52 protein-coding genes, 1 tRNA gene and 1 pseudogene (1 of these 54 only partly in view) are annotated in these 56,430 nt (G+C 63.7%); 28 read left to right on the forward strand and 26 right to left on the reverse strand.

The window, feature by feature from the left end; genetic code table 11:
* Window positions 1-216 precede the first annotated feature (216 nt).
* A complete protein-coding gene (locus C0Z19_RS16775) occupies window positions 217-1,128 on the reverse strand; it encodes an ornithine cyclodeaminase family protein (RefSeq protein WP_102610976.1) in 912 nt (303 codons plus the stop codon).
* A 442-nt stretch (window positions 1,129-1,570) separates the two neighbouring features.
* Here C0Z19_RS16775 and C0Z19_RS16785 point away from each other — a divergent pair, with 442 nt between their 5' ends.
* The 4 genes from C0Z19_RS16785 to C0Z19_RS16800 all read left to right on the forward strand — a co-directional run bounded on the left by C0Z19_RS16785 (window position 1,571) and on the right by C0Z19_RS16800 (window position 7,068).
* Window positions 1,571-2,413, forward strand: coding sequence for a hypothetical protein (locus C0Z19_RS16785; RefSeq protein WP_146012083.1), 843 nt, complete (start codon window positions 1,571-1,573; stop codon window positions 2,411-2,413).
* A 147-nt stretch (window positions 2,414-2,560) separates the two neighbouring features.
* Window positions 2,561-3,307 carry a hypothetical protein gene (locus tag C0Z19_RS16790; RefSeq protein WP_102610979.1) on the forward strand — a complete coding sequence of 249 codons (747 nt, stop codon included), beginning with the start codon at window positions 2,561-2,563 and terminating at the stop codon, window positions 3,305-3,307.
* A gap of 390 nt (window positions 3,308-3,697) precedes the next feature.
* A complete protein-coding gene (ychF, locus tag C0Z19_RS16795) occupies window positions 3,698-4,792 on the forward strand; it encodes a redox-regulated ATPase YchF (RefSeq protein ID WP_102610980.1) in 1,095 nt (364 codons plus the stop codon).
* Window positions 4,793-5,061: 269 nt separating this feature from the next.
* On the forward strand, window positions 5,062-7,068 hold the full coding sequence (locus C0Z19_RS16800) for a hypothetical protein (protein ID WP_146012084.1): 2,007 nt from the start codon (window positions 5,062-5,064) through the stop codon (window positions 7,066-7,068).
* Window positions 7,069-7,226: 158 nt separating this feature from the next.
* Here C0Z19_RS16800 and C0Z19_RS16805 read toward each other — a convergent pair whose 3' ends face one another.
* Together C0Z19_RS16805 and C0Z19_RS16810 are read right to left on the reverse strand one after the other, a co-directional pair.
* Window positions 7,227-7,631, reverse strand: coding sequence for a lysozyme inhibitor LprI family protein (locus C0Z19_RS16805; protein ID WP_102611114.1), 405 nt, complete (start codon window positions 7,629-7,631; stop codon window positions 7,227-7,229).
* A gap of 119 nt (window positions 7,632-7,750) precedes the next feature.
* On the reverse strand, window positions 7,751-9,088 hold the full coding sequence (locus C0Z19_RS16810) for a glycosyltransferase (protein ID WP_102610982.1): 1,338 nt from the start codon (window positions 9,086-9,088) through the stop codon (window positions 7,751-7,753).
* A 100-nt stretch (window positions 9,089-9,188) separates the two neighbouring features.
* On the opposite strand from C0Z19_RS16810, the gene C0Z19_RS16815 reads away from it, so the two are divergent.
* Entirely contained in the window at window positions 9,189-9,869 is a 681-nt protein-coding gene (locus C0Z19_RS16815) for a TetR/AcrR family transcriptional regulator (protein ID WP_102610983.1), read from the forward strand.
* A gap of 207 nt (window positions 9,870-10,076) precedes the next feature.
* Window positions 10,077-11,744 (forward strand): energy-dependent translational throttle protein EttA, encoded by a 1,668-nt coding sequence (gene ettA, locus C0Z19_RS16820; RefSeq protein ID WP_102610984.1) that lies wholly within the window; start codon window positions 10,077-10,079, stop codon window positions 11,742-11,744.
* Between the two features lie 87 nt (window positions 11,745-11,831).
* Here the strand turns inward: ettA and C0Z19_RS16825 are convergent, their stop codons facing one another.
* Genes C0Z19_RS16825 through C0Z19_RS16835 form a run of 3 tightly spaced genes read right to left on the reverse strand, consistent with a single transcriptional unit; the run spans window position 11,832 to window position 14,583 of the window.
* Window positions 11,832-12,461: an HAD family hydrolase gene (locus C0Z19_RS16825; RefSeq protein ID WP_102610985.1), complete on the reverse strand. Its 630-nt coding sequence runs from the start codon at window positions 12,459-12,461 to the stop codon at window positions 11,832-11,834.
* A 17-nt stretch (window positions 12,462-12,478) separates the two neighbouring features.
* Complete coding sequence (locus C0Z19_RS16830) at window positions 12,479-14,314, reverse strand: aminopeptidase P family protein (protein WP_102610986.1); 1,836 nt, start codon at window positions 14,312-14,314, stop codon at window positions 12,479-12,481.
* A 14-nt stretch (window positions 14,315-14,328) separates the two neighbouring features.
* Window positions 14,329-14,583 carry a hypothetical protein gene (locus C0Z19_RS16835; RefSeq protein ID WP_102610987.1) on the reverse strand — a complete coding sequence of 85 codons (255 nt, stop codon included), beginning with the start codon at window positions 14,581-14,583 and terminating at the stop codon, window positions 14,329-14,331.
* Between the two features lie 235 nt (window positions 14,584-14,818).
* Between C0Z19_RS16835 and hemA the strand changes: the two genes are divergently transcribed.
* The 7 genes from hemA to C0Z19_RS16870 all read left to right on the forward strand — a co-directional run bounded on the left by hemA (window position 14,819) and on the right by C0Z19_RS16870 (window position 22,410).
* On the forward strand, window positions 14,819-16,123 hold the full coding sequence (gene hemA / locus C0Z19_RS16840; RefSeq protein WP_102610988.1) for a glutamyl-tRNA reductase: 1,305 nt from the start codon (window positions 14,819-14,821) through the stop codon (window positions 16,121-16,123).
* Between the two features lie 84 nt (window positions 16,124-16,207).
* Window positions 16,208-17,290, forward strand: a complete 1,083-nt coding sequence (prfA, locus tag C0Z19_RS16845) for a peptide chain release factor 1 (protein ID WP_102610989.1) — start codon at window positions 16,208-16,210, stop codon at window positions 17,288-17,290.
* 24 nt (window positions 17,291-17,314) lie between these two features.
* Entirely contained in the window at window positions 17,315-18,178 is an 864-nt protein-coding gene (gene prmC / locus C0Z19_RS16850; RefSeq protein WP_102610990.1) for a peptide chain release factor N(5)-glutamine methyltransferase, read from the forward strand.
* Between the two features lie 57 nt (window positions 18,179-18,235).
* Complete coding sequence (locus C0Z19_RS16855; RefSeq protein WP_102610991.1) at window positions 18,236-20,413, forward strand: hybrid sensor histidine kinase/response regulator; 2,178 nt, start codon at window positions 18,236-18,238, stop codon at window positions 20,411-20,413.
* Between the two features lie 88 nt (window positions 20,414-20,501).
* On the forward strand, window positions 20,502-20,813 hold the full coding sequence (gene grxD / locus C0Z19_RS16860; protein WP_102610992.1) for a Grx4 family monothiol glutaredoxin: 312 nt from the start codon (window positions 20,502-20,504) through the stop codon (window positions 20,811-20,813).
* A gap of 70 nt (window positions 20,814-20,883) precedes the next feature.
* Window positions 20,884-21,480, forward strand: a complete 597-nt coding sequence (locus C0Z19_RS16865) for a UbiX family flavin prenyltransferase (protein WP_102610993.1) — start codon at window positions 20,884-20,886, stop codon at window positions 21,478-21,480.
* A 147-nt stretch (window positions 21,481-21,627) separates the two neighbouring features.
* Window positions 21,628-22,410, forward strand: coding sequence for a DODA-type extradiol aromatic ring-opening family dioxygenase (locus C0Z19_RS16870; RefSeq protein WP_102611115.1), 783 nt, complete (start codon window positions 21,628-21,630; stop codon window positions 22,408-22,410).
* A 199-nt stretch (window positions 22,411-22,609) separates the two neighbouring features.
* Here the strand turns inward: C0Z19_RS16870 and C0Z19_RS16875 are convergent, their stop codons facing one another.
* The gene (locus C0Z19_RS16875) at window positions 22,610-24,202 is read right to left on the reverse strand and encodes an APC family permease (protein WP_102610994.1); all 1,593 of its coding nucleotides are present in this window, start codon (window positions 24,200-24,202) and stop codon (window positions 22,610-22,612) included.
* A 443-nt stretch (window positions 24,203-24,645) separates the two neighbouring features.
* On the opposite strand from C0Z19_RS16875, the gene C0Z19_RS16880 reads away from it, so the two are divergent.
* Complete coding sequence (locus C0Z19_RS16880; RefSeq protein WP_102610995.1) at window positions 24,646-24,849, forward strand: cold-shock protein; 204 nt, start codon at window positions 24,646-24,648, stop codon at window positions 24,847-24,849.
* 136 nt (window positions 24,850-24,985) lie between these two features.
* On the opposite strand, the gene C0Z19_RS16885 is transcribed toward C0Z19_RS16880, so the two are convergent.
* Window positions 24,986-26,245 carry an Hsp70 family protein gene (locus tag C0Z19_RS16885; RefSeq protein ID WP_102610996.1) on the reverse strand — a complete coding sequence of 420 codons (1,260 nt, stop codon included), beginning with the start codon at window positions 26,243-26,245 and terminating at the stop codon, window positions 24,986-24,988.
* A gap of 206 nt (window positions 26,246-26,451) precedes the next feature.
* On the opposite strand from C0Z19_RS16885, the gene C0Z19_RS16890 reads away from it, so the two are divergent.
* Window positions 26,452-28,005 (forward strand): MFS transporter, encoded by a 1,554-nt coding sequence (locus C0Z19_RS16890; protein WP_102610997.1) that lies wholly within the window; start codon window positions 26,452-26,454, stop codon window positions 28,003-28,005.
* A 126-nt stretch (window positions 28,006-28,131) separates the two neighbouring features.
* Here C0Z19_RS16890 and C0Z19_RS16895 read toward each other — a convergent pair whose 3' ends face one another.
* Window positions 28,132-29,421, reverse strand: coding sequence for an MFS transporter (locus C0Z19_RS16895; RefSeq protein ID WP_102610998.1), 1,290 nt, complete (start codon window positions 29,419-29,421; stop codon window positions 28,132-28,134).
* A gap of 253 nt (window positions 29,422-29,674) precedes the next feature.
* On the opposite strand from C0Z19_RS16895, the gene C0Z19_RS16900 reads away from it, so the two are divergent.
* Together C0Z19_RS16900 and C0Z19_RS16905 are read left to right on the forward strand one after the other, a co-directional pair.
* Window positions 29,675-30,337 carry a TetR/AcrR family transcriptional regulator gene (locus C0Z19_RS16900; protein WP_102610999.1) on the forward strand — a complete coding sequence of 221 codons (663 nt, stop codon included), beginning with the start codon at window positions 29,675-29,677 and terminating at the stop codon, window positions 30,335-30,337.
* 54 nt (window positions 30,338-30,391) lie between these two features.
* Window positions 30,392-30,973 carry a DUF1415 domain-containing protein gene (locus tag C0Z19_RS16905; RefSeq protein WP_233196177.1) on the forward strand — a complete coding sequence of 194 codons (582 nt, stop codon included), beginning with the start codon at window positions 30,392-30,394 and terminating at the stop codon, window positions 30,971-30,973.
* Between the two features lie 119 nt (window positions 30,974-31,092).
* On the opposite strand, the gene C0Z19_RS16910 is transcribed toward C0Z19_RS16905, so the two are convergent.
* Window positions 31,093-31,929, reverse strand: a complete 837-nt coding sequence (locus tag C0Z19_RS16910) for a class I SAM-dependent methyltransferase (protein WP_102611000.1) — start codon at window positions 31,927-31,929, stop codon at window positions 31,093-31,095.
* 322 nt (window positions 31,930-32,251) lie between these two features.
* Between C0Z19_RS16910 and C0Z19_RS16915 the strand changes: the two genes are divergently transcribed.
* Window positions 32,252-32,575, forward strand: coding sequence for a DNA-binding protein (locus tag C0Z19_RS16915; protein ID WP_102611117.1), 324 nt, complete (start codon window positions 32,252-32,254; stop codon window positions 32,573-32,575).
* Between the two features lie 104 nt (window positions 32,576-32,679).
* Here C0Z19_RS16915 and C0Z19_RS16920 read toward each other — a convergent pair whose 3' ends face one another.
* Both C0Z19_RS16920 and C0Z19_RS16925 read right to left on the reverse strand, forming a co-directional pair.
* Window positions 32,680-33,828, reverse strand: a complete 1,149-nt coding sequence (locus tag C0Z19_RS16920) for a N5-glutamine methyltransferase family protein (RefSeq protein WP_102611001.1) — start codon at window positions 33,826-33,828, stop codon at window positions 32,680-32,682.
* 106 nt (window positions 33,829-33,934) lie between these two features.
* On the reverse strand, window positions 33,935-35,833 hold the full coding sequence (locus C0Z19_RS16925) for a putative bifunctional diguanylate cyclase/phosphodiesterase (RefSeq protein ID WP_158243001.1): 1,899 nt from the start codon (window positions 35,831-35,833) through the stop codon (window positions 33,935-33,937).
* Window positions 35,834-36,132: 299 nt separating this feature from the next.
* On the opposite strand from C0Z19_RS16925, the gene C0Z19_RS16930 reads away from it, so the two are divergent.
* Window positions 36,133-36,708: an Lcl C-terminal domain-containing protein gene (locus C0Z19_RS16930; RefSeq protein ID WP_146012086.1), complete on the forward strand. Its 576-nt coding sequence runs from the start codon at window positions 36,133-36,135 to the stop codon at window positions 36,706-36,708.
* Window positions 36,709-36,717: 9 nt separating this feature from the next.
* Here the strand turns inward: C0Z19_RS16930 and C0Z19_RS16935 are convergent, their stop codons facing one another.
* The 4 genes from C0Z19_RS16935 to C0Z19_RS16950 all read right to left on the reverse strand — a co-directional run bounded on the left by C0Z19_RS16935 (window position 36,718) and on the right by C0Z19_RS16950 (window position 42,263).
* Complete coding sequence (locus tag C0Z19_RS16935) at window positions 36,718-38,373, reverse strand: L-lactate permease (RefSeq protein ID WP_102611004.1); 1,656 nt, start codon at window positions 38,371-38,373, stop codon at window positions 36,718-36,720.
* 150 nt (window positions 38,374-38,523) lie between these two features.
* The gene (locus tag C0Z19_RS16940) at window positions 38,524-40,698 is read right to left on the reverse strand and encodes a malate synthase G (RefSeq protein ID WP_102611118.1); all 2,175 of its coding nucleotides are present in this window, start codon (window positions 40,696-40,698) and stop codon (window positions 38,524-38,526) included.
* Between the two features lie 43 nt (window positions 40,699-40,741).
* Entirely contained in the window at window positions 40,742-41,146 is a 405-nt protein-coding gene (locus C0Z19_RS16945; RefSeq protein WP_102611005.1) for a heme-binding protein, read from the reverse strand.
* Window positions 41,147-41,294: 148 nt separating this feature from the next.
* Window positions 41,295-42,263: a phosphoribosyltransferase gene (locus C0Z19_RS16950; protein WP_102611119.1), complete on the reverse strand. Its 969-nt coding sequence runs from the start codon at window positions 42,261-42,263 to the stop codon at window positions 41,295-41,297.
* A gap of 335 nt (window positions 42,264-42,598) precedes the next feature.
* On the opposite strand from C0Z19_RS16950, the gene flhD reads away from it, so the two are divergent.
* Window positions 42,599-42,946 carry a flagellar transcriptional regulator FlhD gene (flhD, locus tag C0Z19_RS16955; protein ID WP_438947152.1) on the forward strand — a complete coding sequence of 116 codons (348 nt, stop codon included), beginning with the start codon at window positions 42,599-42,601 and terminating at the stop codon, window positions 42,944-42,946.
* Window positions 42,947-42,958: 12 nt separating this feature from the next.
* Window positions 42,959-43,498 (forward strand): flagellar transcriptional regulator FlhC, encoded by a 540-nt coding sequence (gene flhC, locus C0Z19_RS16960; RefSeq protein ID WP_102611006.1) that lies wholly within the window; start codon window positions 42,959-42,961, stop codon window positions 43,496-43,498.
* Between the two features lie 34 nt (window positions 43,499-43,532).
* Here the strand turns inward: flhC and C0Z19_RS16965 are convergent, their stop codons facing one another.
* Entirely contained in the window at window positions 43,533-43,757 is a 225-nt protein-coding gene (locus C0Z19_RS16965) for a hypothetical protein (RefSeq protein ID WP_146012087.1), read from the reverse strand.
* A gap of 167 nt (window positions 43,758-43,924) precedes the next feature.
* On the opposite strand from C0Z19_RS16965, the gene C0Z19_RS16970 reads away from it, so the two are divergent.
* Both C0Z19_RS16970 and C0Z19_RS16975 read left to right on the forward strand, forming a co-directional pair.
* A complete protein-coding gene (locus C0Z19_RS16970; protein ID WP_102611008.1) occupies window positions 43,925-44,734 on the forward strand; it encodes an alpha/beta fold hydrolase in 810 nt (269 codons plus the stop codon).
* Entirely contained in the window at window positions 44,735-45,115 is a 381-nt protein-coding gene (locus tag C0Z19_RS16975) for a LysR substrate-binding domain-containing protein (RefSeq protein ID WP_102611009.1), read from the forward strand.
* Here the strand turns inward: C0Z19_RS16975 and C0Z19_RS16980 are convergent.
* Window positions 45,112-46,002 (reverse strand): LysR family transcriptional regulator, encoded by an 891-nt coding sequence (locus tag C0Z19_RS16980; protein WP_102611010.1) that lies wholly within the window; start codon window positions 46,000-46,002, stop codon window positions 45,112-45,114. The two genes, C0Z19_RS16975 and C0Z19_RS16980, sit on opposite strands and share 4 nt — an antisense overlap.
* A gap of 101 nt (window positions 46,003-46,103) precedes the next feature.
* Here C0Z19_RS16980 and C0Z19_RS16985 point away from each other — a divergent pair, with 101 nt between their 5' ends.
* Window positions 46,104-47,084 carry an NAD-dependent epimerase/dehydratase family protein gene (locus C0Z19_RS16985; RefSeq protein WP_102611011.1) on the forward strand — a complete coding sequence of 327 codons (981 nt, stop codon included), beginning with the start codon at window positions 46,104-46,106 and terminating at the stop codon, window positions 47,082-47,084.
* A gap of 289 nt (window positions 47,085-47,373) precedes the next feature.
* Window positions 47,374-49,728 carry a two-partner secretion domain-containing protein gene (locus C0Z19_RS16990; RefSeq protein ID WP_102611012.1) on the forward strand — a complete coding sequence of 785 codons (2,355 nt, stop codon included), beginning with the start codon at window positions 47,374-47,376 and terminating at the stop codon, window positions 49,726-49,728.
* Window positions 49,729-49,878: 150 nt separating this feature from the next.
* On the opposite strand, the gene C0Z19_RS16995 is transcribed toward C0Z19_RS16990, so the two are convergent.
* Entirely contained in the window at window positions 49,879-50,370 is a 492-nt protein-coding gene (locus tag C0Z19_RS16995; protein WP_102611121.1) for a DUF1579 domain-containing protein, read from the reverse strand.
* A gap of 84 nt (window positions 50,371-50,454) precedes the next feature.
* On the opposite strand from C0Z19_RS16995, the gene C0Z19_RS17000 reads away from it, so the two are divergent.
* On the forward strand, window positions 50,455-51,429 hold the full coding sequence (locus tag C0Z19_RS17000; protein WP_102611013.1) for a helix-turn-helix transcriptional regulator: 975 nt from the start codon (window positions 50,455-50,457) through the stop codon (window positions 51,427-51,429).
* On the opposite strand, the gene C0Z19_RS28015 is transcribed toward C0Z19_RS17000, so the two are convergent.
* Window positions 51,419-51,637 carry an SLAC1 family transporter gene (locus C0Z19_RS28015; RefSeq protein ID WP_233196178.1) on the reverse strand — a complete coding sequence of 73 codons (219 nt, stop codon included), beginning with the start codon at window positions 51,635-51,637 and terminating at the stop codon, window positions 51,419-51,421. The two genes, C0Z19_RS17000 and C0Z19_RS28015, sit on opposite strands and share 11 nt — an antisense overlap.
* Here C0Z19_RS28015 and C0Z19_RS29080 point away from each other — a divergent pair.
* A pseudogene (locus C0Z19_RS29080) lies at window positions 51,612-51,815 on the forward strand (STM2901 family protein); the annotation flags it as partial. The gene C0Z19_RS28015 and the pseudogene C0Z19_RS29080 overlap by 26 nt on opposite strands.
* The gene (locus tag C0Z19_RS17015; RefSeq protein WP_102611015.1) at window positions 51,812-52,183 is read left to right on the forward strand and encodes a DUF1493 family protein; all 372 of its coding nucleotides are present in this window, start codon (window positions 51,812-51,814) and stop codon (window positions 52,181-52,183) included. The pseudogene C0Z19_RS29080 and the gene C0Z19_RS17015, both read left to right, overlap by 4 nt.
* 76 nt (window positions 52,184-52,259) lie before the next feature.
* On the opposite strand, the gene C0Z19_RS17020 is transcribed toward C0Z19_RS17015, so the two are convergent.
* The 6 genes from C0Z19_RS17020 to petA form a co-directional block, all read right to left on the reverse strand.
* Window positions 52,260-52,335 (reverse strand) — tRNA-Thr (locus C0Z19_RS17020).
* A 19-nt stretch (window positions 52,336-52,354) separates the two neighbouring features.
* Entirely contained in the window at window positions 52,355-52,909 is a 555-nt protein-coding gene (locus C0Z19_RS17025) for a ClpXP protease specificity-enhancing factor (RefSeq protein ID WP_102611016.1), read from the reverse strand.
* Window positions 52,910-52,981: 72 nt separating this feature from the next.
* On the reverse strand, window positions 52,982-53,593 hold the full coding sequence (locus C0Z19_RS17030) for a glutathione S-transferase N-terminal domain-containing protein (protein ID WP_006052302.1): 612 nt from the start codon (window positions 53,591-53,593) through the stop codon (window positions 52,982-52,984).
* Between the two features lie 95 nt (window positions 53,594-53,688).
* Complete coding sequence (locus tag C0Z19_RS17035) at window positions 53,689-54,453, reverse strand: cytochrome c1 (protein WP_102611017.1); 765 nt, start codon at window positions 54,451-54,453, stop codon at window positions 53,689-53,691.
* A gap of 22 nt (window positions 54,454-54,475) precedes the next feature.
* Complete coding sequence (locus C0Z19_RS17040) at window positions 54,476-55,858, reverse strand: cytochrome b (RefSeq protein WP_102611018.1); 1,383 nt, start codon at window positions 55,856-55,858, stop codon at window positions 54,476-54,478.
* Window positions 55,859-56,430, reverse strand: the 3' portion of a protein-coding gene (gene petA / locus C0Z19_RS17045; RefSeq protein WP_102611122.1) for a ubiquinol-cytochrome c reductase iron-sulfur subunit. 52 nt of this gene lie beyond the right edge of the window; 572 of the gene's 624 nt are visible here — the last part of the coding sequence; its start codon lies off the right edge, out of view; it ends in the stop codon at window positions 55,859-55,861.

A 56,430-nucleotide genomic window follows, 5' to 3' on the forward strand; every position in this document is an offset into this window, starting at 1 on the left:
GTGCCCTGCCCCGCCAGGTCCTTTGCTATGAAACCGTCCATTTCATTGACCAAGGAACTCACGGGCCACAACGCTGGCGTTCGAGTCAGGTTCGAGTCGCAGCCGGGATAAATGGAAACAGACCGAAGTCTACCCCGCGGCCGCGCCGCCGCTGCCCCGACGACATTTCATCGATACGCTCATCGGCGGCGCCACGCCTGCGAGCGCATCTGCGTCTTACATGGCCAGCTTGCGATAGACCAGCGCCGAAAGCGCCACGTCCACGAGGCCGACGCCGACCGATTTATAGACCGTGATGCCTTTGGCGAGCCCGGCCGGTGCGTTCGCAGCCAACACCGGGCCGAGTTCCTGCACGCGGCTCCAATCGACGATGCCCTCTTTGGCCATCAGCAAGTCGCCGGCTTCCTTCCGGGCTTGCTCTACATCTTCCACGATGATGCGTTCCGCCCGTTCGAGCGTGACGTCGTCGAGTTCGCGTGTTTGCGGCTTGCTCGAACCGATAGCGGCCACGAACACATCGGGTTTGAGCAGCGCGCCGTCGAACAGCGCGTTGGCACTGCGCGTACAAGTGACCAGCACGTCCGCCTGCGCAACAGCGGCAGCGACATCGTCGGTCAGGAACTCCACCTCCGGGTGGCTGGTTCGCAACGTCGTGGCCAGTTGCTGCGCATCGCCTTTGCTGTTGATGAAGACGCGTTTAAAGACACCGAGTTCCAGCAGCGCGGCGATGTGCGCCTTGGCCTGCACGCCGGCGCCAAAGACCGTCAGCGTGGTCGCATTCTGCGGAAGATGCGTCTCGACGGCCACGCGCGTGGTTGCCGCGGTGCGAAATTCCGTCAGCGCGTTGCCTTGAATGCTGGCGAGGTAGCGGCCGTCCTTCGTATCGAACAGCACGACCACGAAATCGAATTTCCCGGCCAGCGTCGAGTAGACCTTGGCGCCGCATACCTGGGCGTCCTCGATCACCCCGCCCATGACGCTCAACGTAATGTCGTTCAATTGCTTTCGTGTCCGCTGCAGCGAGGCCGCGCGGCCTCGCGCATCGGCAATGAATGCATCGCGCACGACTGCGCTGCTTTCGCTCAATGTCAGGACACTACGGACTTGCTCGTCAGAAATCAGTCTCATGGGGCGCTACCTTGCCGGGGCCGCACGGCTGCCGGCTTCCGCGTAAGTTATATGGGCTTCGATTGTTGCGTGTCGGATCCATCGCGTCCAATGCAATTCGTTTGCCCGGGATAACCGCTGGTTATAGCGGGGCGCACAAGGGGCGCCAGTTGCCTGGCTCGCGTTGAACGAGCGTATTTCCTTCCCTCGTACTTCCCTCATCAGGAACATCATCATGTCTCTTGCATCCGTAGGCGCCGGCGGATACGGGCCTCCAAGCGCGGCTTCGCCACCTGCTGAATTTTCGGATTTCCGGTTACCGTAAATCCGGTGTTTCGCGGAAAATTCTTTAACGATTACTACGAAAATCCCGATTAGCACCGGCATCATCACCACATAGAATACGCCCATATCGGCACTGTTTTTCGATCGATTTCCATCCCTCCCCTCCGAGCACCGCCATATGTCCATCGCCCCAATTAACGACTACGCGCCCTCACCTTATGAGCCAGGCAGTTCGGATTTTATCCAAGCGCAAGCCGATATGGAAAAACTAAGCCAGCTAAAGGTAACGAAAAGCGATTATAAAGATGCCGATGCAACGCACGGATGGTTTGGCATATTCGACACGCTGTCGAATAAATCTGACAAGCAGCATCTGATCGGTCAGCAGACCCAATTGGAAGACAACATTTCGAAACATTTGCACAACATCGCCGCGGCGAGCGAATACGGACAAGTCTCTCCTGCCCTGCTGGCGCAAGCGCAAGCGATCGGACGCCAGTTGGATAGCCGCCTTTGGCAGGACGAGAACAACGCCTTCGGCGGTGCCGCCATTGGCAGTTCGTTGAGCAGCGCTGCTTATGATCGTGCGAGCGATGCCTACCACCTTCAGGACGCCCTGGCGTTTGCAAACACGCCCGACGTCATCGCTTTGTCGAACACGTCAACGATCATCGGTCAGGTCAATGCGCTCGATAGCAAGATCAGGAGCGACGTCGATGCGTACCACTTCGGCATGACCCAGGACGCGTGCGACGCCGCCAAAGCGCAACTGGTAGGGCCGGACTATACGCAGGTGCTTGATCTCTACAGCAAGATCAATCAGCAAATCGGCTTCGGGTCGCTCAAGGGCGGCATCAGCGGTCCGAAGATCGACGCACTACCGGATGGCGATGCGCAGAAGACCGCGTACCTCAAGCAGCACGATGACCTGGCTGCACTGCTGGGTCGCAACGGCACGTTGACCAACGACAACGAACTGCTTGGCGGTGTGTTGGGTAGTGAGTGGCAAGGGGATTGGTAGCAGCGACGCTGCGGCGGGCACGAACGCCGTCGCCGCTTCATCTCTCTTGTAAGGAACATCATCATGCCTCTTGTCTCAGTCGACGGTGGATATTCACCCTCCCCTTATGAACCAGGCGGTGCGGATTTCACGCAGGCGCAATCGGATATGGACAAGCTGAACCAGCTAACGGTGACGCAAAACGACTATAAAGATGCCAATGCAACGCACGGATGGTTTGGCATGTTCGACATGTTTTCGAATAAGTCCGACAAGCAGGCGCTGATCAAGCAGCAGACTCGCCTGGAAGACGATATAACGAAACATTTGTTCGACATCGCCGCCGCGAACGAACGCGGACAAGTCTCCCCCACTCTGCTGGCACAAGCGCAAAGCGTGGGAAGGCAATTGAATGGCCGCCTCTGGCAGGATCAGGCCGGCGCACTCGACGGCGCGGGCTCTGGCAGTTCGTTGACCCAGGCGGCTTTTGCCCGCGCGATAGACGACACCCATCTTCAGCGCGCCCTCGCGCAGGGAAACACGCCCGACGTCATCCCTTTGTCGGACACGTCATCGTTCATGGATCAGGTCCGGGCACTCGATAGCAAGATCGAGAGCGATTCCAAAACGAGCCAGAGCGGCCCAACCCAGGCCGACAAGGATGCGGCCAAGGCCGAATTGGCCGGACCGGACCGCGCACAGGTGTCGGCGCTTTACATCGAAATCGATCGGCAGATCGGTATTCGAACGCCGACGGGTGGCATCAGCAGCCCGAAGATCGACGCGCTCCCAGACGGCGATGCGCAGAAAGCTGCCTACCTCAAACAGTCCGGAGATTTGGCCAGCCTCGTCCGCCCCGGCGGCACTTTGTTCCACGCCGCCGGTTTGATCGACCCCTTCATGTTTGAAGAATAAGGAAGCCTGTCGGCGCGCAATACCCGCCCCCGTACGGAAGCACGCCCGACCCCATCCCCCTGGCCGGATACGGCATCGCTCGTCGAGCCGGTCACGGCGCTCGACGGCGAGGCCAAGGGCCGCTCGTAGACCTGCAAATCGGGGCGGACCCAAGCCGACCGCGACGCCGCGAAGGCGCTCCTCCCTGGGTCGGACCATGAAAAGACTTTCGACGGGTTACAATTGCCTTTTTCGCGCACAACACCGGTACGAACTCGCGTTGAGCCAACGCCCCGAATCGTACTGTTTTGGCGCTCCCGGAGTTCACCTTGCGGCTACAGTCGTCCTGCCTGCGGGCAGACGTCGCCCTGAGCCAATCGGCCGCAAAAGCTTGAGAAAGAAAGGTTTCCCATGAGCCTCAAATGCGGCATCGTCGGCTTGCCCAACGTCGGCAAGTCCACCCTGTTCAACGCGCTGACGAAGGCGGGCATCGCCGCCGAGAATTATCCGTTCTGCACGATCGAGCCGAACGTCGGCGTGGTCGAAGTGCCTGATGCGCGGTTGAACGCGCTGGCCGCGATCGTCAAACCCGAGCGCATCGTCCCGGCCGTCGTCGAGTTCGTCGATATCGCCGGTCTCGTCGCGGGCGCGAGTAAGGGTGAGGGGCTCGGCAATCAGTTCCTCGCGAACATCCGCGAGACGGATGCGATCACGCATGTGGTCCGTTGCTTCGAAGATGAAAACGTGATCCACGTGGCCGGCAAGGTCGATCCGCTCTCGGACATCGAAGTCATCAACACCGAACTCGCGCTGGCCGATTTGGCGACTGTCGAGAAGTCGCTGACGCGCTACGCGAAGGCCGCGAAATCGGGGAACGACAAGGAAGCCGTCAAGCTCGCGGCCGTGCTCGAAAAAGCGCGCGTGCAGCTCGACGCCGCCAAGCCGATTCGCGCGCTCGACCTCAGCGACGAAGAAGCGGCGCTGCTCAAGCCGTTCTGCCTCATCACGGCGAAGCCGACGATGTACGTGGCCAACGTCAAGGACGACGGCTTCGAAAACAATCCTCACCTCGACGCCGTGCGCAAATACGCCGAAGCCGAGAAGTCGCCGGTCGTGGCTGTCTGTGCTGCGATCGAAGCCGAGATCGCCGATCTGGCCGACGAGGACAAGGAAGTATTCCTGGCCGACATGGGCATGGACGAGCCCGGTTTGAACCGCGTGATCCGCGCAGGGTTCAAGCTGCTCGGGCTGCAGACCTACTTCACGGCGGGCGTGAAGGAAGTGCGCGCCTGGACGATCCATATCGGCGACACGGCGCCGCAGGCAGCTGGCGTCATCCATACCGATTTCGAACGCGGCTTCATTCGTGCGCAGACGATCGCGTTCGACGATTTCATCGCGTACAAGGGAGAGCAAGGTGCGAAGGAAGCGGGCAAGATGCGCGCCGAAGGGAAGGAATATGTCGTCCACGACGGCGATGTGATGAACTTCTTGTTCAACGTCTAAGCCGAACCGACCAGAAGCCCGGCCGCGCAGCCAGCCGGGTTGTCGATAAGCCCGCTTATGCACCCACATGAGCGGGCTTTTTCATGCGCGCTCGCAAGGCGCTGATCGGCACTGAGACTGCGGCGAAACGCCACCACTCCCCATTCGTCACAACGAGGAAGTTTCTCATGCGTGCGGCCAAAAGCGCCAATTAGCATGGGATTCAGGTTGCCGTTCCCATCACGGGATAAGAACCTGAATTCAGAGAACACTTTGTAGGAATGACGAATATGAGCAAAGCACCACATATCCAGTTCTCATGGCCTCTGCAATCCCTATCTGCGATGTTGCAGACAATCGGAATCAGCGGGCTGGGTCCGCTCGATGCAGAAAAGCCGGTTCTCTCTCATTGGCCGCAACGCGAGCACTGGGCTGATTACATAGCGCGTCTCGCGGCCGCTAATCATCACCTTCTCACCGCGCAGGAACAGGAAGAGATCGACACGGTGCTCACTCGGGCAGAAGGCCAATTCAACCAGTTGCTCACGTCGCTATCGGTCTCGGATTCAGGCAGCGCAGCAGCAGCCGGCCGCGTACTGCACGAATTGCTCGACAATGCACAGGAACAGATCTGCCGACATCGCACGCACGCTCACGCAATCTACCCGTTCTTCGCACGTTGGATAACGTTGCACCTTGCCGCATTCGCGTTTCATCAGGGCGACGACGAACACACCGCGCATTTGCAAGGCATCGGCGTTTGGAAGGCCGGCCGCGAATTTCTCGAGCGCGCCTGCCAATCGGCGTGCGGCGAACGCATGAGCCAGATCGGCATCGCGATCACGGGTGCGGATGATGACAAGGTTTACGTGCGAGACAACCGGCTTGGCATGGCGCTGACCTCTGAAGTTTCCGCGCATGGTGAAGAGCAAAGCCATCTGCATCAGGTGATGGCGGCGCTCCGTTACGAGGCGGCGAATCGGTACATTCGCGAGCTCTCGCTCGAGGACGGCATTGTGATTCTCGAGCATGCGCATGACGGGGTGACCGTGTCGGCCGATTCGCCGATCAAGCAGGATCAGCTGATGGCGCCGCGCGAATCTTGGCAAACGGCGCAGGCCGCACTTCGCGCCGATATCGACGAGGCGCTTACCGGATGCGGCGAATGGTACGAGCGGCTCGTCACCGAGCACGCCCGCTCGCTGGGCCGCGAGAATTCGCCCCGTGTCCGATCGCGAACGAAACGGCGCGCAGTCGAGGGATACGACGTTTTTTCGGCGATGACCACCGGCCTCGTCGGCATGGTGCCCGTTGTCGGGAGCGTGCTCAAACCGGCTACCGGACTTTTGCTGCGCTGGCTCGACGGCCGTCCGGACCCGTGGGTCGAATTCGAAGAAAAGATGAAAGGATTGATCAAAGCGAATCTCGATGCGGAGAATGCGCGCTATATCCGAAATTCATTGAACGGGTTCGATTACGAGCTGGACTTGCTGCTCAAAGAACACGACGCGAGCTTCCAGGCAGGAAGGCTGCAAAGCGAAGCGACGGATTTCGGCCGTCGAATCGGCGCCATGTCGGAGCGGCTGTCCGTGTTCACGCCGCATATTCTCAACCCGCGGAATTTTCATGCCACCGTCCCGTACTTCGAGCACTTCTTTCTTCTCAGCGTCGCAATCAACCTGACCGGGGAAAAGATCAACGTCAGCTCATACGATTTTCCCGCGCGACGGAACAAGCTTTACGAAATGACCGAGCGTTACGTCGAATACGCAATGCTGTCGGCGGCCGACGAGCGCCGCAGCGATATCGGATTCAAGAATTTCGACAAGGGTTGCAACTACCGCGTTGGCGATTCGGTGTATGACTACCGGCGTGAGAACGCACTGTCCGACACGGTGCAGGGCTTGCCGACCAACGTCAAAAACAACGTTCGAACGGCCGCCCAATCTGCCGCCGGGGTCGTCGGCGCCGCCCAGTTGTTGCGAATGCCGACGATGAACGCCATCCTGATCGTCGAGAACGACGCGACAGCGGGCTTCGATGTCGAGCGGCTGAAAGACGTCTATCTAAGGACGATGCGCAAGTTGCATCGTCAAATGAAAGACGACTGGGGAAAGCTTCAGGACGCGCAATACTACAACCACAAACGCTACCTGCATACGGACGTCCATGTGGTCACGGAAGGTCACGTTGCGACCTACGACGATTACACGGTCGTTCCGTCGGCCAATATCCTGCGCCTGCCCAGTGCACGGCCCGAGGAAGGCACGAAGTTCCATAACAGGTACGACGCCTGAGCTGTCGTGGGTGAGTGGGTGAGTGGGTGAGTGGGTGAGTGGGTGAGTGGGTGAGTGGGCGCGTAAGCCCGGTCGACGTTCCGCTGACCCACGTTGCAACATATCAAGGAAGCCCGGGTTGGGGCGGGGCTTCCCTGATTCGAGCCGATGTGTATGCGTCAGGGCGACTTACGAGCGGCAGCCGCCATCAGGTTTCTTGTCATTTCCTTTGTGGCAGCGGTGACACAGATCGCCTGTGCTGCGGGTTTCATGGAGCCGCCGTCCCACTCGTCGCGCGCCGCCTTCTCGCACGAAACGTCGCGCGCCTTCTTCCATTTGGCGATACGCGCGTCCAGTGCTTTTTTTCGCTCCGGGTGCTCGTGTTCCTGCCGCTCCACTTGCTGTCGCAACTCGCGCTCGGCGACGAGTTGGTCGCGCCACGCACAGAAGTTCATGCTGGTTTGGTCCGAGTCGCATTGGGCAAGTAACGCATTGACCTCGCTCGCCGGCAATCCGCTGCGAGCCGCGATCTCGTCGGCTGGCGTTTGCTCGGCCAATGCATAGCCCGACGCCACCAGCAGCACGAGAGAAACAAACGCATAGGCGCTCAGGCGATGTCTCCAGGCAAGGGCGCGGAGATCGCTTTGGATGCCGCCCTTCGGCTCGGCGGTCGATGACAAATCCCATTCAGTCGCAAACTGCACTATGCCCCCGCGTTGACCGGACAGATCCCCACGCCTCGGAGCTCGCGCCCCTCTTCCGTCCAACGTTCTATCGCCGCAACGGCCTCGCGCAATCCCTCCTCTTCCTGCATCGCCGCGCCGAGTTCCGCAGCGCGCGCTCGTGTCGCCGGCCGCAACGCGAAGTCGATTGCGCGCGCGAGAGCCTTCGCATCGACACTCTTTCCATCCACGGGCGCTGCCGCTGCGCCAAGCCGATAAAGTCGCTGCGCCCAAAAGAACTGATCTCCAGCAAACGGCACGACGACCGAAGGGACGCGCGCCCGCGTAGCCGAATGCGTCGTCCCCGCGCCACCGTGATGGATTGCAACCGCGACGCGCGGAAACAGCCATGCATGCGGCGTATCGCCGATTACGCAGAAGTTCGACGGTAACGCAGAAGCCTCAACGCCGCTCCAGCCCGGATAAAACAGCGCCCGACGTCCGCCGACCGCTTCGACCAATGCACGCACCATCGGCTCGCGATCGAAGCCGGCCATGCTGCCGAAGCCGACGTAGATCGGCGGCTCGCCCGCATCGAGAAACGCCGCCAACGACTCCGGCGGCGTCCAGTCTGCACCGGAACCCGCGCCCGCGCCCGCACCCGAGCCGAAACCCGAAAGCCGCCCCGCGGAAGCCGGCATCGTCCACTGACCGCACACCCGCGCGTACTCCGACCAATCGGCGGGCCGCGGCAACAACGCGCGCGAAACACCGTACAGAATGGGATGGTCGGTCCAATTCCTCTTGCGCGGTGCGAGGCCGCAAACCTCGACGCGCGCGGCGTTCGTCGCCTGACGAAACGCGCGCCAGATCATGTCGTTGACGAACCGGTGACTCGCTCGATTGAGGAACCCGGGCACAAGCCCCGGCGGCAGAAATGGCGTGGCAAACTCGCGCGTTGGCGTGATCGGAATCATCGATGCACCGATCGCCGGGATCCGCAGGTGCTCAGCCACCGACAACCCAACGAACGACGCCAACGCCGAAACGATGAGCGCGTCGCTATCCTCGGCCGCGGCTTTGATTTGAACCATCCAGTCATGCGTATGGGCGTTCGCGATGGCCGCAAGCGCCTTCGCCGTCGCTTGCGCGCCGCTGCGTTTCCCGACGATTGCACCCAGCGCTTCGCCCGGATCGAGCGCCCGCTTGATGTCGCCCGCAAGCGGCGCGCACGGCACGCCCAGCGCCGCGGCCGCGTGCAGCGTCGAACGATCGGCCAGCAACTGCGCCTCATGGCCTGCGTCGATCAGCGCGCGGCAAAGCGCTGCCAACGGACGCGTATCACCTTCTGTCCCGTACGTGGCTACGGTAAATTTCATGGTTCGGCATCGGCGCTGCTCATCGCGGGCCGCTCCTGTCACATTAAACAATACGACGTATATTAATGCACATCGTGCATTTTTTCAGAGAACATCACGGATGACAACTGTCGAGGATCCGGGCCGCCGCGAGCGCAAGCGTTTACAGATGGTCGCCCATCTGGTCGGCGTCGCCGGACGCCTGTTCGAGACGCAGCCCTATGAAAGCGTGACGATGGAGCAGATCGCCCTCGAGGCCGATGTCGCGAAGCGCACGCTCTACAACCATTTCCCGACGAAGGAAGCGCTGCTCGCGCATTGGCTCGAAGTCGAGCTCAAGCACGATCTCGAACGGCTGCTGCCCGAACTCAACAGCCGGCGCGGCTTCGCGCAGCGCGTGTCGGTCGAGCTCGACGCATCGGCCGACTGGTGTCAAAGGCACCCTGCGCATCTGGCCGCTTATCTGCGTCACCGATTTCTCGCGATGGGCGACGCGCCGCCGAAACCGCAAGCGCCTTCGTCCAACCGCGGCGACATCGCGCACCTTTGGCACGCGCTGATCGTCGACGCTCAGGCAGCCGGGGAAATCACCGACCGCTTTTCGCCGATGCAACTGACCACGTGGTTTCACCACCTCTATCTCGGTACGTTGATGCGCTGGTTGATCGAGCCGACGCTCGCGTTGCGCGAGGAATTCGGGCAGATGGTGACGCTCTTCATGGAGGGCGCGGGGAAGCCCGCCGGGAAGCAAGCCGAGAAGCACGCCGTGCATGCCAAGCGCGCGAGCGCCGGCACGCACTGATCGCAACCAACCCAAGCCAAGCTGGGACGAGGCGGGCCGCGTTGCGCGTTTTCCGCGATGCATGCGCGTGCCGGCACGCACGCAGGTGGCGCGGTTGCTAAAATGACGCCCAGCAGGCGATCGATCTCGCTTCCTCCGTTTCACCTTCATTCACCGGCATGCCGCCTCGCCAGCTACGGCGGCGCCCACGTTCGCTCCTTTCCGCACATGGCCCAATACGTCTTCACCATGAACCGGGTCGGCAAAATAGTGCCGCCCAAGCGTCAAATCCTGAAGGACATCTCGTTGTCCTTCTTCCCCGGTGCGAAGATCGGCGTGCTCGGCCTGAACGGCTCGGGCAAGTCGACGCTCATTCGCATCATGGCCGGCGTCGATCGCGACATCGAAGGCGAAGCCACGCCGATGCCTAATCTGAACATCGGCTATCTGCCGCAAGAGCCGCAACTCGATCCCGAGAAGACCGTGCGCGAAGCGGTCGAGGATGGACTCGGCGACGTCTTCCAGGCGCAGAAGAAGCTCGACGAGATCTACGCGGCCTACGCCGAGCCCGACGCCGATTTCGACGCGCTCGCTGCCGAACAGGCGAAGTACGAGGCGATTCTCGCGGCCAGCGACGGCGGCAGCCCCGAGCAGCAGCTCGAAGTGGCCGCCGATGCACTGCGCCTGCCGCCGTGGGACGCGAAGATTGCGAACCTGTCGGGCGGCGAGAAGCGCCGCGTCGCACTGTGCAAGCTGCTGCTCGAGAAGCCCGACATGCTGCTGCTCGACGAGCCGACCAACCACCTCGACGCCGAATCGGTCGAATGGCTCGAGCAGTTCCTCACGCGCTTCCCGGGAACGGTCGTCGCCGTCACCCACGATCGCTACTTCCTCGACAACGCCGCCGAGTGGATTCTCGAACTCGACCGCGGCCATGGCATTCCATGGAAGGGCAACTACAGCAGCTGGCTCGACCAAAAGGAAGATCGCCTGAAGCAGGAAGAAGCGTCCGAATCGGCGCGCCAAAAGGCGATCAAGAAAGAACTGGAGTGGGTGCGTCAAAACCCGAAGGGGCGCCAGGCGAAATCGAAGGCCCGTATCGCCCGCTTCGAGGAGCTCTCGAGCCAGGATTACCAAAAGCGCAACGAGACGCAGGAAATCTTCATTCCCGTCGGCGATCGGCTCGGCAACGAAGTCATCGAATTCAAGAACGTCAGCAAGGCTTATGGCGATCGCCTGCTCATCGACAACCTCAGCTTCAAGATGCCCGCAGGCGCGATCGTCGGCATCATCGGGCCGAACGGCGCCGGCAAATCGACGCTGTTCCGCATGCTGACGGGCCGCGAAACGCCCGATGCGGGCGAGATCGTCATGGGACCGACGGTCAAGCTCGCTTATGTCGACCAGAGCCGCGACGCACTCGACGGCAGCAAGACCGTGTTCGAGGAGATCTCGGGCGGCGCCGACATTCTGACGGTCGGCAAGTATGAAACACCGTCGCGCGCCTACATCGGCCGCTTCAACTTCAAGGGCGCCGATCAGCAGAAGAACGTCGGCAATCTGTCGGGCGGCGAACGCGGCCGTCTGCATCTGGCCAAGACGTTGATCGCGGGCGGCAACGTCCTGCTGCTCGACGAGCCGTCGAACGATCTGGACGTCGAAACGCTGCGCGCGCTCGAAGATGCGCTACTCGAGTTCGCCGGCTCTGTGATGGTGATTTCGCACGATCGCTGGTTCCTCGACCGGATCGCCACGCACATCATGGCGTTCGAGGGCGACTCGCAAGTCGTATTCTTCGACGGCAACTACCAGGAGTACGAAGCCGACAAGCGCAAGCGCCTCGGCGAGGAAGGCGCGAAGCCCAAGCGTCTGCGCTACAAGCCGATCACGCGCTGATCGACGCGCAGCAGCGCGTCGGCCTCCGGGTCGTTGCTCGAGGGTGATCCGGCCCGATCGCCCTCGAGCACACCGGCTCCCTCCCCCTCAATCCCCAAGCGGCAAACCGAGTGCGCGCAGTTTCGTCTCGGTCGCCTCGGCGCTCGTGTGATGCAGGCCGTGCCAGCCCGCCGCCGCCGCGGCCGCGGCGTTCTTGGGGTTATCGTCGATAAAAACGATCTCGCCCGGCGCAGTTCCGGGCAGATGCCGTTCGATACGCGAGAACGTCTCCGCGTAGATGCGCGGATCGGGTTTCACGAGCTTCACGCGGCCCGACACGACGACGTCGCGAAAGCGCCGCAGCACGGCGAAATGCTCCCAAGCATAGGGGAATGTTTCGTTCGACCAATTCGTGAGCCCGAATAACGGCACACCGGCGGCCTCCAACTTGTCGACGAGTTGCACACCTTCGGCGATGACGCCGCCGATCATCTCTTCCCAACGATCGTAAAACGCACGAATGCGCGCTTCTTCGTGCGGGAAGCGCGCAACGAGTTCCTCGGTGCCCGATGCAAGCGACTGGCCGCCGTCCTGCCTGATCACCCACTCCATCGAACAGACCTCGGTCAGAAACCGACGGCGCTCGTGCGGATCGGCGATCAGCTTGCGATAGAGGTAGTCGGGGTTCCAATCGATGAGCACCCCGCCGAAATCGAAGACGACGACCTTCGGTTGCATATGCACGTCCTGGTTCGTTAAATCGGTTGGGTGCGGGCCTCGAGCCAGCGCCTGGCGTCGCCCGAAACATGGCGCCCGACGCGCTCGCGCACGCTTTCGTGATAGGCGTTCAACCACGCGCGTTCGTCCTCGCGCAGCAACGAGGTCAATACGCAGCGCGTATCGATCGGGCACAGCGTCAGCGTCTCGAAGGCGAGAAACGAGCCGAAGCCGGTTTCGCCGTCGGCGCGGCTCAGGACCAGATTCTCGATGCGCACGCCCCATTGATCGGGCCGATAAACGCCCGGCTCGACCGACGTAATCATGCCTTCTTCGAGCGCCGTGTGCGGGTCGGGCTGCGCGTAGTGGGAAATCACCTGCGGGCCTTCATGGACGTTCAGGAAGTAGCCGACGCCATGGCCCGTGCCGTGGCCGTAGTCGCAGCCCGCTTCCCAGATCGGCGCGCGCGCGATCGCATCGAGCATCGGAGAGCGGATGCCGCGCGGAAACCGCGCGCGCGACAACGCGATCATGCCTTTGAGCACGACCGTGAAATCGCGCTTTTGCGCCTCGCCCACGGCGCCGACCGGCACGACGCGCGTGATGTCGGTCGTGCCCGTCACGTATTGGCCACCGGAGTCGATCAAGAGCAGCCCATCCCCTTCGATCGTGGCGTGCGAGGCGGCCGTCGCGCGATAGTGCGGCATCGCGCCGTTCGCATTGAAACCCGCGATGGTCGCGAAGCTCGGTGAAATGAAACCGGGGCGGCGCGCGCGCGCTGCCGTCAGCCGCTCGTCGATCGTGAGTTCGGTGATCGTTTCTCGGCCCAACGCCGCCTCGAACCAGGCGAAGAATTCGGCGAGCGCCGCACCGTCCTGCTCCATGGTGCTGCGCACGCGCTCGGCCTGCTCGGGCGTCTTGCGCGATTTGGCGAACGTCGACGGATTGATCGCTTCGACGACGCGCACGTGCGCCGGCACCGACTCGCGCATGCCCCATGTCACCCGACGCGGGTCGATGAGGAGCGTCGCGCCGTCGGCAAGCCCGCCGAGCGCGGCACGGGCCGCTTCATAGGCCGCCACGCGAATGCCGTCGCGCGCCAGCGCCGCGGCGATCTCGGCCGACACTTTGCCCGCGCCGACGAACAGCACCGCCTCGTCGAGCCCGACGAGCATGTGCGCCACAAACACGGGATTGAAGCTGACATCGTCGCCGCGCAGGTTCGTGAGCCACGCGATGTCGTCGAGCGTCGAAATGAAGTGCCACTGCGCATCGCGCTCGCGCATTGCCGCGCGAACAAGTGCGAGTTTGTCGGCGCGCGCCACGCAGGCATCGGCCGCCGCATGCTCGTAGACGGCGCCCGCCGGCAGCGGCGGACGATCGTTCCAGACCGATTCGAGCAAATCGGGTTCCGTCACAAGGCCGATCCGGTGCGGCGTCAGCGCGTCCTGCAACGTGCGTGCGGCCGCGAGACCCAGCACCGCGCCGTCGACACCGACCCGCTCGCCGGCCGCGAGGCGCTGCGCGAGCCAGTCGACATGCGCCTGCGCTTGCGGGCCGCCCGCCATTTTCATGAGGTCGATGCCCGTGCCCGCCAACTGCGCCTGCGCCTGAACCCAATACCGGCTGTCGACCCAGACGCCGGCGCGATCGGCCGTGACGACGAGCGTGCCGACCGAGCCCGTGAAGCCCGACAGCCATCGCCGCGCTTGCCAACGCTCAGGCAGGTATTCGGACAGATGGGGATCGGACGAAGGGACGATATAGGCGGCAAGCCCCGCGCGCGCCATGGCCTCGCGCAGGCGTGCGAGGCGCTCGCCGATCGGGGATGCGGGACCGCTCTGGGCGGCGGGTTGAGCGAAACGATCATTCATGAGGGCACCTGGATTCAGCGGCGGGAGGCAAGGCCGACCGTCACGGCGACGGCGATGAGCGCAAGGCCCGTACAGACGGGCCATTCGAGCGTTTCGCCGTCGTGGAACAGGCCGGAGACGTTGCCGGCCATTTTGGAGGCTACGGCAGCAACGACGCCAGCTAGCAAGGCAATGGAGAGGCCGACGCGGCTCGAACGGCGCAGCGGATGAAACCACCATCCGGCGAGTCCGACCGCAAGGCCCAGAACGACGATGCCCGACCAGCCCATCAGCGCCCGCCCCGACTACATTTTGCTTCGCCGCCGGACGCCAGCGCGCGAAGGGAACCACCAAATCGCATGATCGCTCTCTTATTTTCTCTATCAGAAGACCTTGCCCCCCGCGCGGGCGGGCCTTAAGGGGCGCGCGCTCAGCGAACCACGGGGCGAAACCGCTATAATAACCGGCTGAAATATCAGAGCCGTCCGCCGTCGTCCGCCACAGGAGCGGCCTTCGCCCCCACGTATGCAACTGCTCACGATCGGAATCAATCACCACACTGCGCCCGTCGCCTTGCGCGAGCGCGTGTCGTTTCCGCTCGAGCAATTGAAGCCGGCGCTCGACGCCTTCCAGGACATTTGGCGGGAGCGTGCGGCGCTGAGCGCGCCGGAAGCGGCGATTCTCTCCACCTGCAATCGCACCGAACTCTACTGCGCCACGGACGACCGCGCTGCGCGCGAGGCCGCGCTGCAATGGCTGTCGAGCTACCACGGATTGTCGATCGACGAACTCGCGCCGCACGTGTACGCGTTGCCGCAGTCCGAAGCGGTCCGGCACGCGTTCCGCGTCGCCTCCGGGCTCGATTCGATGGTCCTTGGCGAAACGCAGATCCTCGGACAAATGAAAACGGCGGTGCGCTCGGCCTCCGAGGCTGGCGCGCTGGGCACCTATCTGAACCAGCTGTTCCAACGCACGTTCGCCGTGGCCAAGGAAGTGCGCGGCACGACGGCGGTCGGCGCTCAGTCGGTGTCGATGGCGGCCGCAGCCGTGCGGCTTGCGCAGCGCATCTTCGACAAGATTTCGAACCAGCGCGTGCTGTTCATCGGCGCGGGCGAGATGATCGAGCTGTGCGCGACGCATTTCGCGGCGCAGAACCCGCGCGAGCTCGTCATCGCGAACCGCACGACCGAGCGCGGCGCCAAGCTGGCCGGACGCTTCAACGGCCACGCAATGCCGCTGTCCGATCTGCCCGCGCGCATGCACGAGTTCGACATCATCGTCTCCTGCACGGCTTCGACGTTGCCGATCATCGGGCTCGGCGCCGTCGAGCGCGCTGTCAAGGCACGCCGCCGCCGGCCGATCTTCATGGTCGATCTGGCAGTGCCGCGCGACATCGAACCCGAAGTGGCCGCGCTGCAGGATGTCTTCCTCTACACGGTCGACGATCTCGGGGCGATCGTGCGCGAAGGCAACGCTTCGCGCCAAGCCGCCGTGGCGCAGGCAGAGACGATCATCGAATCGCGCGTGCAGGGGTTCATGCAATGGCTCGAGGCCCGCAGCGTGGTGCCCGTGATTCGTCATATGCATACGCAGGCCGATCTGCTGCGTCGCGCGGAGCTCGAGCGGGCGATGAAAATGCTCGGGCGTGGCGACGATCCCGCTGCCGTCCTCGAAGCGATGTCGCAAGCGCTGACGAACAAGCTGATTCACGGTCCGACGCACGCGCTCAACCGCGCGGGCAGCGACGAACGGGCCAAGCTCATCGACATCCTCGGCGGTTTCTACGGACACGCCAAACCGGCCGAGCCGTCCGACCCGTCCGACCATTAGCGGCGCTCGCCTGCGCCGACGCGCCCGCCGCGTTCCCTCCTGCCCGCTTTTTACACCTTCTTTCCGGGGAGCCCCGCTCCGCACATGAAAACGAGCATGCAACAGAAGCTCGACCAGCTGACGACACGGCTGGCCGAACTGAACGATCTCCTCGCCCGCGCCGATGTCACGTCCAATATGGATCAGTACCGCAAACTCACGCGCGAGCATGCTGAAATCGGTCCCGTCGTCGAGCACTACGCGTTCTGGCGCCAAGCCCGCACCGACGCCGCGACGGCGCAGGACCTGCTTGCCGACGCGTCGATGCGCGAGTTCGCCGAAGAGGAAGTCCGGGCATCGCGCGACAAAATGGCGCAGCTTGAAGACGATCTGCGCAAAATGCTGCTGCCGAAGGATCCCAACGACGATCGCAACATCTTCCTCGAAATCCGTGCGGGCACCGGCGGCGATGAATCGGCGCTGTTCGCCGGCGACTTGCTGCGCATGTATCTGCGCTATGCCGAGCGTCAGCGCTGGCAGGTCGAGATGATGTCGGAAAGCGCGTCCGATCTGGGCGGCTACAAGGAAGTCATCGTCCGCATCGCGGGCCAGGGCGCCTACTCGAGGCTCAAGTTCGAGTCGGGCGGACACCGCGTGCAGCGCGTACCGGCCACCGAGACGCAGGGCCGCATCCACACCTCGGCCTGTACCGTGGCGGTGATGCCCGAAGCCGACGAGATCGGTGAAGTAGAGATCAACCCGGCCGACTTGCGGATCGACACGTTCCGCGCGTCGGGTGCGGGCGGCCAGCACATCAACAAGACCGATTCCGCGGTGCGCGTCACGCACCTGCCCACGGGGATCGTCGTCGAGTGCCAGGACGATCGCTCGCAGCATAAGAACAAGGATCGCGCGCTGAAGGTGCTCGCTGCGCGGATCAAGGACAAGCAGTACCACGAACAGCACGCAAAGGAAGCGGCCACGCGCAAGAGCCTGATCGGCTCGGGCGATCGCTCTGAACGCATCCGCACCTATAACTTTCCGCAGGGGCGTCTCACCGATCACCGGATCAACCTGACGCTCTACAAGCTCGATTCGATCATGGACGGCGACCTCGACGAATTGATCGCGGCCCTTGTCAGCGAGCACCAGGCCGAACTGTTGGCCTCGCTCGGCGACGCCGACTGAGCGCAAGAGCACCGCTTGTACCCCATGACCTCCGACTCCGCCACGCCGGCCGCCACTGCGAGCGGCTTGCTGCGCGCCTCGCCGCTGCCGGCGCTCGAAGCGCGCGTCTTGCTCGCGCACGTGCTCGGATGGCGGCGCACCGAGCTCATCACGCGCGGGGACGAGCCCCTTGGCGCGGCCGCGGTGGCCAACTATCGCGCGCTCGAAGCACGCCGTGCCGCCGGTGAGCCGATTGCGCAAATCGTCGGCGCCCGCGAGTTCTACGGCTTGACGTTCGAGGTCACGCCGCAGGTGCTGATTCCGCGCCCGGAAACAGAGCTGCTCGTCGAAACGGTGCTGGCCGCAATCGAGCCGATTCCGTACGCCCGCGTGCTCGATCTCGGCACGGGCAGCGGCGCGATCGCGATCGCCATCGCGTCGGTGCGGCCCGATGCGCGCGTTCAGGCCGTCGATCGTTCGCCAGAGGCCTTGGCCGTCGCTGCGCGCAACGCCGGGCGGCTGCTTGATCGGGCGCGCCCCGGCGGCGCGTTGCAATGGCTGCAAAGCGATTGGTACGCGGCGCTCGCGCCTTCGTCGACGTTCGACGTCATCGTCAGCAACCCGCCCTACATCGCCGCCGGCGATCCCCATCTCGATGCGGGCGATTTGCGCTTCGAGCCTCGCGGCGCGCTGACCGACGAAGCCGACGGGCTCTCGGCGATTCGCGCAATCGTCGCGGGATCTGGTCCGTTTTTAGCGCCGCGCGGCCATCTGTGGATCGAGCACGGCTACGATCAAGCGTCCCGCGTGCGCGCCATTCTGACTGCGGCCGGCTTCGTACAGGTGGCCTCGCTGCCCGATCTGGCAGGAATCGAGCGGGCAACGGGCGGCATTGCAGCCCCGCAATAGTCATTTCTCCAGGTCCGAACGGCGTCTAACATGAATTGATGCCCCGGGAGTACTGATATGATCCAAGCTCGCCCGCGCTCGGGGCGGACTTGGCGCACGCCCCCCATCGAACCTGAAGCGGAGCACACAGTGAAGCGCGTCCTGCCCAACCCAGGCAAACGTTTGACGGTCCGCGGTACAGAGCTTCACGCGGACGATTCGCCCGAAGTTGCCCATCGCAAGCTCGCGCGCATCGCATTCGACGAGGCTTCCACATTCATCGCTCTGCTCGGTTGCGATGGGACAGTGCTCGAGTGCAATCGCGGCGCGCTCGGCAAATCCGTGCCCCTGCCGGCTGAAATGCTCGGCCGTCCACTCGCCGAAACGTTTTGGGCGTCAGCCTCGCAGCGCGACAGCCACGCGTTGCTGCAGCACGCGTTGGCCCGCGCAGCCGCCGGCGAAACCGTGCGGTTCGACGCGCTCTCGCCGCAAGCTCATCCGGGCGCCGCGCCCGTCATTGTCGAATCGACGCTGCGCCCCGTCCGCGACGACGCCGGCACGATCACGTTCGTGCTGTTCGAAGCGCGCGAAGCCACGCAACAGCGTCGCAACGAGGCGGCGCTGCATGCCGGCAAAGCGCAAGCGCAAGCCGAAGCCGAAGCGCAAGCCGATCGCGGCCATGCCGCGTCGGCTCAGTTGCAGCAGACCGAACAGCGGTTTCGGCTGCTCGTCGAAAGCGTTGTCGATTACGCCATCTTCATGCTCGACGTCGACGGCTATGTCACGAGTTGGAACGCCGGTGCGCAACGGATCAAGGGCTACGGCGCCGACGAGATCGTCGGCCAGCACTTCTCGCGCTTCTACTCGGAAGAAGACCAGCGCAACGGCGTGCCGAAGCGCGTTTTGCAAACCGCCGCGCGCTCGGGCAAGTTCGAGGGCGAAGGATGGCGCGTGCGCAAGGACGGCTCGCGGTTTTGGGCCAACGTCCTCGTCGACGCCATCAAGGGTCCGGACGGCGAGGTCATCGGCTTCGCCAAGGTCACGCGCGATCTGACCGAAAAACGCAATATCGAAGCGCAGTTGCGCCAGTCGCAAAAGATGGAGGCGATCGGCCAATTGACGGGCGGCATTGCGCACGATTTCAACAACCTGCTGCAAGTCGTGATCGGCAGCCTCGAGGGGCTCCAGCGCCGTGCCGGGGCTCTGTTGGGCTCGCCGCGAGGCGCCGACATGCAGCGTTTCATCGACAACGCGCTGCGCGGCGCCAACCGCGCCGCCAACCTGACCGGGCGCCTGCTCGCGTTTTCACGGCGCCAAACGCTCGACGCGAAGCCGACCGACGTCGGCAAGCTCGTCACCGGCTTGTCCGACCTGCTGCGGCGCACGCTTGGCGAGGCGATCTCCATCGCAAGCGTCAACGCCGACGATCTCTGGCGCGTATCGGTCGACGCCAATCAGCTCGAAAGCGCACTGCTGAACCTGGCCGTCAACGCGCGCGACGCCATGCCGTCCGGCGGCAAATTGACGATCGAAACGGCCAACACAGGGCTCGACGAAAAGTACACCTCGCAGTTCGACGGACTCGAGCCGGGGCAGTTCGTCGTGATCGCCGTGAGCGACACGGGCGTGGGCATGTCGGCCGACGTCATCGAGCGCGCCTTCGAACCGTTCTTTACGACGAAGGAAGTCGGGCACGGCACGGGCCTCGGCCTGAGCCAGGTTTATGGCTTCGTCAGGCAGTCGGGCGGCCACGTGCGCGTGTACAGCGAAGTCGGCGAAGGCACGACCGTGAAGCTCTTTCTGCCTCGCCTCGCGAGCGACGCCGTCCACGACGAGCCGGCCGAGCACAGGCCCGTTGCAGCCAGTCGTGGCGGCGAGACGATTCTCGTCGTCGAGGATGACGAGAGCGTGCGCACAGCGGCGAGCGACATGCTGCGCGAACTCGGCTATCGCGTGGTAACGGCGGAGGACGGCGCGAGCGCACTGCGTCTCATCGGCGAGCGCCCCGAAATCCGGCTGCTGTTTACGGACGTGGGTCTGCCGGGCGGCATGAATGGTCGTCAGTTGGCCGAAGCCGCGCGTGCCAGCCGGCCGGAATTGCCTGTTTTGTTCACAACCGGCTATGCGCGCAATGCGATCGTCCATCACGGTCGGCTCGACCCCGGCATCAATCTGCTGTCCAAGCCGTTCACCTATGTGGAGCTGGCCGACAAGCTGAGCCGGATATTGGCGGATGCGCCGGGGGCGGCACGATAGGGGCATCGGCTCGCGTCGATGAAATCCGCTATCATTTCGCTCTATCTTTTCCCCGTTTCGCGCCTGAAGCGAAAACACAAGGTCAGACATGGATACGCAACAACGCATCAAGCAAATCGTCGACGAAAACGCCGTCGTCCTTTTCATGAAGGGCAACGCACAATTTCCGATGTGCGGCTTTTCGGGCCGCGCCGTGCAGATTCTGAAGGCATGCGGGGTCGATCAGTTCAAGACGGTCAACGTGCTCGAAGACGAAGAAATTCGCCAGGGCATCAAGGAATTCTCGAACTGGCCGACCATTCCGCAGCTTTATGTGAAAGGCGAATTCGTCGGCGGCTCGGACATCATGATGGAGATGTACCAGTCGGGCGAACTGCAGAACCTGTTCGCCGCGGCTTGAGCGCAACAAGCGAAAGGAGCCGCGCTGTGCCGGCTCCGTCGCTGCCCGCCCCCGCCTCCACGACACCGCCATGTCCGCCGTCAGTGCGCCGCCGCGCCGGCTGATCGTCGCGATCACGGGCGCGACGGGGGCGATCTATGGCGTCCGCCTGCTCGATGCGATGCGGCGCATCGACGCGCTCGAGACCCACGTCGTCGTGTCGAGCGCCGGCTGGCTCAACCTCCAGCACGAACTCGGGCTGACAAAGGACGACCTTCACCCGATGGCCGACGTCGTCCATAGCGTGCGCAATGTCGGCGCGAGCATTGCCTCGGGCTCGTTCGCCACGGACGGCATGATCGTGGCCCCGTGTTCGATGAAGACGCTCGCAAGCATCGCGCATGGTTTGTCCGACAATCTGATAGCGCGCGCCGCCGACGTCACGCTCAAAGAGCGCCGGCGCTTGGTATTGCTGGTACGCGAGACGCCGCTGAACCTCGCCCACCTGCGCAACATGACGGCCGTCACCGAGATGGGCGGCGTCATATTTCCTCCGCTTCCCGCTTTCTATCATCGGCCGACGTCGATCGACGACATCGTCAACGATACCGTCGCACGCGTACTCGACATGTTCGCGCTGGGCCCCGCGCTGGCGGCGGCCTGGCCGGGATTGCGCGGCGAGGCTTAGGCGCCCTGGCAGCGTCGCGCGGGCGGCGTGCTCACCCGCGATTCACCACTCCTGTGACACGATCCGTTTCCTGAAAGCCCGTTTATCGAACTGGCGGATCGGCCTATGCTGATCGTCGTTACCGATGGAGGCTCGCGCTCTCACACCATGGCACGTTTACCCTCGCTTTTCCTGTCGCACGGCGCCCCGACGCTGCCGATCGATCCTTCCATGCCGTCGGGCGAATTTGCTGCGCTCGCCGCCCGCCTGCCGCGCCCCCGCGCAATCCTGATGCTCTCGGCTCATTGGACGACCGACATGCCGGTCGTCAGTACGGCCGAAGCCCCCGAAACGATCCACGATTTCTACGGTTTTCCGCGCGAACTGTACGAACTGAGCTACCGGGCGCCTGGCGCCCCGGATCTGGCGCGCACGGCGGCCACGCTGCTGAGCGACGCGCAGATTCCGACGCAAACGCAGCCGCACGGGCTCGACCACGGCGCCTGGGTGCCGCTGCTGCTCATGTATCCGCAGGCGGACATCCCCGTTGCGCAATTGTCGATTCAACCGCACCGCGATCCCGCGCATCACTATGCAGTCGGACGCGCGCTGCGCCCTTTGGCGCAAGACGGCGTGCTGATCGTCGGCTCGGGGCAGATCACGCACAATCTGCGAGCGGCCGACTTCGGCGCACGGCCCGGCGATGCCGATCCGCGTGTGGCCGAGTTCACCGCCTGGTTCGAGTCGCAACTCGCTGACCGGGAGATCGAGGCGCTATTGGACTACCGGCGCCGCGCGCCCCACGCCGTGCTGATGCATCCGACCGACGAGCATTTGCTGCCCGTATTCGCCGCGCTCGGCGCAGCCGACGACGATTATTCGCTCGATATCCAATCGCTCGGCACCTATCAGCGCGCACTCGCGATGACGAACTACGTGTTCGGCGGCTGAACGGGCTTCGGAGGCGCGGTGCGACGACCCACGGCCGCACCGACGAGCCGCCGGACAAGCGTCCAGGCAAACCCTCGCCCTCCGGCGCCCCATAGACGAAGGCCCGTCCGACTCTGCGTCGGACGGGCCTTTCGCCTTCTTCTTGCTCGATACGCAGCTTCGATTGCCCGCGAACCGCACCGCGGGCAGCGAGCCGGTTTTAGACTCCCACGCCTTCCAGAATGTCTTCCTCGGGTTCACGCTCGTCGAGGTAGCGCGTCCGATATCCCGTGTTGATACCCCAGAAGTAGAAGATCAGCGCGAACACGGCCACGACGAGCATGTCCCAGCCGTACGGCAGGATGTTCAGGCCGCCGAACTGCTTGCTGCCGAGGACCGAGAGGACCGCCATCGTCGGCAGATAGGCGACCAGCCACCAAGCCGCCTTCAGATCGTCGCCCCAACCGTCCCAGCCCGACTTGCCTTGGTAGTAGAAGTAGATCGGCAGCGCGACGACCATCAGCAGGATGATCTCGCCCGTCAGCGGCCACTTCGCCCAGTAGAGGACGAGCGAGGCGCAGACGAACGCAAACGGCGCGATGACGTTCATCAGCGGCAGGCGCAGCGGACGTTCGACGTGCGTCGCCGTGCGGCGCAATGCCATCAGGCTGATCGGGCCCGTCAGATACGAGATGACGGTCGCGACCGAGATGACGGCGGCCAGCGAGCTCCAACCGCGGAAGAAGAACAGGAAGACGAACGAGACGCCCAGATTGAACCACATCGCGTTGCGCGGCACGCCGTAGAACGGATGGACGTTGCCGAACATCTTCGGCAGCGTGTTGTTGCGCTCCATCGCGTAGATCATGCGCGTGGTCGTGGCCATGTAGGTCGTGCCGGTGCCGCTCGGGCTCACGAACGCGTCGACATAGAGCATGATCGCGAGCCAGTTCAGGTTCAGCGCAATCGCGAGTTCGGCGAACGGCGAAGCGAAGTTGAAGTGGCTCCAGCCCTTCGCGACGTCGGCCGGATTGACGGCGCCGATGTAAGCGACCTGCAGCAGGACGTAGATCACGAGCGCGAGCAGGATCGAGCCGATCACGGCGAACGGAACGCTCTTGGACGGATTGCGCGCCTCGCCGGCCAGATTCACGGGGCTTTGAAAACCGTTGAAGCTGAAGACGATGCCGCTCGTCGCGACGGCCGTAAACACCGCCGACCAGCCGTAAGGCGCGAACTGGGTGGAAGTGCCGAAGTTTTCGCTGTGAAAGCCCGACATCAGCAGGCCGAGAATCGTCAGGCCCGGGATGATGAACTTGAACACCGTGATGGCCGTGTTCGCGCGTGCGAATACCTTCACGCCCCAGTAGTTGAGCATGAAGTAGACGATGACGAGCAACGCCGACAGGACGAGGCCCAGCGGCGTCAGCGATCCGTTGACAAATAAATCATGCGCCCACTGATAGGGCCAGGTGCTCATGTACTGGATCGAGGCTTCGGCTTCGATCGGGATCACCGAGACAATGGCGATCCAGTTCGCCCATGCACTGATGAAACCGACGAGCGCACCATGCGAATAGCGCGCGTAGCGCACCATGCCGCCCGATTCGGGGAACATGGCGCCGAGTTCCGCATACGTGAGGGCGATCGCGAGGATGACGACGGCGCCGATGATCCAGGCGCACACCGCGGCCGGCCCGGCGATCTTAGCGGCCTTCCAGGCGCCGAACAGCCAGCCGGACCCGATGATGGAACCCAAGCCGGTCAGCATCAGCGCAAACGGCCCGATGTTCCGTTGAATAGAACTTTTCACAACCTCTCCTTGGGGGGGATGTACGAATGGCGCGCGGGTGGGGCCACGCACCGGTTCTGCAAGAAGCGTGCAACCGGCGCGGGTGCCGCGGCTTGGGGGAGCCGCAACCAGGCGCAACCGCACGGCGCGGCGCGTAGTTTAGCGGCTGAATTCACTTAATTGGTGCGAAATGATCCGTCACCAAGAAAAAAACCTCGTAAGCGAAAGATTTGTAAGAAGAATCCCCGATCGAGGCGTTTGGGCGCAATTTTTGCGCAGCGAAATTCTGTTGACCGCAACGGGAATTCGCCGTATAACTGCAAGCGCAGGATTTCAAGTGGCGAGTGTGGATTGGTCTTTCGTAGTTCGCCCCCATCAGGTACTCCGGTTGTCCTATTACCCTTCCTTGATTTTCGTGCGCTCCCGGGCTTCGGCCTTTTTCATTCAGTTTAGGAATCAGTAATATGGAAACCGGTACCGTCAAGTGGTTCAACGACGCAAAGGGCTTTGGCTTCATCACCCCCGATGGCGGCGGCGAAGATCTCTTCGCGCATTTCTCGGAAATTCGCGTTGAAGGCTTCAAGACGTTGCAAGAAAACCAGAAGGTGTCGTTCGAAGTGAAGACGGGCCCCAAGGGCAAGCAAGCAGCGAACATCAAGCCGCTGTAAGGCGCTGATTGCTGCGAGGCGTTCATCGCATCGCAGCATGGCCGAAAGGCCGCGTTACAGCAGTTGATCGCCGGCGCATCGCGTTGCGCGACTGCAAAACCCCGCATGTATGCGGGGTTTTTGTTTTGTGCGCCCGCTATGCGAACAGCCGCTGAGCGTGGATGCCCAGGCCCGCCGCGACGCTGGCCAATCGATCGCCGAATACGGGCCGGGCCTCGGGAAACGCCTCACGTAGCGCGTTCGTCAAAAAGTGCAGCCCGGTCGAGCCGCCCGTGAAGTAGAGCGCATCGACCGAGCTCGGGGCGACGCCCGCCACCCTCACCGTCTCGCGTGCCGCTTCGGCGATGCGCCGCGTTTCCTCCGCGCCCGTTTCGATCAGTTGCGCGTCATCGAACGCAACGCGCAAATCCGCTTCCACGTCATCGAGATCGATCGAGGTCTCGCCGCCCGCAGCCACGCCGATCTTGGCCTCTTCCGCTCGCGCCGCCAACGCGTGACCGAGCCGGCGCTCGACGACGCGCATGAGCCGTTCGTGATGCCGGACATCGCGATAAAGGTGCCGCATCAGCGCAAGCTCGCCGACGCGTTTGCCGCTGTAGACCGTGTTGATCAGGTGCCAGGTCGCCAGATCGAAGTAAATCCGGTTCGGCACCTCGCGGCCCTCGGGGTCCAGCGAGCGGTAGCCCAGTTCGGGCAGGATCGCGTCGAGTTCCACGCGCCGGTCGAAATCGGTGCCGGCCACATGCACGCCGTGATGGGCCAGCACGTCATCCTTGCGCTCGATGCGGCGCATTCGCTCGGGCCCGACCCGGACGAGCGAAAAGTCCGAGGTGCCGCCGCCGATGTCGGCCACCAGGACGAGCGCTTCAGCGCTTAGCCGCGACTCGTAATCGAATGCGGCGGCGATCGGCTCGTACTGGAAATGGATCTCCTTCAAACCTGCCGCCTGCGCCGCAGCGGCCAATTGGCGCTCGGCGAGTGCGTCGGCATGCGCATCGTCGTCGACGAAAAACACCGGGCGCCCCAGCACGGCGCGTTCGATCGCCACCCCCGCACAGGCTTCGGCCTGGCGCTTCAGGAACGCCACGAAAATAGCGATCACTTCGGTGTACTTGATGGCGCTGCCATCACCGAGATCGGTCGCGGTCTCCGCCAGCGACGAACCGAGGATGCTTTTGAGCGAACGCATCAGGCGTCCGTCGAATCCGTCGATGTATTCGGCCAGCGCCGCACGGCCGTAGACGCGCGTGTGTTCGTCGGTGTTGAAGAAGACTGCCGTAGGCAACGTCGTATGCGCACCTTCGACAGGGGCCAGGATCATCGCCTCGCCACGCGGCAACGCCACGGCCGAGTTGGACGTGCCGAAGTCGATCGCGCAATAGGGCTTCGCTTGCATCGCAACTCGCTTTATGCCAACAGAAGGGAGCGCTTTTTAACACGAACTGACCAACACTAGCAATCGGTACACCCATGGGCGCCCGCACTTCATTGGCGTGCGGAAGGTCTGGGCGCGATTTTTGCGCCGCTTGCCGACGATCCACCGCTTGCCAAGCCCGGCGTTGCGCCTTCGCAAGCCGGCTTTCATCAGGAGATTGCCATCCAATGAAAACATCGCTGCGTCAGCCCGAGCGGCTGCAGTCCGAGCGTGCCGTCGGTACGCTGCGGGGGCGCGCGGACCCGTCCCAGGACGCAGCGCCGGCGGCGGCGCTCCTGCGCGCGCGCGAAGACATCATCGAAACCGACTTGCCGTCCCGGCTCGATCGTCTGCCGTGGGGGCGCTTTCATACACTGATTGTCATCGCGCTGGGCATCACGTGGCTGCTCGACGGGCTGGAGGTCACGCTGGCCGGCGCCGTGGCGGGGGCGTTGAAGGCAAGCCCTGTCCTGCGTCTGACCGACGCCGATATCGGGTTTGCCGGCAGCGCCTACATTGCCGGCGCCGTGCTCGGCGCAGTCGGGTTCGGCTGGCTCACCGACCGGCTCGGGCGGCGCAAGCTGTTCTTCGCCACGTTGGGGCTCTACCTCGTCGCAACGGCGGCCACCGCGCTGTCGTGGAATTTTGCGAGCTTTGCCGCGCTGCGTTTCCTGACAGGCGCGGGGATCGGTGGCGAGTACGCTGCCATCAATTCGACGATCCAGGAATTCACATCGGCACGGCTGCGCGGCTGGACCGATCTCGGCATCAACGGCACTTTTTGGGTGGGCGCGGCGCTGGGAGCGGGTGGCTCGCTCGTGCTGCTCGACCCGCACGTGATGCCGGGAGACCTAGGCTGGCGCGCCTGCTTTTTCATCGGCGCGGTGCTCGCATTCGTCATCGTCTTCATGCGCTTTTGGGTGCCCGAGAGCCCGCGCTGGCTGCTCACGCACAACGAACCTCGCGAAGCGCACAGCATCGTCGAGGCAATCGAGGCGCGTTTTCATCGCGCCGGGCGCGCACCGCTGTCGATGCCACTGCAGAGACTTCGCTTCCGACGACGCGAGACGACACCACTCAGGGAGGTCTTCATGGCGCTGTTCGTGACGCATCGCCGCAGATCGTTCGTCGGTCTCGCGCTCATGACGGCGCAGGCGTTCTTTTACAACGCGATCTTTTTCACTTACGCACTCGTGCTGACCGATTTCTACCACGTGCCCGGCGGGGAAGTCGGCCGGTATCTGCTGCCATTCGCGCTGGGCAACTTTCTCGGACCGATTGTGCTCGGGCACGCCTTCGACGCGATCGGGCGACGCACGATGATCGCCAGCACCTATGCGCTGTCAGGCATCCTGCTGGCAGCCAGCGGGTATCTGTTCGCACGCGGGATGCTGACGGTCGAGCAGCAGACGATCGCCTGGATGGTGATCTTCTTCTTCGCATCGGCGGCCGCGAGTTCCGCGTATCTGACCGTCAGCGAATCGTTTCCGCTCGAAATCCGCGCCCTGGCGATCGCCGTCTTTTACGCGTTCGGCACCGCGCTCGGAGGCATCGCGGGGCCGGCGCTGTTCGGCCGCCTCATCGATACGCAGCAACGCGGCGCCGTATTCGAGGGCTATCTCGTCGGCTCGGCATTGATGGTGGCCGCCGCGGCGATCGCCGCGATCTGGGGCGTCGACGCCGAGCGCAAGCCGCTGGAACAGGTCGCCGCACCGCTTTCGGCCGTGCACGACGAGCCTTGAGGGCGCGGCCGATGTAAAGAGGAGCGTCCTGCCCTTGCCCGTCACCGGAGCCCCCTTCGCACCCGTGACGCCAAACAGCGTCGGGCGCGCTCAGGCGCAGGCACCCTCAGGCACCCTCAGGCACCCTCAGGCAGCCGACGCCGCCACCGCGCGCCGGGCGCCGCTACGGTGAATCCGCAAAACCAGCACCGCGCCGATCAGACACAGCCCGCCCGAAATCATCGAGGCCACCGTGTAGGTACCGAGGCTCGAGCGCAGCAGACCCGCGCCGTAGGCAGCGAACGCCGCGCCGAGCTGATGGCCCGCCACGACCCAGCCGAACACGACAGGCGCCGATTCCTTGCCGAAGACGTCGGTCGTCAAGCGCACGGTCGGCGGCACGGTCGCGATCCAATCGAACCCGTAGAACACGGCAAACAGCGGCAACCCGAAAAAGTCGAGGCCGAACGCATACGGCAGATAGATCAACGAGAGCCCGCGCAGCCCGTAGTACCAAAAGAGCAGCACGCGGCTGTTGAACCGATCCGACAGCCAGCCCGACATCGTCGTGCCGAACAAATCGAAGATGCCCATCGCCGCGAGCAATGACGCGCCCTGCACTTCGCTCATGCCGTAATCGCCGCACATGGCGATCAGGTGCGTGCCGACATAACCGTTCGTGCTCGCGCCGCAGATGAAAAAGCTGAAGAAAAGCAGCCAGAAGTCGCGCTTTTTGCTTGCCATCGCAAGCGTGCCGAACGCGATCGCGAGCGGATTCTGCGCGGCGTTCGTGTCGGCGCGCGGCGCGTCGTGCGCCTCGCCATAGGCGCGCAGGCCGACGCTGGCCGGTCGCTCGGGCAGCAGGAAGGCGACGAGCGGCAGCACGAGCGCGGCCGCAATCGCGACGATGAATACGACGGGCCGCCATCCGTGATGCTCGGCCACGGCGGCGAGCATCGGCAGGAACACGAGTTGTCCCGTCGCCGAGCTGGCGGTCAGGATACCCATGACGAGCCCGCGACGCTGCGTGAACCAGCGGTTGACGACCGTGGCCGACAGCGTCAGCGCCGCGACGCCGGTCGCGCCGCCCACCATGACGCCCCAGATCAGGATCATTTCCCACGGGGCCGTCATCATCGACGAAAGCGCGACGCCGCCGCCCATCACGGCCAGCGCCGTCATGAGCGTGGGCCGCACGCCGAAGCGTTGCATCGACGCGGCCGCGAACGGACCGGTGAGCCCGTACAAGGCGATATTGACGGAAATCGCGAGCGAGATGGTGGCCCGACTCCACCCGAACTGATGTTCGAGCGGAACCATCATGACGCTCGGCGTCGCACGCGTGCCGGCTGCGGCCAGCAGCACCAGAAACACCACCGCCGCGACGACCCACCCGTAATGCGCGCGTCCGCTTATTTTTCCTGCAATCCAGTTCATCTGCACTCCTGTTTGCGCGCGGGCGGCGCTTGCCGGCGCCGCGCGCTTGGTTGGGCGTTTTCGTTCTTATCGGTGCGTCCGAGGTCGATTCGGCGAGACGTCGGGTCGTCCGGTGTGACAGACCTGTCACAAATGCGAGTTGCCATGCTAGTTACCGATCGGTAACATGTCAAGTTATCGAGATTCGTAGGCTTGTGCGATCGGATGTCGAGCGCCGATCATCGCAGTTCAAACCGGACACCTCACCTTCACCATGACGACCAGAAGCGCCGAACACCGCTCCCGCCATCCCTCGGCGGCCAGAACGGCCGCCGAGCGGGCACGCCCTCATACCGCCGGGGCCACGGCGCAGCAACTGCTGCTGCGCGCGGCCGGCGAGCTTTTTTACCAGGAAGGGGTGCGCGCGGTGGGCGTGGACGCCGTCGTCGAGCGGGCCGGCGTCAACAAAATGAGCCTGTACCGACAGTTTTCGTCAAAGGACGAACTCATCGTCGCGTATCTGGAGCAAGCGAACGACTGCTTTTTCAGCTACTTCGACAAGAGCATCGATCAACATCCGGGCGACCCGGTGCGTCAGATCACCCAGTATTTCGAAGACTTGCAGCACCGGGCATCGCGCGAGGGCTATCGTGGCTGCCCGTTCGTCAATGTGGCGGCCGAGTTTCCCGACCCGTCGCACCCGGCGCGTCAGATCGTTGCCCGCAACAAGGCGCAATTGATCGAACGGCTGACGGCGTTGACGACGGCGGCCGGGGCCGACGATCCGGTCGCCCTCGCAGATGCGCTCGCCCTATTGCTCGAAGGCGTCTATGCCGCGAGTCAGACGTACGGCCCCGGATGCGGGCCGGTCCGGTCGGCCGCGCGCGTGGCCGCGCAGCTGGTTGCTGCTGCATGCCCGCAGCACGCGGGCGGGTAAAATGGCGGCGCCTCCTTTTTGCACCGTTTCACAGTCGACATGATGGATCTCACCGTGGACCCGCGGCCAGCCAACGATAACGACGCGATCGTCGCCGCGACGCGCCATTGGCTCGTGCGCGCGGTCATCGGTCTCAATCTCTGCCCGTTTGCAAAGAACGTTCATACCAAGGGGCAGATCCGCTACGTCGTGAGCGAGGCTTCCGACGTCGAGGGCATGTTGGACGCGCTGGAAACGGAACTGCGCGCGCTCACCGATGCGGACCCGGACCGCATCGACACGACACTCTTGATCCTGCCGCACGCGTTCGCCGATTTTCTCGAATTCAACGACGCGCTGTTCTTTGCGGAACGTCTATTGACGCAGATGCGCCTTGAAGGCGAACTGCAGATCGCGAGCTTTCATCCGCGCTATCAATTCGCCGATACGCAGCCCGAGGACATCGAGAACTATACGAACCGGGCGCCCTACCCGATCTTGCACCTGCTGCGCGAAGCCAGTGTGGAGCGCGCGACGCAGGCCTTTCCCGACGCCGCCGATATTTACGAGCGCAATCAGGAAACGCTACGCCGCCTCGGACACGAAGGCTGGCGTCGATGGATGCAGGAGCAAGAGCAGGCGCGGCTCGCTACCTGACAGTCGGTCGAAGCAGCGGGGGGCGCAGCCGCCGGGCTGTTCGCGTCGTACGCAGCACGTCGACGCTGCATTCCTTCCGGATTCCCGTTCGACCCGCACTCGATCCCCGCAGCCTCGCACTAAGCCGGCGTAAGAAACCGCTCACGCAGCGAATCGAGTCCGAAGGTATCGAGCACCTGCGCCAAACGCTCGGCCGGCCGCTTGCGCGGCAAATCCTTGTACTGCGCGACGATGAGCTCATTCTTCATCGAATGCTCCCAGCCGACGAGTTCCGTTACCGATACCTGATAACCGTGCGCCTCGAGCTGCAGGCAGCGTAGAACGTTCGTGATCTGGCTGCCGAATTCGCGCGTATGCAGCGGATGGCGATAGATTTCCGTCAGCGCGTTGCCGAGGGATTTGCCCTTGTTGCGTCGCAGGACGCCGGCCACCTCGGCCTGGCAACACGGCACCAGCACGATGTGGCGCGCGCGCTTTTCGAGGGCGAAACGGATTGCGTCGTCGGTCGCGGTGTCGCAGGCGTGCAGCGCCGTCACGATATCGACCGTCTCGGGCAAGCGCGACGAGGCGATGGAATCGGCCGCCGAGACGTTTAAAAACGACATCGCCTCGAAGCCGAGGCGCTTGGCGAGCGCCGTCGATTTCTCGACAAGTTCGGCGCGCGTTTCAATTCCGAAGATGTGCGAACCGCTACCGGCCGGTAATGCCTTGAAAAAAAGATCGTAGAGGATAAAACCGAGGTACGACTTGCCTGCGCCGTGATCGACGAGCGTCACCGCGCCTCGATCGTGCAGCACATCCTCGAGCAGCGGCTCGATGAATTGGTACAGATGGTAGACCTGCTTGAGCTTGCGGCGGCTGTCCTGATTCATTTTGCCGTCGCGCGTCAGGATATGAAGCTCCTTGAGCAGCTCGACCGATTGTTCTGGGCGGATTTCGTAAGTCTTGGTGGACATAGTGGGACAGCTCACAGGCAAGTCGCCTCCAACGTGCGACAGCCTACAGAAGCATAAAAGCAATCGCGTCAGTTTACCGAAAAGCGCAAAGACGCCGGAGACGGCGCAGGAATGGTTTATGCATGCACGCGCGGACGCGATTGTTCCGCGACCGGGACCGACGACGAATACCGGCGATAACGCCGCGTCCGACAAGCCTTCGCGCGACGCCCATGATCGAGCGTCGGCCGACGCGCCGTCAACGCGTTACGTAACGTTACGTCGCGGGCGGCGCCCGGCCGGCATGCAACGGAGAGTCGACGAAAGGACAAGGACGACAGCCATGGCTACGATACCCAGCAACGATGCCGAGCAAAAGTTTCAAGCGATGCTCGCCAATCTCCTGACGCCGCCTTCGGGTTGGTCCGAGAAACAGCAGTTGGAGCTCGAGATGGCCCGCGACATTTCCGTGGAAATGCTGCGGCTGGCCGAAGCGATGCGCGACTCGGACCCCGGCCTCGAAGCGCTGCTGACCCTGCTCAAGTACGCGAAGGTGATGGATTTCATTCTGACGACGCTCGCTTCGCGGCGCGAGATCCGGCCGCAAACGCTGCGCGTGATCTTCAAGCTGGCCGGCCTGAAGGTGGACGAAGCCTATCCTGGCTGAGCGCGGGGGCACACGCCCCTGCGCCCGGCCAACCTGTGCGCTTCGATGGAGCGACACGCTATCCCTTTCCCTCGCGGCAGTCACGCACGCCAGCCAGGCAATCATCACTTCATACCCAGCCGCCACAACGAAGTCAGCTCCGCCGCACGCGCGCGGTAGAGCGGATCGGAAGGATCCGTCGCCTTGGGATGAACAGGCCGAACATCATCCTTCGCAATCACCCGCAAGCCCGCCGCATCGATCATTGCGAGCAATGCGTCGCGAGAACGCAAGCCCAGATGCTCGGCCAGATCGGACAAGATCAGCCACCCTTGCCCACCCGGTTCCAGATGCGCCGCGAGACCGTCGAGAAAGCCGCGCAGCATGCGGCTCTCGGGATCGTAGACGGCGCGCTCGATCAGCGAAGCCGGCCGCGCCGGCAGCCAAGGCGGATTGCAGACGATCAGCGGCGCGCGCCCAGGTGGGAACAAATCGGCTTCGAGCAGTTCGACCTGCCCGTCCAGGCCCAGACGCGCGATGTTCTCACGCGCGCAGGCGAGCGCCCGCGCATCGGTGTCAGTCGCGATCACACGCTCGACCCCACGCCGGGCCAGCACGGCCGCGAGCACCCCCGTACCCGCGCCGATGTCGAACGCGAGCGTGCCAGCTGGCAGCGGCGCGCGCGCAACGAGTTCGACATATTCGCCGCGCACCGGCGAAAAAACGCCGTAGTGCGGATGAATACGCGCGCCGAGCGCGGCGATTTCGACGCCTTTCTTGCGCCACTCGTGCGCGCCGATCAGGCCGAGCAATTCGCGCAACGAAACGACCGAGGACGCGGATTCGCCCGCATCGACATCGGCTTGCCCGTACGCCTCCTCGCACGCCGCCTTCACATCGGGCGCACGCCGCAGCGCGATCGAATAGTCGGCTTCGAGCGTAATCAGAAGCATGCCGAGCGTGCGTGCGCGCTGCGCCTGCGCTTGCCGATGGGCGTTGAACGCGTCGAGCGGCGAAGCGCTCTGCTTGCGCGGCTTGCGATCGATCCGCCGGGACATGGCCTGCAGCAACTGACGCGCGTTTTGAAAATCGCCCCGCCAGAGCAGCGCAGTGCCCTCGCAGGCCTGGCGATACGCGGCGTCGGCGCTGATGCGATCATCGGCGATCACGACGCGGCGCGGCGGCGGCACGCCGGCTTCGGAGCGCCAGCGGGCCGTATGCTCGCCCGAGGCGTCGCTCCAAACGATGAGGGGGAACGGGGAAGAAGAAGTCACGAGACGAAATTGAAAAAAGTACTACGCGTGCCTCACGGTGGTCAGCCGCGCAAACCGACACGATACCGCGCTTTAAGTCCGAGCCGCTCGTTTCGCGTGATCGAACTCAGACCATGACCCTCGCGCGCGACCCGCTCAGTTCGGCGTTCGGGGGGACGGGTAGCGTCGCGCCCTGCAGCAACAGACGCGTCGTCGCATCGGCATCGAGCGGCTTGCTGAACAGGAATCCTTGCGCATCGTGGCAGCCCAGTTCGAGCAAAAAGGCTCGCTGCGCATGCGTCTCGACACCCTCCGCGATGACGGCGAGCTCGAACGCATTCGCCAACGTCACGACGGCCGTCGCAATGGCGCCCGAATCGCCCGAACCGATCCCTCGCACGAACGCGCGATCGATCTTGATTCGATCGACCGGCAGCGTGCGCAGCTGGTCGAGACTCGAATAACCCATGCCGAAATCGTCGACGGCCACGCGCATGCCGATACGGCGGAACTCGGCGAGGCGGCGCGCCGATGCCTGCGGGTTCTTCATCAGCGCCGTCTCCGTCACTTCGAGCTCGAGCAATGCCGGATTCATCCCCGTTTCGTCGATGATGCGCTGAAAGGTCTTCACGATATCGGCCCGCTGCAGTTGCAAAGGCGATACGTTGACGGAAATCGGCACCGGCTTCACCTGCAACTCGCGCCATACCGAAAACTGCTCGCAAGCCGCACGCAACACCCACTCGCCCAATTGGGAAACGAGGCCCGACGCCTCCGCGACCGCGACGAAATCGACGGGGCTCACGAACCCGTACCGGGCGTCGTGCCAGCGCGCCAACGCCTCGAAGCCGCGCACCTCGCCCGTGCGCATGTCCACCTGCGGCTGATAGTTCAAATGCAGGCCGCCGCTCTCGAGCGCCTTTCGCAAGCGGCCCGACAACCTCAAACGCGCGTCGGCTTCGTTGCGCATGCGTCGACGATAGAACTCGTAGCAATTGCGGCCGCGGCTCTTGGCGGTGTACATCGCCATGTCCGCAGCGCGAATCAGCGATTCGGCATCGGCCCCGTCATCAGGAAACACGCTGATGCCGATGCTCGCACCGACGACGAGTTCGTGCTCACCGACAACGATCGGCGAACCGAGCGCGGCCAGCACCGCGTCGGCAAGCCGATGGTGACCATCGCTGCCGCCCTGCGTTTCGCTGACGATAACGAACTCGTCGCCGCCGTAGCGCGCGACGAGATCGTCACGCCCGGCGCAGGCCCTGAGCCGCGTCGCCACTTCGACGAGCAGTTGATCCCCAATGTTATGTCCGAGCGCATCGTTGACGGTCTTGAATGCATCGAGATCGATGAACAACACGTCGATGCCCGGCGCGCGGGCCATCTCCGCCTGCAATTTCGCTGCGATCGTCATGCGGTTCGACAGCCGCGTCAGGCTGTCGCGCTCGCTGAGCTCGCGCAGCCGGCTCGAGCGCTCGCTGAGCTTCATGTAGACGTCGTAAGTGGTTTTCGCCAGCACGAGCGGATAGCCGAGTATCACGGGCACCCACGCGACAGCGGCCTCGGTGCTCATTACGGAGACGACGTGCGCGCCGAACACGAGCGTGCCCGCGCCGACGCCCAAGGCCATCGCAATCAGGCCACAGCCGAACAGCCGCCACCCGCCGGCGGCCATGTTGTCGATCGCGAACATCAAAAAGACGACGACAGTGGCCGCCGGTGCAAAGTGGACGGCAGTGACGAACCAGCCGCCGAGGATCGAATCGACGATGAAGTTCCAGCGCTCGCGCGCGAGCGGCTGCGGTGCATGGCGAACGCTCAGAAAGGCCAGATGAGGCCAACCGAAGCACGCAATCGCGACGGGCGCCAGGGTCCAGAGGGACGCATGCTGCTCTTGCAGCAAAACGAGAAGCGGGAAGAAGCCGATCGCAAAGCCGAAAAGCCGCAGCAGATAGATGCGCCGCACGAACCCGGCACCAATGCGTGGCGGTTCCGCGCGATTTGCGCTGGGTCTGGCTGTCAACCGTGTCGGCTCATTCGGCATATGAAATTGTTGGAGCGCACGAGCGCTTTGGGTGCGCCACAGCACATCGGAAACGATGCAATTGTCATAGTAACGGCCGCTCGTCCTAAAAGTTTAGACAAAAAGAACGGCCGCGCGCGGGACGCGGCATCATCCGCCTCGCCCCCGCGCACGAGTGCACTTCGTCGAATCCTCAGCAAAATTCGCGCGTGGTCGGCGTCGGGGAACGCAGGTGCACGCCATCGCCGATCAACCGCCCGGGCTCGGCACGGGCTCATGAACAAGGAAGGGAAAACAGGATGAGCACCACTATCGGACGTATGTCACAGGCACGAGAAACGATGATGGCGACGATCGCCAAGCCGATGGCGCTGGCCGATGCGCCGCCCGTGGGCACGTACTGGCGGGGCCAGGGCGGCATCTACGCCGGCATCATCCCCGACTATGTCGGTCGCGAGCCGCGCTTCTTGATTTTCGCAACCGACGAAGCCGTCGACCTGCCCTGGGGGGGCTTTGCCGCGGTCGAGCAAGGCGCGGACCATCCCTATAACGGAGCCGTCAACACCCGCGATCTCGTCGAGTGCGAACGCGCCCCCCATGTTCATGACGCCGCTCATTTCGCCGCCGAATACGAAAAAGACGGGCGCCGCGACTTCTACCTGCCGTCGAAACGGGAGCTCGACGTCGCGTTCGTCACGATCCGCGACACGTTCGATCCGACCGACTGGTACTGGTCGAGCACGGAGGAATCCGAGACGATGGCGTACGGCCGAAACTTCGGCGAAGTCGATACGCCATCGCTGTTCAAGCACGTCAAGGGCCGCGTGCGTCCGGTGCGCAGTATCCCGGTAGCCAACGGCGACCCCGAAGCGTAGTCGGCCCGATCACTGCGGCAGCGCCGGGATCATCCACGGGAACACATGCTGCTGCAGGAATACGAGCACGCCCAGCAACAGCGTCAGGAACACGCTATGCCAGAACGTGCGCGCGAAGACGACGCCCTCCTGCCCCTTGAGGTCCGTCGTCGAGACGCCCGTCGCGATGTTCTGCGGCGAAATCATCTTGCCCATCACGCCGCCTGACGAGTTCGTCGCCGCCATCAGCACCGGGTCGAATCCGAGCTGACGCGCCGCGACGACCTGCAGATTGCCGAACAATGCATTGCCCGACGTATCGCTGCCCGACAGGAACACGGCGATCCAGCCGAGCGTGGCCGAAACGAGCGGGAACAGCGCGCCGGTCGACGCCACGCCGACGCCGAGCGTATAGCTCATCCCCGAGTAATTGAGCAGGTAGGCAAGGCCGACGATCATCATCACGGTGACGATCGCAATGCGCGTTTGTCGCCAGGTGGATGCGACGCAGGAAAAGAAAGCGGCAACGCTACAGCGCGACAAGACCGCCGTGATGATTGCGGCGAGCAGGATCGCGGTGCCGGTGCCCAGCGGCTGGAAGTCCCAGATCGCCGCATACGGTTTCTTGTAGAACGAGACGAACACCGCGTTGTGCAGCCCGGGCCATTTGATCTTCACATCGCCGATCATCGCGATGCCGGCATGCACCCAAACGATCACGACGACCGACACGACGAGCCACGGCAGCCAGCCGCCCCAGAATCCCCCGCGCGATCGCGCGGCCCCGACCCCTGCCATCGCATCGTCGCGGCGCGCGATCGCATACTGCGGATCCACCACGGGCCGCCATATCTTGAGGAAACCGATCGTCACGATCAGCGAAGTCAGCGACGACAGCACGTCGGTGAGCTGGTAGCTGAGGTAGTTGGACGTGACGAACTGCGCAAGCGCAAAGCTGCCGCCGGAGACGAGGAGTGCCGGCCAAAGCTTGCCGATCGAACGAAAGCCGCTATAGACGCCAACGACATAAAACGGCAGCAGCAGCGCGAAGAACGGCAATTGGCGGCCGACCATTGCGCCGAGCGTCACAGGCGGCAGCGACGTCACGGCGCCGAGCACCGTGATCGGCACGCCGAGCGCGCCGAATGCCACGGGGGCCGTGTTGAAGATCAGCGTGAAGGTGAGCGCCTCGAGCGCGGGAAAACCGAGTGCGATCAATAGCGCGCTCGTGATCGCGACCGGCGTGCCGAATCCGGAGATCCCTTCGAGCAAACACCCGAACGAGAACGCGACGACGAGCAGAACGAGCCGTCGATCGTCGGGCAGGTGATCAAGCATCCACTGCCGGAATTGATCGAACCGCCCCGTCTTCACGGCGATGTTGTAGAGCAGCAGCGCGTTGAAGACGATCCACATGACGGGCACGAGCGCGAGCGCCATCCCCGCGCCGACTGCATCGAAGGCGAGGCCGGCGGGCATCCCCCAGACTGCGATCGCGATGATGAGCCCCGAGATCAGGCCGGCCAGCGAGGCTTGCCAGGCGGGGCGGCGTAGCACGCCGAGCATGATGAGCGCGACGAGGATCGGCAGTGCGGCGACAACGAACGACAGAAACAGCGAATTCCCCACGGGCGTCAGCGGCTGCGCGAACACCGTTCCGGGCGGGAGCGCCACGGTTGGATTCATTTTTCGTCTCCTTTTGATAGTAGTTGTCAGACGGGCGCCGATCGCCGTCGCTCCGTCGCAGGGGCCACACTACCCTCATTCGCGCCGCGCCTGCCGATGCGACGCAGCCGGTGCGCCGCCGCCCCGAGACGGCGCGCCGGGCTGTTGCCCTTAGCTGCCCTGCTCGCGCCGCTTCAGTTCGAGCCGGAACCGATGCAGCAGCGGTTCCGTGTACCCGCTCGGTTGCGCACGGCCTTCGAAGGCGAGCGCGCAGGCGGCCTTGAACGCGATCGACGCGGCATAGTCCGGCGCCATCGGCCGGTAATTTGGATCGCCGGCGTTCTGCTTGTCGACGACCACGGCCATGCGCTCGAACGTCTCCTTGACGAATTCGGGCGTGACGACGCCATGATGCAGCCAATTCGCGATGTGCTGGCTCGAGATGCGCAGCGTCGCGCGATCCTCCATCAAGCCGACGTTGTCGATATCGGGCACCTTCGAGCAGCCGACGCCTTGATCGATCCAACGCACGACATAGCCGAGAATGCCTTGCGTGTTGTTTTCGACTTCGCGTCGAATGTCCTCCTGCGGCCATTGCGCACGCGCCACCACGGGCACCGTCAACAGCCCGTCGAGCAGCGCATCGCGTTCGGCGGCGTAATCGACCTGCTCGAGCGTCTGCTGCACCGCTTGCACATCCACCTCGTGATAATGCAACGCATGCAATGTCGCCGCTGTGGGCGAGGGCACCCAGGCCGTGTTCGCCCCCGCACGCAATTGAGCACCTTTCTGATCGAGCATGGCGCGCATGAGGTCAGGCATCGCCCACATGCCCTTGCCGATCTGCGCCCGCCCGCGCAGCCCGCAGGCCAGCCCGACAAGCACGTTGTTGCGCTCGTAGGCGGCGATCCACGTCGAGCTCTTCATGTCGCCTTTGCGCAGCATCGGGCCGGCTTCCATCGCCGAATGCATTTCGTCGCCGGTGCGATCGAGAAAGCCTGTATTGATGAAGGCCACGCGCGAGGCCGCCGCTGCGATCGAGGCGGCGAGATTCAGGCTCGTGCGGCGCTCTTCGTCCATGATGCCGATCTTGATCGTATGCGCCTGCAGGCCGTAAAGCGCTTCGACGCGACCGAACAGCTCGTCGGCGAACGCGACCTCGGCCGGCCCGTGCATCTTCGGCTTGACGATGTAGATCGCGCCCGTGCGCGAGTTGCGGCGGTTGTTCCGATCGTGCAGCGCGCATAACGTCGTCACGACCGCATCGAGGATGCCTTCCGGAATTTCGCGGCCATCGCGATCGAGCACCGCCCCCGTCGTCATCAGGTGGCCGACGTTGCGCACGAACAGCAGCGAACGGCCGTGCAGCGTCAACGCGCCGCCGTCCGCCGCGCGATAGGTGCGATCGTCGTTCAGGCGCCGCGTGAACGTCTTGCCGTTCTTCTCGACCTGTTCGGCGAGCGTGCCTTGCATGAGGCCGAGCCAATTGCGGTAAAGCACAACCTTGTCGGCCGCGTCGACGGCGGCGACCGAGTCCTCGCAGTCGATGATCGTCGTCACCGCCGCTTCGAGCACGACATCGTTGACATGCGCCCCATCGGTCTTGCCGATCAGCGCCTGCGCGTCGATCTGGATTTCGATGTGCAGGCCATTGTGCTTGAGCAGAATGGCCGATGGCGCATCGGCCTCGCCTTGATAGCCGACGAACTGCGCCGCCGTCACGAGGCCCGCTTCGCCATCCTTCGTGCTGACGACGAGGCGCCCATCGCGCACGGCATAACGCGTTGCATCGCGATGCGATGCACCCGCGAGCGGTGCGGCCCGATCGAGGAACGCGCGCGCGTACTCGATCACGCGCGCGCCGCGCACCGCGTTGTAGCCGGCGCTGCGCGTGGCGCCGCCGTCCTCGGGTAGCGCGTCGGTGCCGTACAGCGCGTCGTACAGGCTGCCCCAGCGCGCATTCGCCGCATTGAGCGCATAACGCGCGTTCGAGAGCGGCACGACGAGTTGCGGGCCCGCTTGTTCGGCGATCTCGCTGTCGACGCCGGTCGTGGCCGCTTTCACGCCCGTCGGCGCCGGCACGAGGTAGCCGATTTCTTCGAGAAACGCGCGGTAGGCGCGCACGTCGCGCACCGGACCCGGATGCGCGCGATGCCATTCGTCGAGCGCCGTCTGCAGCCGATCGCGTTCGGCCAGCAGCGCACGGTTCTTCGGAGCAAGATCATGCACGAGCGCGGCGAAGCCCTGCCAGAAAGCCTGAACGTCGATACCCGTCTGCGGCAGCGCTTCGCGTTCGATGAATTCGCTGAGCGCCGCATCGACGCTCAATCCGTGGTGGTCGGTCATGTTCATGGTGCTTGTGTCGTTTCGTTGAAATTCGACGCGGGGCTTACGCGGCGACGCTTTGAACACCAGCTCGGGCGACCTGGGCATCCTGTTCCGACTTGACGCCCGAGACGCCGACGGCGCCGACGACCTGACCGTCGACGAAGATCGGTACGCCGCCTTCGAGCGTGCCGGCCAGCGGTGCACTGAGGAAAGCCGTGCGCCCGCCGTTGATCATGTCCTCGTAAGCCTTCGACTCGCGCCTGCCAAGCGCCGACGTGCGCGCCTTCTCGATCGCGATGTACGCGCTCACGGGCGAAGCGCCATCGAGACGCGCCAGCGCAAGCGGATGACCGCCGTCGTCGACGAGCGCGATCGCGACCGCCCAGCCGTGCTTGCTTGCCTCGGCACGCGCGGCTTCGACGATGGTGTCGGCTTCGGCCTGACCCAGTACGGATTTCGTTTGCATCGTGAGTTCTCTCAAATCAAAGGTTCAGAGGCATCGATCGCATGGGAGCCGATCGAAGAAGCGTTCCTGCCGACCCAAGCATAGTTGCGAATCGGCGACCCAGGTAAGGCGAAATCCCATACGCGGCATCAGCGACGCGATCGCGTCGTTATTGCGCCGCCATCGCGCCCACGCCCCACCGATGCGAGGACACGAGGTGGCCCGCGCCATCGTCGGCGTTCCACCAGATTACGCGCATGAGCGGCGCGAAGCGGGCAATGTGAATGGCCTGGACCGGGTCGCTTTCGACGAAATGGGTGCATGACAGCGCCAACGCCGCCTGCGCTTTATGCGCCGCGACTTGATGGGGCGCGTCCCCATGGCGCGAAGGGTCGCGCATGACGAGGCGCGGCGCGTCGAAACCATGGCGCGCGAGCCAGGCCGCCGTCCGCGCGCGGTCCATCTCGGGACGCCCCGTCACGATGGCCTTGGCGCGTTCGAAATCGATGCCCGGCAGGCGCTCGAACGGCAACAGCGCGTCGCGCTCGGCCAAAGCGGCCGCCAGGTCGGCTTCATAGCGCGAAGAAGGCACGTCGGGCAGCAGGATGCCGTCAAGATCGATCGCGTAGGTGGCGAATTCGTGGTCTTCGGCGATCGCGCCGTCGGTGCCGGCGCTCGTCTGCCGCCATGCGTCGCGGTAGGCGTCGGTGTAAGCATGGCGCTCCCACGGGAACAGCACGAAGTACCCTCGTGCATCGATGCCGTAATCGGGCCGGATCCGGCTCAGATCGTCGAAGCCGGCCACGAGCGTCTTCAGTTCGAGCCCATGGCGCCGCAGGAAAGCGATGCAATCGTCGAGCGTATTGCCCGCTCCGGCGATGTCTTCGCAGACGAGCACTTTGCTGCCTGGGGGCGGAATCGGTATCGACGAATCCCAGGTCACGATGCGCGTACTGCGCTCGTACCGCAAAAAGGCGGCCGGCACGCCGATCCCATGCGACACCATTAAAGCAAGCGGCCCGCCGCCGCGCAGCACGCCGATCGCACACGCGAACCGCTCGCCCGCCAAGTCCGGTTGCAGCGAGGCGATCCATTGATCGATCTGATCGTAGGTCAGCGCGAGGACGGGCTTGTTCATCGAGGTGGCGATAGATGACACGCGGGCGAATGGGAGCACGTCATTATTGCCAATTGCCGCTGCCTCGTCCAATGGCGGCGCGTGGGCCGACATCGGGGCGCCGCGTCCTGCCTTCAAACGCCCGTTCGGCATCCTTTCAAATGGACAACGGCCGCACCGCTATGTCGCAGCCGGGACCGCGTGCCAGGGCACGTAGGAAAACGCTGACATATGGAGCAGACGGGACGACACCATCTTCCGACGACGCTGATTGGTGCCGGCAACGATCTGAACAATACTTTCATCAGACGCATGCACCACGCCGCGCGACTTGCGAGGCTCCTGAATCGAACGGCATGCACCCCAATTTGCTGCGGAGGCTGACGGTGGACAATCGCGAAGTGCTCGAGACGATTCGGGACATCAACCTCTCGTATCTGCTGCTTGCGAAACACATGCTCAACGAGGATTACGCAGAGGGCTTGTTCAAGCTCGGCATCTCGGCGCAATTGGCCGACATCCTGCACACGTTGACGCCTGCCCAAACGATCAGGCTCGCGCAAGCGGACGACCTCGTTTGCGATTTCCGGTTCGACGACGCCGCGATGCTGACGGCGCTGACCTCGACCGAAAAGGGGCTCGACGCCACCGCCACGCATGCGGCAATTCTGCTCGCCGCCCAGCCTGCCAGGCAATTCGCCTAAGAGGAGCCAGCCATGCCGAAGACGAGCCTGATCGAGGAAGCACACGAAGTTTCGCGCGCCGTCGCATTGATCGAACTTGGTGCCCGCATGCAGGTGCTGGAGTCGGAACTGTCGCTCTCGCGCGAACGCCTGATCCGCCTCTATCGCGAGGTCAAATCGGAATCGCCCCCGAAGGGCATGTTGCCCTCATCGGCCGACTGGTACATGACGTGGCAGGCCAATATCCACGCCTCGCTCTTCTATCACACGTACTCGTTCCTGAAAGAGCAAGCGCGTTGCTCGCATGTGGACTCGCTGACCAAAGGCTACCGACTCTATCGCGAGCACTGCACGAACGCCGGCCTGGAAGTGCATCTGGATCTCACGCGCGCATGGACGCTCGTGCGCTTCTTCAACGGCGGCATCCTCGAGATGCACCAATGCTGCCGCTGCAAAGGCCGGTTCGTTTCCTACAAGCACGACCTGCCCCGCGCTAAAGCGTGCGTCATGTGCCAGCCGCCCTCGCGCGCAGGCAAGAAAGCCAAAACGCCGAACGCCGCTGAATTGCACTGAAGCACTGAAGCACTAAAGCACTAAAGCGGTCACGCTAGCCCGCGGCAAGCAACGCTTGCAGGCCAGCCAACTGGTAGCGCCAAAACGCGGCGAACGCTTCGCCGATTTCGACGGCCGACTGATAGCTGCGCAAAATTGCGGCGATCATATCGGCCGTATTCACGAAGATCTGGACGAGCACCGCCTCCGGTGCGACCTGATCGGGCTGCGCATGATGCCGACGGACATACGCGCGCGCGAGCCGCGTCAGCTCATGCACCACTGCCGGCCGCACATGACCCAGCGAGGACCCCTGCCTGCGCCCGTTGCCCGGCGAATGCGCATGAGCCGTATTCGAGCGGCAGCGTTACTCCGGAGGTAATCGATCTGGCGCTTCGTTATCTCTACGATGACCTTCAACGCATCGATAAACGAAGGAGAAACGACATGCCATTCATCACCGCGAACGATGGGACGCAACTGTACTGGCGCGACTGGGGCTCGGGCGCCCCGATGCTGTTCGTCAGCGCGCTCGGCTGCGGGGGATCGATGTGGGATTACCAATTCACCGAATTCGGCGCTCGCGGCATGCGCTGCCTGAGCCTCGACAGGCGCGGCCACGGCCGCTCGGATCAGAGCGCGCAAGGGTACGATTTCGACACGTTCGCCGACGATCTCGCGACCTTCATCGACACGCTGGATTTGAAGGACGTGACGCTCGTCTCGCATTCGATGGGCAGCGGCGAGATCGTGCGTTACCTGAGCCGGCATGGCAGCAAGCGCATCGCGCGCGTCATCTTGCTCGCCCCGACCACGCCGATGTTGTTGCAAACGGAAGACAACCCCGGCGGCATTGCGCGCGAGCAATTCGAGGCGCTATGGGCGCTTTGGCGTCGCGATTATCCGAGTTGGGTGGCCAGTGCGCTGCCACCGTTCTTCGTCCCCGAGACGTCGCCTGCGATGATGCGTTGGGGCGCGACGATCCTGCAAGCGCCCGTCTACGTCGCGCTCGCCTGCAGTCGCGAGCTTGTCGAAGCCGATTTTCGGGCCGAGATGCGCGATATCGATGTACCGACGTTGATCGTCCACGGCGACCGCGATCGCTCGGTGTCGCTCGAAGTGGGCGGCCTCGCTTCCGCGGAACTGATTGCCGATTGCACGTTGAGGGTGTATCCGGGCGCACCGCATGGGCTGTTATACACGCACATGGAGCAATTGCACGCGGACATGTGGGCGTTCCTGAAGGATAGCTGGTGATTGCCGGGCGATGTACCCGACGGCAGTGAACCCGGGGAAGGCGTCAAATATCGATCGAGCGGCAAGCTCCAGGAGTGGCTCATCGACGGCGAATCGCCGCTTCAGGCCGGGGGCGCGGCGGCTCCGCTCGTGTTCAACAATGCGGAGGCCGTCCTGTCGGCCGCTATTCAGGGGTTGGGCATTGCCTATGTGCCGGACTTCGTCGCACGCGACGCACTGACAGAAGGCCGGCTGCGCACCGCATTGGATTCGTCGCAAACGTCGGAGGGCGTCTTCCGTGCGCTGTGGCCGACCAATCGGCACATGCTGCCGAGGCCCCGCGTATTCGTCGACTTCCTCGCCGAAAGGCTCGGTGGGAATCAGAGCGCTCGTGCGGCCTAAGCACCGTCGATATAAGCCCGCAACCCGCGCACCAGCGCATCGAACGTGGCCGTGCAGCGCGGGCTCATGCGCAAATCTTCATGCATGACCACCCAGGTCTGCAGCTTCAGGGCGACGGCATCGGGCAGCAGGCGCACAAGCGCATCGCGCCGTGCAATGCCCACCTGGCAGAACCCGATGCCGCAGCCCGCGCGAACCAACGCAAGCTGCGCCAGATCGCTGTCGGTGCGTACGGCGAACGCCTCGGGCCGCCAGACCGGGAACGCCTTGCCGGCTTCGCGCAGAAAGGGCGTCATTCGATCGAAGCCGATGAGCGCATGCCGCGCGAGGTCGGACACCGTGGTCGGTGCGCCTCGCTCGTCCACATACGCTGCACGCGCGTACAGACCCAGTTCGACGTCGCCGACTTTGCGGGCGATGAGCGCGTCCTGCGTCGGTGCCGCCATGCGCACGGCAATATCGACTTCGCGTTGCAGGACATCCTGTATGCGATTGGTCGGCACCAGTTCGACGACGAGTTCGGGATGGACCCGCCGCAACGCGGCGATGACGGGCGGCAGGACTTCGACGCCGATGACATCGCTCGCCGAGATGCGCACCACACCTTTCACACCCGCACCGTGACTGGCTGCGGCCCGCTCGAGCGCCGCCACGGTGCTGTTCAGCGCCTCGGCATAACCGCGCAACGCAAGCGCAGCCTCGGTGGGCAAGAGCCCCGATTGCGAACGCGTAAACAGCGTCTGGCCGAATGCGCTTTCGAGGGCCGCGACATGACGTCCCACCGTCGGCTGCGTTATCCCAAGCGCGCGGGCCGCGCCCGATAGCGAACCCTCCGTCAGCACGGCGAGAAACGTTCGGTACAGTTCCCAACTCAGATCGGCATCCATACATAAATGTATAGCCGACCGGCGATGTTCGCCAATTCCTTTCTATCTCCTGGCGTCGGAGAATGCCCTTCATCGAGACTGAACCTACCAGGAGAGCAGCGATGAACGACAGGCAAGCGACACACACCCCACGGGCGCTGGTGCTCGGCGCGACGGGCGGCATCGGCGGCGAACTGGCGCGTCAGTTGCGCGACGGCGGCTGGACGGTTGTTGCACTGACGCGCGGACTCGAAGCCGCGTGCATCGAGCGCGACGGCATGGTCTGGGTGCGCGGCGACGCCATGGACCGGGAAGCCGTCGTGAACGCGGCGCGCGGGTGCAACGTGATCGTCCACGCCGTCAACCCGCCCGGCTATCTGCGCTGGTCCGAACTCGTGTTGCCGATGATCGACAACACGATCGCCGCGGCGGCGGCGGCCGGCGCAACGGTTGTCTTGCCGGGCACGATCTACAACTACGGCGAGCAGGCGTTTCCGTTGTTGCGGGAGGATTCGCCGCAGCAGCCGTCGACGCGCAAAGGGAAGATCCGCGTGGAGCTGGAACGCCGGCTGCAGGACGCGACCCAGCAGGGCGTGCGCACGATTGTCGTGCGTGCCGGCGACTTCTTCGGCCCGCGGATTGGCAACAGCTGGTTCTCGCAGGGCCTCGTCAAGGCGGGCCGGCTTGCCTCGGTCGTGCGTCTGCCGGGCCGGCGCGGCGTGGGGCACCTCTGGTCGTACGTGCCCGACGTCGCACGCACGATGATGGCGCTGATCGAACGTCGCGCCACGCTCGCGCCATTCGCGACGTTTCACATGGCCGGCCACTGGGACGAAGATGGGACGCAGATGGCGGAGGCGATCCGCAGGGTCATGGCGCGCCAGGGCGTGCGCGCGAGCTTGAAGCGCTTCCCCTGGTGGCTCGTGCGACTGACGTCGCCGTTCGTGCCGATGCTGCGCGAACTCATGGAAATGCGTTACCTGTGGCAGGTTCGCGTGCAAATGAGCAACGCGCAGCTTCAGACGGTGCTCGGCGAAGAACCGCATACACCGCTCGATTCGGCGGTTGAGGCGACGTTGGTCGGGATTGGCTGCCTGCGGTGAGGCTTCGGTCCACCCCGAGCCACCCACTAAGTGAAGAAAGCGCGACGTGGAATGCTGCCGGATCGCGCCCTGGCTCAAAAGCACGAATCATCGTCCGAATCGGACGGCTCTAAAACAGCGATTTGATTCAATAATTCCACGCTACGCGATTCTCCGCCTTACTCACTCGGCTCTAAAAACATACAGGCGATAAAAGCTGAAAGAGCGCTCAAACTGCGTTAATCGCTGCGACAGCGAAGCGAGAAAGGAATCGATTCGGGGTTCAAGCCATTTAACATGAGGAGGCAGCATGCAACGCAGAACACGCGCACGCTCGACGCCAGTCGCGCAAACGGCGATATCGCAGGCGTGCGCAGTCGTCACCCTGTGGCTCGCAACGCTGCACGCTGCGAATGCCGGAACGCTTCCGCAAGGCGGACAGTTCGTGGCCGGCACCGGCTCGATCTCGACCAACGGATCCGCACTCACCGTCACACAAAGCACGGCGCGCGGCGTTATCGATTGGAATAGCTTTTCGATCGGTAGCGGTAATCAGGTGACGTTCGATAATGGCACGGGCGCCACGCTGAACCGCGTCACAGGCGCAAATGCCTCTTCAATACTGGGTTCGCTTTCGGCCACGGGTAGCCTTTATGTCATCAACCCGCAAGGCGTGGTCATCGGCTCGAGCGGCGTCGTCAGCACGGGCGGCCGCTTCGTCGCCTCGACGCTCGACGTCGACAATACGGCGTTCATGAATGGCGGCGCGTTGACGCTGACAGGTACATCGAACAACAACGTCGTCAATCTCGGCAAAATCGGCTCGACGCAAGGCGACGTCTTTCTCATCGCGGCCGGGGAAGTCCGGAATGCGGGCAGCATCAGCGCCCCGCAAGGCACGGCAGAACTTGCGGCGGGCCGTCAGATTCTGCTGCAGGACTCATCCACGGGCAGACAGGTCTTCGTGCAGACCGGCAGCAAGGGAACCGTGCTCGATAGCGGCACGATTGCCGCCGCGCAAGTGAGCCTGCAAGCGGCGGACGGCAACGTCTATGCCCTTTCGGGGAATCACGACGCGATTCGCGCGACCGGCACGGCCACGCGCGGCGGTCACGTCTGGCTCGTCGCGGATACGGGCACCGTCGAACTGCCGCAAGCCATCACGGCGACGAACGCCGACGGATCGGGCGGCACGGTCGATACCGTGGCCGGCACATTGACGTTTTGCAATTGCACGCCGACGGTAACAGCCGGTAGCTGGAACATCACCATGCCGAGCTACAAGATCGCCGACACCGCCGCCGCCGCGTTCTCGCGCAGCCTCAGCGCCGGCACTTCAATCAACGTGCAGACCACGGGAGCGGGAGGCGCCGAGGGCGACATCAACGTCGCCGCGAACCTCGCCTGGAGCGGCAATGCATCGCTTGCGCTCAATGCGCTGCGCGCCGTCACGATCGGAAGCGGCAAGACGATCGCCAACACAGGCGGAGGCAATCTGACGCTACGTGCCGACGCGACAGGTATCGATAACGGTGGCGGCGTGCTCAGTGTCGGCACGATCGATTGGTCCAAGAGCACCGGTATCGTCGGCTTGTATTCGGACATGAACGGCACCTTCGTACCGGGAACACTGCTCGGCAATGCAGCTTGGATCATGCCGGGCCGCGAAACGGGCATCGTCTCGCAGATCACGGCCTATCGGCTCGTCAACACGGTCAACGATTTGCAGAATGTCTCGCAGAACCTGGCCGGTAACTATGCGCTCGGGCGCGACATCGAAGTCAACGGCAGCATGAATACGCTGGGCGGCGCGACCGGCACAGCGTTGACGGGGCAGTTCGATGGGCTTGGCCATGTGATCGACGGCGCGTCCACGAGCACGGCCGGCGTCTTCTTTCGAATCGGCAGCAGCGGTGTCGTGCGCAACCTCGGTGTCACGAACGGCAGCATTTCCTTCGGCCATTGCTATGCCGACGCTTGCACGACCGGCTTGCTCACTCAGGAAAACGACGGCCTGATCGCGCGCGCCTACTCCACCGGATATCTGTCATTCAACGATTTCGGCCCCGGCTCGACCTACTCCGTCGGCGGCCTCGTGGGACTGAACAACGGCACGATCGCCCAATCATGGAGCGGCGCCGGCGTCAGCGGGATGCCCGACTTTTCGGGGGGGCCGGGCTCCGGCGATCTGGGCGGCCTCGTCGCCGACAATAGCGGGCTCATCACGCAGTCGTATGCGACAGGGGGCGTGAGCGGCGGCGGCTGGGCGTTCGTCGGCGGGCTCGCCGGGCGCAGCAGCGGGACGATCACGCAATCGTTCTCGACCGGCTCGGTTTCGGGCGGCGGCGGTTCTTACTGGTTTGGCCCGGGAGGCGGAGCGGGCGGGCTGATCGGCGCAGGCAGCGGCGGCGGCAGCGACGACTACTGGAACGCGCAAACGTCGGGCATGCAGACTGATGGCGGCGGCGCCCCCGCGCAAAACGGATTGACCACCGCGCAAATGGGCAACCCGGCCAGCTTCGTCGGATGGGACTTCAGCGCAAACGGTGCATGGGCGATGCCGGCCGGCGCCACGTTCCCGGAATTGCGATGGCAGGTCGCGCCTTCGGCCGGAGCGGGGTCAGGATCGGCGTCCGGATCGGTGTCATCGGCTCGGTCGCTTTAGTCGCGATTCGTTCCTCGCTCGGGGGCACGCCAGGCGATGCGAAGAAGTTCGCATGCACCCATCCCATCTTGCTGCCGAAGCACGTGTGACGCTCGCTCAGCGCCTGGTAGAGCGGCGAGCGTCGCAGCGGCCGTGCGGTATCGAGACCACTCACGCCCGTTGAAACTTCATCACCCAGTTGGTTTCCCAGGTCGCCCCACCGTCATCTGAAAACGCCTGCTGCCACGTTGCACTATCGGGAGCGATGTCGGACCAGACGAAGCGGATCTTGATGGGCCGGCCTTCGAAAATATCGGTGCCGAGGAATGTCCCTATTCCGTCCTGGAAGCGCCCCACCACGGCGGGATCGACTTGATGCGGATGGCGACTGTCGATCCATCGGATGGCCCACTGCCCCGTCGTCAGATCGAAACTGCGCAACGACGCGGCGCGGTAGGCGCCCGACGGCAACTCAATCACGTTGTCGTCGATATTGACCTGGCTACCGACAAGCGACCACAGCTTCATCGTGCCGCCGAATGCCTCCCACTCGGTGCATCCGGCGAGGCGCTGCTTCAGTCGTTGATGCGCCACGGTCCAATCGCCGATCAGGAAATCGAAGTCGTGCAGACCGGATTGGTCGTTCATCGATTGGTCGTTCATCGGTCTCTCGTTCGTCGTTTTCTCGTGCCGCCAGTCTGGGTCATAATATATGCCATCGAGTGTCATGTTTAGATGAGAGCCCGTATGCGCGCGAGTCGTTTGCTTTCGATCCAGATGCTCTTGCAAACGCGCGGCCGCATGAGTGCGCGCGAGCTTGCCAAGGAACTCGAGGTGTCGGTGCGAACGCTGCATCGCGACATCGATCAACTCGCTGCGGCGGGCGTGCCGGTCGTGGCAGACCGCGGGCGCGAGGGCGGCTTCAAGTTGCTCGATGGTTGGAAGACGACCCTCACGGGCCTCACCGCGGCCGAATCGCAGGCCGTGTTTCTCAGTGGGCTGGCGATTCCTGCGGCGCAGCTCGGGCTCAAAGACGAGGTCGAATCGGCGCGGCTCAAACTGCTGGCAGCGCTGCCGGCTGGCGCACGCGACGACGCGCAGCGCGTCAGTTCGCGGCTGCACCTCGACCCGGTCGACTGGTACCGCGATGCCGAGCCGGTGCCGCAACTGGCGACGATTGCCGAGGCGGTATGGCGCGAGCAGCAGCTCGCGATCTGTTATGAGAGCTGGAAGACTACGGCGGCGCGCATCGTCGAACCCCTCGGTCTGGTGCTGAAAGCCGGCATCTGGTACCTCGTGGGCGTGGTGAAAAACGAACCCCGCACGTTCCGCATCTCCAATATCATGGCCGCTGAAATGCTGCCGGAGACCGTCCGTCGTCCGCAGAAATTCGATCTCGCCACGTACTGGCGTGCGTCGATCGAGCGCTTCGAGCGCGAGTTGTATCGATCGGAAGCGACGTTGCTGGCGACGCCGGCCGGACTCAAGAGCCTGAGCTATGTCAGCAGCGCGGTAGCGCGCGCCGTGGCGGCATCATCGCGAGCACCAGGCGAAGACGGGCGAAGCAAGGTGCGCATTCCGATTGAATCGATCGAGCATGCGACCGGGCAGTTGTTGCGGCTCGCGCCCGAAGTCGAAGTGATAGCGCCTGAGCCATTGCGCATTTCGATCATCGAACGCATCGGCGCAATAGCGAAGCTGTACGGCCTGACTAGCTACTGAGCGCACGAAGTTCGCCGGCCAACACGCCTTTCAGCGTGCGCACGAAGAGCCCGACGATGGCGATGCTGGCGATGCCGAGCAGCAACACGCCGACGCTGTTGGTGAAGGGTCCGGGGTTCGCGCCGGCGTAGCGCAACGCGCAAATGGCCGACGCGGCGAGCGGAAAGCTGACGGCCCACCACTTGCGAGTGCCCTTACCGATGATCACGAAAGTGAGACTCGGCGGAGTTCGAGTCGCTTTTACGCGCAACCTGGGCGCGTTCGTTGGCAGGGCGATTCCGGTCATCGGAGAGGTGTTTTTGGCGCGCGACGCGTTCATGATCATGCGCAATACAGTCACGACTTATAACCGCCTCGCGAACCCGGACGATCGAGTGCCCCTATGAAAGATGCGACGTGGGAAAGGCTGGAGGCGTTCGCCCGAGAAGAGCTTGGTCGCCCCTTGTTCGGCGGTCGACTCAACCTGCAGCCATCGTCGCGCCTCGAGGAGGACCTGGGCCTGACAGGACTCGACGCCGTCGGATTTATCGAAAAGTGGGCGGCAACTTTCAACGTGCGGGCGCAAGATTTCCCGTACAGGCGCTACTTTGCCCCGGAAGGGCAGCAGTTGCTCTCGTCGTTCCTAGGCCTATTTTCCAAACGGGTTCGCCAGCCGGCGCTGGTACCGTTGACGCTGGGAATGTTGGCGGCGGCGATGCGCCGTGGGCAGTGGGATACCGCGGAAATTGAGGCAACCGCGAATCGGAACGATTGACGCAGAACGATTCGGCGTGCACCGGTTCGCCCCAAAAACCAAACGGGCTACGCATTCGCGTAGCCCGTTCGTTATTTGGTGCCGGCTGCAGGACTCGAACCCGCCACCTGATGATTACAAATCAACTGCTCTACCAGATGAGCTAAGCCGGCGTGAGTCCGCGATTCTACTTCATTTCACGACTTTGAGGTGGCCTTTCCCGCCGCCGCCTTTACCGCCATCGTCATCGGGACGCGAGGGCTGGGAAGGCTGGGAAGGCCGGGCAGCGCGGGAAGGACGCGAAGGCCGCCCCGCATCGCTCTTCGCCGCAGGCGCCCCATCTCCCGCCTCAGACGAAACCTCGGATTCCGCAACCGGCAGATCCTCCACTTCGCTGCTGGCCACCGGCCCGCCGCTTTGCGCAGCGCCGGTCGCAGGCTCGACAGGAAACGCCATCCCCTGCCCGTTCTCGCGCGCATAGATCGCCAGCACGTTCGCCACCTGCACTTCGATCTTGTGCACCTTGCCCGAGAAGCGAGCACTGAACTCGATCCACTCGTTGCCCATTTGCAGCTGACTCGTCGCCTCGAAGCTGATGTTCAGCACGATCTCGTCGTTGTGCACGAACTGACGCGGAACGCGCGTCTGGTTATCCACCCGCACGGCGATGTGCGGCGTATAGCCATTGTCCGTACACCACTCGTACAACGCACGCAGCAAATAAGGCTTAGTCGAAATCTCTTGCATCAACTGTCCTCATACAGAATCCGGCGCGTCGCCCGCCACCCGCGAAGGCCCGGGCGCGCACCCGAAACCGATTTACCGGCGCATCACCTTTTCCGAGGGCGTCAGCGCCTCGATGTAAGCCGGACGGCTGAAGATACGCTCAGCGTACTTCATCAGCGGCGCCGCATTCTTCGACAACTCGATGCCGTAATGGTCAAGACGCCACAACAGCGGCGCGATCGCCACGTCGAGCATCGAGAACTCTTCGCCGAGCATGTACTTGTTCTTCAGGAAGATCGGCGCCAGTTGCGTCAACCGATCGCGAATCGCAAGACGCGCCTTCTCATGATTCTTCTCAGCCGCTTTGCCCTTCTCGTTCTCGAGCGTGCCGACGTGAACGAACAACTCCTTCTCGAAGTTCAGCAGGAACAGGCGCGCGCGCGCACGCTGCACCGGATCGGCCGGCATCAGCTGCGGATGCGGAAAGCGCTCGTCGATGTACTCGTTGATGATGTTCGATTCGTACAGGATCAAATCGCGCTCGACGAGAATCGGCACCTGCCCGTACGGATTCATCACGGCGATGTCTTCCGGCTTGTTGAACAAGTCGACGTCGCGGATCTCGAAGTCCATGCCCTTTTCGAACAACACCAGCCGGCAACGCTGGGAAAACGGGCAAGTTGTGCCGGAATACAAAACCATCATGTCTAAAGTTTCCTCAAAAAGCTGAAGGGCCGACGCGTAAAAGAGCCCACTCCGAGCTCCCCCCTGCGCCGGCCCCACACCGTGTCACGGCGTGTTTATTTGACGTCTTTCCAGTACGCCGCGTTGAGCCGCCAGGCGAAAAACGACAGTACGCCCAGGAAGATCAGCACCCACACGCCAAGCTGTCGGCGCGTCTGCTGGCTCGGCTCGGACATCCAAGTCAAGTACGCGACCAGGTCGGCCACGGCAGAATCATAATCTACCCGGGACATCGTCCCAGGTTTTACCACTTGGAAGCCCGTGAACTGATGCGTCGTCTCTCCCGTTTCCGCATCCTTCACCTCCTCGAACTTCGCCGTACGCACACCCTGCAATTGCCACAGCACGTTAGGCATGCCGACGTTGTTGAACACCATGTTGTTCCAGCCCGTCGGCCGCGTATCGTCGCGATAGAAGCTGCGCAAATACGTATAAAGCCAGTCGCTGCCCCGCGCACGCGCCTCCACGGACAAATCGGGCGGCGCAACGCCGAACCAGGCCTTCGCGTCGTCGGGACGCATCGCCACCGACATCGTGCTGCCGACTTTATCGCTCGTAAAGAGCAGGTTCTGCTCGATCTCCTTCTGGGAAATCCCGATCTGCTCCAGCGCGCTGTACCGCATCAGGTTCGCACTGTGGCAGTTCAGGCAATAGTTTACAAACAATTGCGCCCCGTGCTGCAACGACGCGATGTTGTGCATGTTGTCAGGCGCACGATCCAGCGGAAAACCTTCCTCCGCATGCGCCGATCCCAGCGCCGCCGCCAACGTCAAAAGGCTCGCCCCGCCGATACGCGCGAGCTTGCTCAGCCAGTTCTTCATATCGTAGTGTCCTCGCTCGCGATTAATGGGGCTTGAAGCGAACCCGCTCCGGCGGCTGCTTGAACGTGCCAAGCCGGGTCCAGAACGGCATGCCCAGGAAGAACGCGAAATAGATCAGCGCGCAGATCTGGGCGATCAACGTCGCCGCCGGCGAAGGCGGCTTCGTCCCCAAAAACGCCAGCGTCAGGAACGCCAGCACGAAGATCCCATAGAAGACCTTGTGGAAGAACGGCCGATAACGAATCGACTTGACCGGGCTGCGATCGAGCCACGGCAGGAAGAACAGCGAAATCACGGCCGAGCCCATCACGACCACACCCCAGAACTTCGCCTCGGTCACCGCCATGAACACGATCAGGAGCGCGGCCAGCACCGGCAAGCCAATGCGCCATTTGCCGCGCGCCCGCGCGAGGGCAAGCAGCCCGAGCAGGCCGACGATGATCATCAGCACGATCTTGAACGGGTCGGTCGTCGCGCGCAGCATCGCGTAGAAGGCCGTGAAGTACCAGACCGGCGCGATTTCGGGCGGCGTTTGCAGCGGGTTGGCGGGGATGAAGTTGTTCGCTTCGAGGAAGTATCCGCCCATCTCCGGCGCGAAGAAGATGATCGCCGCAAAGACGATCAGGAACACGCAAACGCCGAAGAAGTCATGCACCGAATAGAAGGGATGGAACGGGATGCCGTCGAGCGGCTTGCCGGCCGGATCTTTCTTCGCCTTGATCTCGATGCCGTCAGGATTGTTCGACCCCACTTCGTGCAACGCAACGATATGGACGAACACCAGCCCGAGCAGCACAAGCGGAATGGCGATGACGTGAAACGCGAAGAAGCGGTTCAGCGTGATGTCGGAGACAACGTAGTCGCCACGAATCCAGAGCGAGAGGTCGGGACCGACGAACGGAATCGCCGAGAACAGGTTGACGATCACCTGTGCGCCCCAGTAGGACATCTGTCCCCACGGCAGCAGGTAGCCGAAGAACGCTTCGGCCATGAGACACAGGAAGATCGCGCAGCCGAAGATCCATACGAGTTCGCGCGGCTTGCGGTACGACCCGTACATGAGGCCGCGGAACATGTGCAGATAAACGACGACGAAGAACATCGAGGCGCCCGTCGAATGCATGTAGCGGATCAGCCAGCCCCACGGCACCTCGCGCATGATGTACTCGACCGACGCGAACGCAAGCTGCGAATCGGGCTTGTAGTTCATCGTCAGGAAGATACCCGTGACGATCTGGTTCACGAGCACGAGCAGCGCGAGCGAGCCGAAGAAGTACCAGAAGTTGAAGTTCTTCGGCGCGTAGTACTCGGATAAATGCGCCTTCCACGTCGAGGTCATCGGGAAGCGCCGGTCGATCCAGCCGACCAGCCCGGTCGATTCCACCTGGTTTTCCGTTGTGGCCATTTACGCTTCTCCGTGTTCGTCTTTACCGATCACGACTGTCTTGCCGCCGTTCGTGAACATGTAGGGGGGAACGTCGAGGTTCTGCGGCGCAGGCTTGTTCTTGAAGACGCGGCCGTCCAGATCGTAGGTGGAGCCGTGACACGGGCACAGGAAGCCGCCGGGCCAGTTGTCGGGCAGGTTCGGCTGCGGGCCCGGCGTAAAGCGCGCTGTCGGCGAGCAGCCCAGATGCGTGCAGACGGCGACGACGATGAGGATGTTCTTGTGATCGGCCCGCGACCGGTACTCGTTGTTGCAGTACTCGGGCAGCGGCATCGTGAATGGGTTCTTCGACTGCGGATCGGCAACTTCGGGGTCGGCCTTTTTGACCTCGGCGAGCATGTCGTCCGTTCGGTTCAGAATCCACACGGGTTTGCCGCGCCACGAGACGGTCATCATCTCGCCCGGCTTCAGACCGCTGATATCCACTTCAACGGGCGCGCCGCCCGCTTTTGCTTTTGCCGATGGCTCTAAGGAGTCCACGAAAGGCACTACGGCGGCTACGCCTCCAAAGCCGCCCATTACGGACGTCGCAA

Source organism: Trinickia soli (genome assembly GCF_002879855.1).
GTDB lineage: Bacteria > Pseudomonadota > Gammaproteobacteria > Burkholderiales > Burkholderiaceae > Trinickia > Trinickia soli.

What these genes read in the sequence shown, in the direction of transcription:
- C0Z19_RS16895 (WP_102610998.1), bottom strand. Translation starts at nt 29,421, where the DNA reads ATGAACTGGATTGCAGGAAAAATAAGCGGACGCGCGCATTACGGGTGG.
- C0Z19_RS16945 (WP_102611005.1), bottom strand. Translation starts at nt 41,146, where the DNA reads ATGCAAACGAAATCCGTACTGGGTCAGGCCGAAGCCGACACCATCGTC.
- C0Z19_RS17035 (WP_102611017.1), bottom strand. Translation starts at nt 54,453, where the DNA reads ATGAAGAACTGGCTGAGCAAGCTCGCGCGTATCGGCGGGGCGAGCCTT.
- prmC (WP_102610990.1), top strand. Translation starts at nt 17,315, where the DNA reads ATGACCTCCGACTCCGCCACGCCGGCCGCCACTGCGAGCGGCTTGCTG.
- hemA (WP_102610988.1), top strand. Translation starts at nt 14,819, where the DNA reads ATGCAACTGCTCACGATCGGAATCAATCACCACACTGCGCCCGTCGCC.
- C0Z19_RS16900 (WP_102610999.1), top strand. Translation starts at nt 29,675, where the DNA reads ATGACGACCAGAAGCGCCGAACACCGCTCCCGCCATCCCTCGGCGGCC.
- C0Z19_RS16815 (WP_102610983.1), top strand. Translation starts at nt 9,189, where the DNA reads ATGACAACTGTCGAGGATCCGGGCCGCCGCGAGCGCAAGCGTTTACAG.
- C0Z19_RS16940 (WP_102611118.1), bottom strand. Translation starts at nt 40,698, where the DNA reads ATGACCGACCACCACGGATTGAGCGTCGATGCGGCGCTCAGCGAATTC.
- C0Z19_RS16870 (WP_102611115.1), top strand. Translation starts at nt 21,628, where the DNA reads ATGGCACGTTTACCCTCGCTTTTCCTGTCGCACGGCGCCCCGACGCTG.
- C0Z19_RS17025 (WP_102611016.1), bottom strand. Translation starts at nt 52,909, where the DNA reads ATGCAAGAGATTTCGACTAAGCCTTATTTGCTGCGTGCGTTGTACGAG.
- C0Z19_RS16915 (WP_102611117.1), top strand. Translation starts at nt 32,252, where the DNA reads ATGGCTACGATACCCAGCAACGATGCCGAGCAAAAGTTTCAAGCGATG.
- ettA (WP_102610984.1), top strand. Translation starts at nt 10,077, where the DNA reads ATGGCCCAATACGTCTTCACCATGAACCGGGTCGGCAAAATAGTGCCG.
- flhC (WP_102611006.1), top strand. Translation starts at nt 42,959, where the DNA reads ATGCCGAAGACGAGCCTGATCGAGGAAGCACACGAAGTTTCGCGCGCC.
- C0Z19_RS16980 (WP_102611010.1), bottom strand. Translation starts at nt 46,002, where the DNA reads ATGGATGCCGATCTGAGTTGGGAACTGTACCGAACGTTTCTCGCCGTG.
- C0Z19_RS16810 (WP_102610982.1), bottom strand. Translation starts at nt 9,088, where the DNA reads ATGAAATTTACCGTAGCCACGTACGGGACAGAAGGTGATACGCGTCCG.
- C0Z19_RS16825 (WP_102610985.1), bottom strand. Translation starts at nt 12,461, where the DNA reads ATGCAACCGAAGGTCGTCGTCTTCGATTTCGGCGGGGTGCTCATCGAT.
- C0Z19_RS17015 (WP_102611015.1), top strand. Translation starts at nt 51,812, where the DNA reads ATGAAAGATGCGACGTGGGAAAGGCTGGAGGCGTTCGCCCGAGAAGAG.
- C0Z19_RS16890 (WP_102610997.1), top strand. Translation starts at nt 26,452, where the DNA reads ATGAAAACATCGCTGCGTCAGCCCGAGCGGCTGCAGTCCGAGCGTGCC.
- prfA (WP_102610989.1), top strand. Translation starts at nt 16,208, where the DNA reads ATGAAAACGAGCATGCAACAGAAGCTCGACCAGCTGACGACACGGCTG.
- C0Z19_RS16855 (WP_102610991.1), top strand. Translation starts at nt 18,236, where the DNA reads ATGATCCAAGCTCGCCCGCGCTCGGGGCGGACTTGGCGCACGCCCCCC.
- C0Z19_RS16785 (WP_146012083.1), top strand. Translation starts at nt 1,571, where the DNA reads ATGTCCATCGCCCCAATTAACGACTACGCGCCCTCACCTTATGAGCCA.
- C0Z19_RS16790 (WP_102610979.1), top strand. Translation starts at nt 2,561, where the DNA reads ATGGACAAGCTGAACCAGCTAACGGTGACGCAAAACGACTATAAAGAT.
- C0Z19_RS16800 (WP_146012084.1), top strand. Translation starts at nt 5,062, where the DNA reads ATGAGCAAAGCACCACATATCCAGTTCTCATGGCCTCTGCAATCCCTA.
- C0Z19_RS16985 (WP_102611011.1), top strand. Translation starts at nt 46,104, where the DNA reads ATGAACGACAGGCAAGCGACACACACCCCACGGGCGCTGGTGCTCGGC.
- C0Z19_RS16935 (WP_102611004.1), bottom strand. Translation starts at nt 38,373, where the DNA reads ATGAATCCAACCGTGGCGCTCCCGCCCGGAACGGTGTTCGCGCAGCCG.
- C0Z19_RS16775 (WP_102610976.1), bottom strand. Translation starts at nt 1,128, where the DNA reads ATGAGACTGATTTCTGACGAGCAAGTCCGTAGTGTCCTGACATTGAGC.
- C0Z19_RS16830 (WP_102610986.1), bottom strand. Translation starts at nt 14,314, where the DNA reads ATGAATGATCGTTTCGCTCAACCCGCCGCCCAGAGCGGTCCCGCATCC.
- C0Z19_RS17000 (WP_102611013.1), top strand. Translation starts at nt 50,455, where the DNA reads ATGCGCGCGAGTCGTTTGCTTTCGATCCAGATGCTCTTGCAAACGCGC.
- C0Z19_RS16970 (WP_102611008.1), top strand. Translation starts at nt 43,925, where the DNA reads ATGCCATTCATCACCGCGAACGATGGGACGCAACTGTACTGGCGCGAC.
- grxD (WP_102610992.1), top strand. Translation starts at nt 20,502, where the DNA reads ATGGATACGCAACAACGCATCAAGCAAATCGTCGACGAAAACGCCGTC.
- C0Z19_RS16910 (WP_102611000.1), bottom strand. Translation starts at nt 31,929, where the DNA reads ATGTCCACCAAGACTTACGAAATCCGCCCAGAACAATCGGTCGAGCTG.
- C0Z19_RS16990 (WP_102611012.1), top strand. Translation starts at nt 47,374, where the DNA reads ATGCAACGCAGAACACGCGCACGCTCGACGCCAGTCGCGCAAACGGCG.
- C0Z19_RS16995 (WP_102611121.1), bottom strand. Translation starts at nt 50,370, where the DNA reads ATGAACGACCAATCGATGAACGACCAATCCGGTCTGCACGACTTCGAT.
- C0Z19_RS17030 (WP_006052302.1), bottom strand. Translation starts at nt 53,593, where the DNA reads ATGATGGTTTTGTATTCCGGCACAACTTGCCCGTTTTCCCAGCGTTGC.
- C0Z19_RS16930 (WP_146012086.1), top strand. Translation starts at nt 36,133, where the DNA reads ATGAGCACCACTATCGGACGTATGTCACAGGCACGAGAAACGATGATG.
- C0Z19_RS16880 (WP_102610995.1), top strand. Translation starts at nt 24,646, where the DNA reads ATGGAAACCGGTACCGTCAAGTGGTTCAACGACGCAAAGGGCTTTGGC.
- C0Z19_RS17040 (WP_102611018.1), bottom strand. Translation starts at nt 55,858, where the DNA reads ATGGCCACAACGGAAAACCAGGTGGAATCGACCGGGCTGGTCGGCTGG.
- C0Z19_RS16835 (WP_102610987.1), bottom strand. Translation starts at nt 14,583, where the DNA reads ATGGGCTGGTCGGGCATCGTCGTTCTGGGCCTTGCGGTCGGACTCGCC.
- flhD (WP_438947152.1), top strand. Translation starts at nt 42,599, where the DNA reads ATGCACCCCAATTTGCTGCGGAGGCTGACGGTGGACAATCGCGAAGTG.
- C0Z19_RS16885 (WP_102610996.1), bottom strand. Translation starts at nt 26,245, where the DNA reads ATGCAAGCGAAGCCCTATTGCGCGATCGACTTCGGCACGTCCAACTCG.
- ychF (WP_102610980.1), top strand. Translation starts at nt 3,698, where the DNA reads ATGAGCCTCAAATGCGGCATCGTCGGCTTGCCCAACGTCGGCAAGTCC.
- C0Z19_RS16950 (WP_102611119.1), bottom strand. Translation starts at nt 42,263, where the DNA reads ATGAACAAGCCCGTCCTCGCGCTGACCTACGATCAGATCGATCAATGG.
- C0Z19_RS16865 (WP_102610993.1), top strand. Translation starts at nt 20,884, where the DNA reads ATGTCCGCCGTCAGTGCGCCGCCGCGCCGGCTGATCGTCGCGATCACG.